This is a genomic window from Streptomyces hokutonensis, from assembly GCF_000376565.1.
Classification (GTDB): domain Bacteria; phylum Actinomycetota; class Actinomycetes; order Streptomycetales; family Streptomycetaceae; genus Streptomyces; species Streptomyces hokutonensis.
Genome location: NZ_BARG01000100.1, coordinates 1 through 54919 on the forward strand (window position 1 = coordinate 1; position 54919 = coordinate 54919).

Genomic DNA, 54919 nt, shown 5'->3' on the forward strand with positions numbered 1-54919 from the left:
CAGGCCCGCGCCGCCCAGGGCCACGGCGACGCGGTGGATCTTCTCGCTGATGATCAGGGCGTACGCGCCGACGAACACGGCGATCGCCGCCCAGCTGTGCCAGTCGTTCACGATCCTCCGCGGGGTTGTGCAAGGGGTTCGGCGGTTGAGCCACTGATGGGCTGCGGGGCGGTGCCCCGGCTGTCCGCACCGTCCGGGCAGGGGTCCTCGCGGGCCGCAATACCGGCGAGGTCGTCGACGTCGAAGGCGCGGGCGATCGGTACGTCCGTGGAGCTGTGGGCGATGATCGAGAAGGCGATGCAGACCGCGATCAGCGTGAACGCCTCCTCGGCCTGCGGGATGCCGGACTGCAGCACCAGCAGGCCGTAGACCACCGACGCGAAGCCCTTCGGGCCGAACCAGGCCGCCACCAGCCTCTCCTTGCAGGAGATACGGGTGCCGACCAGCGAGATCAACAGCGACGCCGGGCGAATGAGAACGATCGCCAGGATCACCGCCGCGTAGCCGCCCAGGGACAGATCACCGAACAACTGCGGGGTCAGCAGCGCACCGAAGACCAGCAGCGCCGCGAACTTGGCGAGTTCCGCCAGTGCTTCGCCGAGCGGCTCGAAGGACGCCTTCGCCTCCGGGGATGTGTGCGCCAGCACTGCGCCCGCGGAGAACGCGGCCAGGTAGGGGTTGGCGTGGGTGAGGTGGCAGGCCGCGTACAGGATGATGCCGGTAGCCAGCGGCAACAAGGGCTGCAGCTTGGGCTCGGCGCCCAGCAGCCTGAAACGGACGAGGCCGTTGACGATCAGCGGCAGGACGATACCGAACGCGAGGCCGAGGAACAGCTCCAGAGCGATGGTGGAGCCGGAGGCTTCCGCGCTCTTCACGGTCGGGCCTACGGCGGCGACCAGGACGAGTACGACCGGCAGGGCGAGCCCGTCGTTGATGCCGCTTTCCACGTTCAGCAACTGCCGCAGCTTGGCGGGGACTTCCCTCCGTCCCACGATCGCCGAGGCGAACACCGGGTCCGTGGGCGCCAGCACCGCGCCCACCAGGAACGACGTCGTCCAGTCCAGGCCCACCAGATAGTGCGTGATCAGTGCCATGAAGACGAACGCGAGCGGCATGCCCAGGCCCAGGGCACGCGCGGGGTTCTTCCAGTGGGCGCGCAGCGTGGGCAGCGAGACGTGCATGCCGTCGGTGAACAGCACCGCGAACAGCGCCAGATCGGCCGTCACGGACACGATCTCGCTGTCCGGCGTGATGTGGATCAGCCCGAGGAACCCGTCGCTGACCAGAGCTCCGCCGACGAGGAAGAGGAAGGAAGTGGAGAGCACCGTCCGCGCCGCCAGGCCCGACAACAGCACCGCCACCAGCAGTGCGGCCCCGAACACCACCACGAGCACCATGGCTTACGCCCCCGATCGGAAGAGAGAGTGATCCCCTACTCGCCGACCAGGCTTCCCGGCACACCGCAGAGAACCTTACAGGTTCTTGACGCTTCTTTAACAGTTTGTTGGTGCGCACCGTCGGGGCGGGAATGCTGCCGGGTTCCGGCAACCGCAGAGCACCGCCTCTTCCCGGCCGGGGAACTCGATCAGCCCAGCCAGGAGCCTCCCGCACGGCGGCCGGGGCAACCTCTGCCTAGGGTGGCGGTCAGGTGCGCCGGGAAGCCTGGTCGGCAAGAGGCCGCCCCCTGCCCTGGAGCCCCGGATGCCAGACTCCTCTCCCGCCCGCGGGCCCCACGAGCACCACCGGCTGCCGGGAATGGTCAGCCGCATACGGCATCCATTCCGCCGCAGCGCCGGCAGTACGTCTCCGGACGCCGACCACGTCGTCGTCCGGCTCTCCGGCGAAATCACCTCCAAGAACGCCCAGGACATCGGCGTGAGCCTGCGGGAGTTCCTCCGGGCGCCGCCCCGTGTCCTGGAGGTCGACTTCGACCGGGTGACCTACCTCAGTGCCGACGGCGGCGGGGCCTTCTTCATGGCGCTCCTCGCGGCACGGCCGCACGGCACCCAGGTGATCGTCACCCACGCCAGTGCCCAGGCACGCACCACCCTCACCCAGCTGGGCCTGCTCCGCGCCCTCGACATCTACGACGGCGACGGTCCGGACCACGCCTGACACCGCCGGTCAGGGCGTGGCGGCCAGCAGCCGTTCCAGCAGATGCGAGGCCGTGATCACACCGAGAAGCCGGCCACCGGCCCCGTCTTTCTCCACGACCGCCACCAGGGGGCTGCGCACCCGTGCCATCTGCGCGGCCACCTCCAGCGCGGTGTCGTCCGGGGCGGCGACCGGCGGCGCGGGCACGGTCTTCGACAGGCAGTCGCGCACCTTGCGGCCCTTCAGCGCCTGGCACAACCGGTCGGCGTGACGTTCGTCGACCACGGCGGCGAGCGTCGGGTCCTCGATCACGTACACCGGCACCAGGATCTTGACCATCTGCGAGGCGGGCAGAATCGCCTTGGGCGCACCCCGCTCGTCCACCACCAGCAGCGCCGGCAGCCGGTGTTCGGCCATCAGCCGCGCGGCGTCCATCGCATCGCTGTCGAGACCGACCGTCTCGTACTCCACCGCCAAGTCACGCGCACGCACGCCCGGCTCCCGTCTCACTCTCGAAGTCCCGGCGGCCACCGTTAAGCGGATGATGCGGATGCGCTGCCGGGACGCTCTCCGCACGATACAGCTGGCCTTCCCAGCGGCCTACGACGCGGTGCGAAGGCCGGTCGGGGTGCGCTGGCCGCGGACCGTGGCACGATGCGAAGGTGACTCGGTCCCGGGCAGAAAACGACTGCCTCGACAGCGGTGACCGGCCCGGATCCCGCAGGGCCTGCTGGTGCCCGGCTGCATACGCTCCTGGGCGGGGTGAGGGGTCGCCGTGAGCGGCACACGAAGTCACGGGCTGGATGAACACCCCACTGTACTGGCCGAGTTGGCCGCCGGGCGCGTCGAGTACCGCTTCGACCGGCGCGGGCCGGACACCGTCGTGGTCTTCTACGGCGGGCACATGCGCGCGGGGCTCTCGCTGGGCGAAGAAGTGTTCGCCGAAGCCGGATGCTCGGTGCTCGTGCCGTCCCGCCCGGGATACGGCCGTACACCGGTCGCGACCGGAGGATCGGCCGGCGCTTTCGCCGACGTCACCGCCTCGCTCTGCGCCCACCTGGGGATCACCGAAGTCGCCGCCGTGGTCGGCGTATCGGGCGGCGGACCCACCGCTGTGGCGATGGCGGCACGCCACCCGGCCCTGGTGTTGAGGCTGATCCTGCAGAGCGCCGTCGGACCGCTGCCCTGGCCCGACCGCCGGACTCGTCTCGGCGCCCGGATCGTTTTCGCACCGCGCACGGAGCGCGTTTCCTGGGCGCTCATTCACTCCCTCGTGCGGTATGCGCCCGGCGCCGGCCTGCGGATGCTGCTGCGTGACCTCACACTCCTGCCCGTACGGGATGTGATGGCGGGTCTTCGGCCGGAGGACCGGGCGAGGCTGATCTCCCTGTTCTCGCGGATGCGGTCAGGGCGGGGGTTCACGCGCGATCTCAAGGAGCTTGCGGCTACCGGAGACTTGGCGGGTCATGCGGGCCGGGTCTCCCAGCCCGCTCTGGTGATCGCCACCCGCCAGGACGCCGCGGTGCGGTTCGCCCACGCCCAGGCACTCGCCAGCGCCCTCTCCGCCGAGCTGCTCGAAAGCCGGGCCGACAGCCACCTCATCTGGTTCGGCCGGGACTGGCCCCTGATCGCCGAACAGATCCACGCTTTCCTCACGGACGGTCCGTCAAGGACCTCGCAGCAGCACTGAGGGCGCCTTTGTGCTGGGCGTCAGGTTCGACTAGCAGGTGACGGGGCCGGTGGCTCGGGTGATCGCCGCTTCGACGGCGCGACGCTGTCGACCAGGAGACCGAGGGCGGCAACGGCGCGGACGGGCGGATGGCCGCGCCCGCTGTCCCGTTGCCGGACACCTGCTGGTGTCCGGCAACGGAACCATCCGTCGTGCTCGCCTTGACCCATCCTGCACGTCAGGTGTGCGCCCGCGCATTGCCGGTTCCCGGCAGTGTTCACTAGGGTCTGGATGCCGGTCGCCGCTAAGGAACCGTCATCGGCGCGTCAGGAAACCGAGGGGTGACGTGAAGGGGTACGAGATACCTGAGCAGTATCTGGACGGCTATGCCCAACTCCTGGCGGACGTCTCCGCCACCGGCCGCCGCCTCACCCGCTTCGAGATCGAGTCCCGACGTGCCCTCGGCGAACAGGCCGCCGACGCCGGATACGGACTGCGCACCCTCGTCAATGCCCATCTGGCCGCCACCCGCGCCGCCTGGCCCGACACCCCCGGCTCCGCCGACAGCGCCCTGGCCGCGATGCAGCAGGTCGTCGACGCCTTCGCCGAAGGCTACGAACGCGCCCAGCGCCTGGCCGTACGACAGGAAGAAGCTGCCCGCCGGGAGTTCATCGACGACCTCCTCTACGGTCGCAGTGACCTGGGCTATCTCGCCCAGCGCGCCGAACGCTTCGGCCTGCGCCTCTCCCACACGCATGCTGTCGCCGTGGCGCAGGGGCCGACGGCGTACGACGAGAGCGCCTCGGTACCACGACAGGTCGAGCGCTCCCTCATCGCCCGCTTCGGCGACCGGAGCGTCCTGCTCACCACCAAGGACGGCCGGATGCTGTGTATCGCACCCGGCGACCAGGACGAAGTCCTCACCCACTTCGCCAAGCAGGCGTATGCCGCCACCGACGGCGGACGCGTCGCAATCGGCCGCGCCCAGCCCGGCACGGGCGGGGTCGTCCAGTCATACGAGGAGGCTCTCAACACCCTCGACCTGGCCGAGCGCCTGGAACTCGACGATCCGGTCCTGCGCGCCGCCGACCTGCTCGTCTACCCCGTCCTCACCCGCGACCGCCAGGCCATGGCCGACCTCGTCCTCGACACCCTCGGCCCCCTCACCAAGGCACGCGGCGGCGTACAGCCCCTCCTGGAGACTCTCACCGCGTACTTCGCGTGCGGCTGCGTCGCCGCCGAAGCCGCACGCCGCCTCTCACTGAGCGTGCGCGCCCTGACGTACCGTCTGGAGCGCATCTACCAGCTCACCGGCGCCAATCCCGGCGACCCGGCCCACCGCTACATGCTCCAGACCGCCGTCATCGGTGCCCGGCTGCTGGACTGGCCCACCAAGGAAGTGTGAGCGGCCCGCTTAGTGGTAGTTGAGGTCAGGGCTCGCTGGTTCAGTGAAGCTGGTCGCAGTCGGCCGTCGTCTGCCCCTCCTCGACCGGCAGGAGCACACTGTCATCCGGTCTCGGCCTTGCAGCAGACCGTGCAGGTGATGCGCCGTGCGCGATCCGGGAGAGTGGCAAGGCCCATGCCGCGGACTCGGTGTATGAGTTCCGGCCGCGTCTGAACATGATCGGTGCACAGGGCCGCTCCGCATCGGCAGCAGAGGGCGACCGCTGGGGTGACCGTGAGGTCTTCGGAGTGGCAGTCGTAGCAATTCATGGCATGGGTCCGTTCTGCTCGGGTGCTGGGACGGAGGTGCGGTCGGAGACGGTGAGGCGGGGTCGGGGCTGGTCTGCGGAGCTGGGGCTGACCGGTGTCGGCCGGTCGGGGCTGAAGTAGCGCTGGGCGACGGCGGTGGGCAGGACGGCGGTGAGGACGACCACGGTGACCAGGACGGAGAACTGGGCCTTGGTGACGATTCCGGCCGTGTAGCCGTAGGTCGCGGAGATGGTGCCGAAGGTCAGCCCGGTGCTCATCAGCAGCGTGGTGAACGCGGCGTGCGGGTGGGCGTGGCGGCGGGCCAGTGGGTGCACGGCCGCCGACTTGAGGACGAGTTTCGCGCCCAGGAGTGCGCCGAGCAGGCCGAGGTTGGCGATGACCAGGGGCAGGGAGACGTTCATCCCGGAGCGCAGGAAGAAGAACGGGGTCAGCAGGGCGAACGCGACGACTCGGAAGCGCTGTTGGGTGGCGCGGTGGCGGGCGAAGGTGCGGGAGAGGGCCAGGCCGAGGAGGAAGGCGGGCAGAACGGCCTGGCTGTTGGCCTTCTGCGCCAGCCACATCAGGACCAGCAGGGCGGCGAACGCGCCTTTGATCTCGGGTTCGATGACGCGGTTGCCGTACTGGGCGAAGAACCAGCGTTCCAGACGCGGCATCACCAGGATCAGCAGGATGGAGGCGGCGGCGAAGGGCAGCAGCCACCCGGTGGGCCGGATGAACAGGACGCTGAGTGCGAGGACGGTGATCAGGTCGGTGACGAAGGTGGCGCTCATGATGAGTTTGCCGAGCGCGGTGGCGTTCAGGCCGCTCTCCACCAGGACCGCGTAGACGACGGCGAGGGAAGTGGTGGACAGGGCGGTGCCGCCGATCTCGGCGGCCTTCCAGGTCCAGTCGAAGCCGTAGCGGCACAGCAGCAGGACGCCGGTGAACGGGGCGACGAAGGAGAAGGTGCCGATCAGCAGGCTCGCCTTCCAGGTGGCCCGGAACTCGTCCGGGTCGACCTCGGCGCCGGCCAGGAAGGTCAGCACGACGCTGCCGAAGGAGGCGAGGAAGACCAGCCACTGGGGTGCGGTCAGGTGGAGGGCGTTGCCGACGGTGACGCCCAGGAAGATCTCGATGACGGCCACCGACAAGCCGAGTCTGACCGAGAGCATGCTCGCGGCGAGGGCGGTGACGGCAAGGACGGCGGCAACGTAGTAGGCGGACTCCACGCGGTACCTCCGCAGGGTGTGAGCAGTTCCTGACGTGTGTGGTCAGGAACCATCAACCCCGGGAGGGTGGTTGGAGCCGCTGCGGCAGCGGCTCGGGCGGGATCCATCGCCTCATTCCGAGTGAACCGCCACCCGGCGTCCGGGTCAAGTGCTCAGCTGGACGGCTGTCTCCGTGGCAGGGCGCGTGGTGACGCGTCTTCCGGCTCGCGTCGGCCGGGAGCAGACTCGGTCGTATGTTCCGCCGGATCGTGGTGGCCTACGACGACTCGCCCGGTGCGCGCCGGGCGCTGGAGCGGGCGGTCGAGCTGGCGCGTCTGTCCGGAGGTGAGCTGATCGCCGTGGCGGTGGAGGCGCACCTGCCGCACTACGGGGCGACCGTCGGGGAGGTCACCGAGGAGCAGGAAGTCGAGGAGCGGGCCTGCCACCGCTGGCTGGCCGCCGCCGAGGCGTACGTCGCCGAACGCGATGTCGCCTTCGAAGGCGAGACCCGGGCCGGGCACCCGGCGCAGGAGCTGGTGCGTGCAGCCGAGCAACACCGGGCGGATCTGATCGTGGTCGGGCACAGCGGGCACTCCTCGGTCTGGGGCCGCTTGCTGGGCTCCACGGCGGAGAAGACCAGTGGGCACGCCCCCTGCTCGGTGCTGATCGTGCGCTGATGGTCCCGGACGTCTGCCCCGTCCGGCACATGGCGGGCGGTGGTGGGCTGGCCTGGAATGGCGGAAGGCGCACACTGGAAGGGCACACCCCTGGTGGGAGTGCCGGTGATGGGGCTCACCGCAACCGCGGAAGCATCCGCTGACGGTCCCTGGTCCAGCCGTGCTGACCAGGAGGAACCATGCCCGCATCGCCGCCCGGCAGTGGCACCGCCTTGCGGCGACGTGCCGTCCGCCTCGTCACACGGCTGCGCCCTCCTCCCGCCCCGCCCCCTCTGCCGCGCCAAGTGCAGGTGCAGGTGCTGCTCGCGGTGTTGGAGGAGGCTGTGACCGCCCAGCAGCGAGCCGACGCGGCGGTGGCCTCCTGCGGAGAACCCGGCCCCGTCGCCGGGCAGGTTGCCCGCGACTGCTGCGACGCGAGCTCGGCCTTCCTCCACCTGCGGGCCCGGCTGCGGAAGCTGCCGCTCACCGACCCCGACCTCGCGCAGGCGCGGGCGTACGCGGGGCGGCTGCTGGACTACGACCAGTGGATGGTCCACCAGTCGGTGAACCTGGCCTTCACCGTGCACCCCGACGCCCGCACCGAGGCGGCCCGGCTGCAGCTGAACGGCCTGGGCCGGCCGGCGGACGATCTGCGGCGGCTGCGCGACACCCTCAAGGCGCAGGAGGACGCGCCATGAGGACAGGCGATCTAGCCCGCCGCCCGTGCCCCGGCCTGGTGGATGTCGACCCGGTCGAGCACCGCCACCGCCTGGGTGTGCTCCAGCACGTCCTGCACGCCGAGCAGGAAGCACCGCAGGCGGTCCTCCTCGTCAACGAGCACGACCGCGCACGGGCCCTTCGCGGCCAGATGGGCAGGGCGTTCACGGCAGATCCGGCGCTGGGCGCCGAAGCCGGTGAAGCCGTGGAAGACGCTCGCCCCGGCCAGGCCCTCGCGATGGGCCCGGTGCACGAGTTCGGCGTAGGCGGGCCGGTGGTGCCACAGCACCGCCCCGTCGAGGTGGATGGTCACACGGACGGCGCCGTCGGTATCAGGCATCGCCCACCTCCTCGTGCGCGCTGTTCCGACCGTACTGCCGCGCAGGCAGGGCGAACAGAGCCCGCACCAGGCCGGGTTGACCAGGCCGGCCCCCGAGTGCAGGACCTCGATCAGGCAAGGAGGCCGTCGTGGAGTTCGACGTGATCGTGGAGATCCCCCAGGGGTCCCGCAACAAATACGAGATGGACCACGAGCTGCACCGCATCCGGCTGGACCGGCTGCTGTTCACCTCGACCAGGTACCCCGCCGACTACGGCTACATCGAGCACACCCTCGGCGGTGACGGGGACCCGCTGGATGCCCTGATCCTGGTAGGGGAACCGACGTTCCCCGGCTGCCTCATCGAATGCCGGGCCGTCGGCATGTTCGTGATGAAGGACGAGCACGGCCCGGACGAGAAGGTGCTGTGCGTGCCCGCCCACGACCCGCGCTGGGCAGGCGTGCAGGACATCGGCGACGTCTCCCACTTCGACCAGTTGGAGTTCACCCACTTCTTCGAGGTCTACAAGGACCTGGAACCCGGCAAGTCCGTCGAGGGCTCCCACTGGGAGGGACGAGAGCAGGCGTACGCGGAGATCGAGGCGTCCCGCAGGCGGGCCGCGGACGCCTCGGCCGGGAAGTCCTCGTGAGCGTGCCGGGCACGCTGGTCCTGCTGCGGCACGGACAGAGCACCGCCAACGCTCAGGGCCGCTTCACCGGCTGGGGCGACGTCCCGCTGACGGCCCACGGGGAGAAGCAGGCCGCCGCCGCGGCGCAGCTTCTGGCCGAGGACGGGCTGGTGCCCGATGTCGTACACACCTCGGTGCTGCGGCGCTCGATCCGCACCGCGGACATCCTGCTGGAGGAGATGGACCGCTCCTGGATCCCGGTCCACCGCACCTGGCGGCTCAACGAGCGCCAGTACGGGGCACTCACCGGCCGCGCCAAACGCGAGGTCCGCCGCGAGGCCGGTGCCGCGCAGTACCAGGCGTGGCGCCGCTCGCTCACCGCCACTCCGGGCCCGCTGGACGGCGACGCACTTGCCTGTCTGCGCGCGGATCCCCGCTACGCCGCCCTGCGCGGCGGCGGGCTGCCGGCCGTGGAGAGCCTGGCCGACATGATCGCCCGGGTCGCCCCCTACTGGGCGGACATCCTCGCCGGACAGCTGCACAGCGGGCGTCGCGTGCTGGTGGTCGCCCACGGCAATGCGCTGCGCGTCCTGATCGCGGTCCTGGACCGGCTCACCGAGCAGGAGGTCGAGGACCTGAACATCCCGACCGGGACACCGCTGCGCTACGACTTCGACTGCGAGCTGCGACCCGTCGTACGCGGAGGGGGCTATCTGGACCCCAAGAGTGCCCGAGTGGCCGCGGCGGCCGTCGCCGCCGAAGGCGAGGCTTGAACCGGCAGACCACGAAAGCGAACCGCCATCCTCTCCGACCGGACGACGAAGGAACCCAGCATGTCCCTGCACATCGCTCACCTGCACGCCGTGGAGATCCTCGACTCCCGCGCCCGCCCCACCCTCGCCGTGACCCTCACCACCGCGGACGGCACCCGCGTGCGCGCCGGGGTCCCCTCCGGCGCGTCCACCGGCACCCGCGAGGCCGTAGAACTCCGAGACGGTGACAAGGACCGCTACAACGGGCAGGGCGTGCTGACGGCCGTCGGCCACGTCAACGGCGAGATCGCCCAAGCCCTCACCGGCCGCACCTTCACGACCGCCGTCGAGATCGACCGCGCGCTGATCGAACTGGACGGTACCGACACCAAGTCCCGGCTCGGCGCCAATGCCATCATCGGGGTCTCCCTCGCCGCCTGCCGCGCCGAGGCCGCGCTCGCCGGACGGGAGTTGTGGCAGCACCTCGCCCAGCTCGCCGGTACCACCCCCCGTCTGCCAGTGCCGCACTTCAACGTGGTCAACGGCGGCGTCCACGCCGCGAACAGCCTGGACTTCCAGGAGTTCATGCTCGCCCCGCTCGGCGCCCCGAGCCTGCCGGAGGCGGTCCGCGCCGGGGCCGAGGTCTACGCGAAGCTCAAGGCCCGTCTCTCCGCCGAAGGGCACGCCACCGGGCTGGGCGACGAGGGCGGCTTCGCCCCCGCCATCGACCGCCCCGAGGACGTTCTGCAGCTCCTCGTCGAGGCCATCACCGACGCCGGATACACCCCCGGCCGCGACGGCATCGCCATCGCCCTGGACCCGGCCGCCAGCGAGTTCCGCAGCGCGGCTGACGGGCTCTACCGGGTCGCGGGCGACGCTCTGAGCAGTGACCAGCTCATCGACCGCTACGAGGCGATCACCGACCGCTTCCCGGTCTGGTCGATCGAGGACGGGCTGGCCGAGGACGACTGGGACGGCTGGGTCCGCCTGACCGAACGCCTCGGCGACCGCGTGCAGTTGATGGGCGACGACATCTTCGTCACCAACCCGGCCATCATCACCGAGGCAATCAGCAAGAAGATCGGCAACTCCGCCCTGATCAAGGTCAACCAGATCGGCACGGTCACCGAGACCCTGGAGGCGATGCGGATCTGCCGCGAGGCCGGCTACACGCAGATGGTCTCCCACCGCTCCGGCGAGACCGAGGACTCCTTCATCGCCGACCTCGTCGTCGGCACCGGCAGCGGCCAGCTCAAGTCCGGCGCACCGGCCCGCGGTGAACGCGTCGCCAAGTACAACCGGCTCATCGAGATCGCCGCGGCCGAGCCCGCCCTGCCGTACGGGCTGAACCGCTGACGGGCCTCTGGGGTAAAACCGTGGCATCGAGCGGTGGTTCAGGAAGCCCGCCATCTTGACCACCGCTCCGCGGAGTTGTTCACTCGCTTGTGGCGATGGATCCCGCCGGGACCGTTCTGGTCCGAACCGCCTGCCCGGGGCTGATGGTTCCTGACCTGGTCAGGAACGCATGCCTTCCCGGAGGTACGCAAGTGGAACCGTCGTACAGGACCTCACGCCCCGTACTCAGCTGTCGACGTGCCCCCGCCCCTCGCGATCTCCCACCGCATGTGTCTCCGACACTCCTTGGACGGGCTGGGCCGCGCCCCATGGCGGGCTCCCGCGGTTCCAGCCTCCAGCCCTTTGACGCGGGTCCCGCCGGGCGATCACCCGCGCGCCCGGTTCCGGCAAAGGGCACGGTTGGGGGCGCGCCGCCCCACGGGTGGCGCGCCCCCCACTCAAAGCGTTCCGGGGATCAGCGCCGGGTAGCCGGCGTGACGGCCAGCAGCACCAGAGCAAGGACCTGGACGGCGACCACGACCGTGATCAGCACGGGGATCGAGTAGCCGTACAGACCGCCCGTCAAGGCCCCACCGGCCAGGCTCGCCGCGCCGACGACGCCGGCGAACAGGCCGTAGGCGGTCGCCCGCCGGACGAAGTCCGCCAGCAGGCTGACCGTGCCGAACCACACCACGAACCTCCAAGGCCCCATCTCGGCCGGCCGTTGACCAGACGCCCTGGTCACGTCCACAGTGCGTCGGCGAACGCAACGCCGACGAACACCGCGCCCAGCCCGGCGACCACGCTCGCGACCACGTTGGCGGCGGCGAAGAACCGCGCCCCGTCCTCGGCCAGCCGCAGCGTCTCGTACGAGAACGTCGAGTACGTCGTCAGCGCCCCGCACAGCCCCGTGCCCAGCAAAAGCTGCAGCTGGGAGGAGGCGGCACCGGCCACCACCGCACCGCTCAGCAGGCCCAGCACGAAGCAGCCCACGACGTTCACCGTGAAGGTGCCCCACGGAAAGACCGTGTCGTGCCGCTTCTGCACGGCCCGGTCCGTCAGATACCGCAGCGGGGCACCTACCGCACCGCCGACGACGACCAGCAGCCAGTTCACCCGTCGCTCCCCCTGCCGACGTACCGAATGACCTCGCATTCGTCGAGAATCACCAGTCCCTCGGCGACGAGTTCGTCCAGCTGCGGCAGAAAAGCGCGCACCAGATCCTCGGTGTCCACGATCACGATCGCCACCGGCAGGTCCTCGCTCAGCGACAGCAGCCGCGAGGTGTGGATCAGCGACGACGCACCGAAGCCCTCGATGCCCCGGAAGACAGAGGCACCCGCCAGCCCGGCCCGGTGCGCGCGGTGCACGATCTCCGAGTACAGCGGCTTGTGATGCCAGGTGTCGTTCTCCCCGATGAACACCGTCAACCGCAGAGCCCTGCCCGTCAGCCTCGTCATCCCTGCCTCCATGCCAGAACACGGCGCGTCGCCGTCACCGCGAGCCAAACGGCGGCGAGCGCCGCCAGCAACGTCACCGCGAGATACGCCAGCCCCGTCCGGGCATGGCCACCGTCCACGAGCTTCTGGATGTCGACGGCGTACGTCGAGAAGGTCGTAAAGCCGCCCAGCACACCGGTGCCGAAGAACGGCCGCACCAGCCGGTGCGCCGCCCACACATCCGTGATCACCACCATGAAGACACCGATCACCGCACAGCCGACGGCGTTGATCCACAGAGTGGTCCACGGGAACGCCCCAACGGAGGCCGGCCACAGGAGCGAGGCCCCGTACCGGGCCGAAGCCCCGATGGATCCGCCGAGCGCCACCACCGCCACAACCGGTCCCTGCGCCCGCCACGACTGCTGCCGCTGCGCGGGCACGCTCAGATCGACATCGGGATCCGTGGGCTCGTCCACCGCCTGGGGCTTCGGGGCTGTCATGAACGTACGTCTCCTACTCGCCGGGGCCCGCGCACACGCGGGCACACACCATCGCAAGTAGGGACTGTTGGCGGCGCCGGTGCCGCGGTTCGGGTACGGCGAGCCCCACCGCCGCGCCGCGATCACAGACCACGGCCGGAAGCCAGACTAACGCGGGTGCCTGCTGCGGCGCGTTGGCGTCCACGTTCCGGACCTGTCGCGGTATCTCGATACGTAGCCAAGACAACCCGCTGAGCAGGGATGACGTCCGCCGCCCTGGTCTCAGCTCCGGTCTCATACGCCCGCGTCCAGCACCGTACGAAACCCCCACCAGCACCCGCTCCACCCCAGGTCAGAACACCCCGTCCCCCACCGACCCCCCGGACGAAGACTTGGAAAGCGTGTTGGGGGCAACCCCTCACGAGTTCGAATCTCGTATTCTCCGCCAGTGCCTCACCGGGCACGATGTCGATGGGCCCCGCTGTTAGGAGTTCCATCTCTGACTGCGCAGGGTGCGGATGTTCGTGCAACGCGTCACCGATGGTGCGAGCGGAACAACGCCGTACGTGTCAACGAACAGCCCCGGCTGTCGAGGCGGGGGATGCCAGCTCCGCCTTTCCGGCGCGCCCGAGGCGGACGGACAGCACGTCGACGGCCCTCAGTGCGGGCCCGGCCAGGGCGAAGCCGAGGCCCATCACCAGGATGCCGACGGCCGCGTCCATCAGGTAGTGGTTGGCCGTGCCCAGCACGATCAGGGTGGTCGCAACCGGGTAGATCACGCCGAGTGTGCGTACTGGCCAGTGCCGCCCGTAGCGGAAGAGCAGGATTCCGCACCACAGCGACCAGCCGACGTGCAGACTGGGCATGGCCGCGTACTGGTTGGTGAGATGGCCCATGCCGCGCGGTGCGCTCGCATCGCTGCCCCACCAGCCGAAGGAGCTGTACAGCGCCATGGTGTCGATGAAGCCGTGACCGCCTGTCAGCAGTCTCGGCGGGGCGGTGGGCAGCACAGTGAAGCCGACCAGGCCGATCAAGGTGGAGATCGTCAGCCAGGTACGGGCCCTGCGGTAGTGCACGGGGTGGCGGCGCCACAGCCAGACCAGGGTGGCGGGAGTGACGACGTAGTGCAGCGAGGCGTACGCGAAGTCGGCGGGCACGCCCAGGAAGGCATGGTTCGCAAAAAGCCTGTTGAACCAGCGTTCGGGGTCCAGGTGTACCAGTTGCTCGTCGTGCAGGATGTCGGCGCCGTGGCTCACGGCGTCGCTCACTGCTCCCCTGACCAGCAGACGCGCCCCGGAATAAAGGGTGTAGACGACGGCTATGAGCGGCAGTTCCGACCACCAGCGAAGGCGCCCGCGGTAAGCCGCGGCACGGAGTGCGGTGGTGTTGATCGTCATGCGGGCGTGTCTCCTGATTCCCCGAAGGCAGCGGGGCGGCGGCCATGGCGTGGGGCGCACCGTCGCCGCTTCACCAGCAGGGACATGGGCACCGAACACGTAGCTGTCAGAACATGTTGATTGCCGAATATATCGGCAACCGAAGAGAACGGGCGCTGGTACACCGCCCGTTCGCCTTCGTTCGCCCTTCGTTTCGCTCTCCGCTCCCCCGTGCACCACCGTCTGCACACGGCAGGCTCACAGATCCGGCGCGGGAGGGTCGTCGCCCTCGGCATGGGCCACGTCCCGCGACTCGGGCCCGGCACACCGACCCTGGCCGAGAGGGTCGAGGATGACGCACCGGACGGAACAGCCGCTCGCACCGTGCTGCGGGAGCGGGAAGCTCATGTCCTGCCCCCGTCGTGTGGGTGCCGTCGCTGCGTCGTAGGGTCCTGCCCCGGCAGAGGACCGAGCTGTTGCGACCACCGGGGGCTGGCAGTGAACAGGGCAGCGACGAGCGGCGTCATCGGGGCCTGCGCGGTCGCGCTGGGCCTGGGAGGGTACAGCGCCTACGACATCGCGCACGGCCAGACCCGGCCATCGGGCGGCAGGCGGAAAACCGTGACTCCCGCGGTGGAGTCGCGCACACCGCCGCCCGCAGTGGAGGCCGGGACGTTCGCGCGTGGCTTCCTGAAGGACTGGGCCACGGGACCATGAAGATCATCACGTCGGCGGCGCTGTTCGACCGGGCGGGCCTGACGCCCGACAGCACGGCCCCCTGCAACACGACACAGGCGGCCTCCGGCGAGGTGTTCCACAACGAGGCGGACGTGCCGGCCAACCCGAATGCCACGCTCCTGCAGGCGTTCACCGAGTCTTGCAACACCGCCTTCATCAAGGAAGGTTTCGACCATCTCGTCCACGGCGGTGACGACGCCGCCGACCTGCACGACGAGGCCCACGACGTGTTCGGGTTCGGCAGCTGGTCGATCGGCCGGGGCGTGCAGACCACCGACCCGTCCGTCCCCGCAGCCCCGTCGGGCAGGGACAAGGCGGCCCAGTTCATCGGCCAGGGCCAGGTCACGGCCAGCCCGCTGGTGATGGCCTCGGTGGCGGCCACGGTCCGCGACGGTGCCTTCCACCAGCCGGTCATCCTGGCCGACCAGCCGCAGACCCCGGCGCCCCAACCGATGTCGCCCACCACCGCCGGCTACCTCCAGCGCATGATGCGCGCGGTGGCCACGAGCGGTACCGCGAGCGCCCGTCTGAGCACCCTTTCCGGGGTGGGCGCGAAGACCGGCACCGCGGAAGAGGGCGACGGCACCAACGGCTGGCTCACCGCCTACAACGGCGACCTCGCCGTCGCCTCTCTCGTGGAGGGCGGCAGTTCGGGCGTCGACTCCGCCGGCTACGTCGTATGGGACCTACTCACCGCAGGGTAGTGATATGCGGCCGAGCCTCTGCCTTCGCCGCCAGCCCGCTGCTCACCCGCCCCTCGGATCACCCACCTCCGCACCGGTTGCATGCTCCCGCCCCTGCCGCGCCCACCGATCAGCGCGATATCGCATAAACCGCCACACGCCCCATCGGTGGGCGTACGCAGCGACTCCGCGTCGCGCCTACGGAAGCGTGCCGTCCCCAAGGGCACCGTCCGCCGTGCTCTCTTCCGGCTCGCCGAGGTTCTCGGCGAGCCGGAAGAGAGCAGGCAGTGCGCCCGAGATCGCCCGGCGCTCGGCGTCGTCGAGGGCGGCGAGCGCGGCGTCCATGCGTCGCTCGTGGGCGGCGGTCCAGGCGGCAAGCTGTTCGCGCCCGGCGTCCGTGAGGGTGACCACGGAAGCGCGGCGGTCGACCTTGTCGACGTCACGCGCGACCAGCCCCGCAGTGATCATCTGTCCGATCAGCCCGCTGACAGTACTGGGGGCCAGGCGCTGACGGGAGGCGAGGTCGCTGACGCGGGCCGGGGAGTGTTCACCGAGCACCTGCAGCAGTTCGACCTGGGCCATGGGGAGGGTCTCCCACGGGTAGTCGGTGCGGATCGAAGCGCGCAGTGCGCGGCGCAGCCGGGTGACGGCCTCGGTGAGCAGGCGTGCGTCCGGAGCCTGTCCGGCGGAACGGGGCGGAGAGACCTCGGAGTCGGGCTGCGCAGACATGCGCCAAGAGTAGTCGGACCGCGCCCGGGTACAGCCCGGCGTCCGCCGCGCGGACGCTCCGCCCGCACCGATTCCGAATACTTCGGTGTCCGATGTAATGTCGTGCGGGTACTCCGGCCGCGGGCCGGGTCCCAGATCACGCGAGAACGGTCGACCTGATGAACGTGGCGTACCTGCCCAGTCCCTCGCAGGGAGTGTGGCACCTCGGGCCACTGCCGATCCGCGCGTACGCGCTGTGCATCCTGGCCGGCATCTTCACCGCCGTCTGGCTCACAGGCCGCCGCTGGGAGGCCCGGGGCGGGCGCCGCGAGGACATCGCGGACATCGCGATCTGGGCGGTACCGTTCGGCATCCTCGGCGGCCGTCTCTACCACGTGATCACCGATCCGGAGCTGTACTTCGCCTCCGGCAAGCAGCCCCTGCACGCCCTGTTCATCTGGGACGGCGGCCTGGGCATCCCCGGCGCGGTGGCGCTCGGCGCGGTCGGCGCATGGCTCGGCTGCCGCCGCCGCGGCGTCACGCTGTCCGACTTCGGCGACGCCGTCGCCCCGGGGCTGGTGCTGGCCCAGGCGATCGGCCGCTGGGGCAACTACTTCAACCAGGAGCTGTACGGCGGCCCCACCCATCTGCCGTGGGCGCTGTACATCGACCCGGCCAACCGCCCCGCCGACTCCCCCACCGTCGCCCTGTACCACCCCACCTTCCTGTACGAGTCGCTGTGGGACCTCGGCGTGATGGCCCTGCTGCTGTGGCTCGACGCCCACCACCACCAGCGGCTGCGGCGCGGACGCCTGTTCGCCTGCTACGTCCTGGCCTACACCACCGGCCGGGCCTGGATCGAGGCGCTGCGCATCGACCACGCCAACCACTTCCTGGGCCTGCGCCTGAACGACTACGTCTCCCTCATCCTGTTCACCGGCGCACTGGCATACCTGATCGCCTCCCGGCGTCCGCGCCCGGACGACGACGCCCCGTACCCGGCCCCGGACGCTGCGGATGCCGAGCCGGTGCCCGCCCAGCCGTCGGCGCGGGAGAAGGCGTGACGGAGGCCACCCAAGCGTCGCCGGCCACCTCCGAGCACCCGCGTCAGCGTCCGGGAGGGCTCATCGGCCCGCTGCTGCCCGCCCGCCTGCGCCCCCTGGACCGGCCCCGGCTATGGATGGAACTGGCCTGCAGCGGGCTCCTCTACTGGGCCTACACCCTCACCCGCAACGCCGTACCCGCCCACCGCACCGCCGCCCTGCACCGCGCACACGCCATCTGGCACGCCGAGCAGGTGCTGCACGTGGACATCGAACTCACCGTCAACCACGCCGCCGACCGGGTCGGCTGGCTGATCGTGGGGATGAACTACTACTACGCCACCCTGCACTTCATCGTCACCATCGGCGTCCTGGTGTGGCTGTATGTCCGCCACCCGGGCCGCTACCGCGCGGTGCGCACCGCCCTCTATACCGCCACCCTGCTGGCACTGGCCGGCTTCACGTTCCTGGCCACGGCCCCGCCCCGGTTCCTGGCCGGACGCGGGTTCGTCGACACGGTGGTCGTCCACCACACCTGGGGATCGTGGGCGTCGGGGGACGTTGCCTCCCTCTCCAACCAGTACGCCGCGATGCCCTCGGTGCACATCATCTGGTCCGCCTGGTCCGGCCTCACCCTGGCCTTCCTCGCCCGCCGCACCTGGGTGCGGGTGCTGGGCCTCTGCTACCCGCTGGCGACCTTCACCGTCATCCTGGCCACCGCCAACCACTTCGTCACCGACGCGGCAGCGGGCGCAGCCACCCTCGCGGTCGGCTTCCTCGTCCAGCGGCTCCTCACCGGCCGCCCGGCCTACCCAGCTCTACGGCGGAACGCCCTCACGGCCAGCAAGCCCTGACGCACCGCCAGTACCGCCCAGACCCCGGCGATGGCGGCCAGCCAGCGCGCCTGCAACACCACCGCGCCCGTCACCGCGAGCGCGGCGACCAGGACGTCCAGACTGGTCACCCAGGCGTCCCACACCCACTCGCCGGTGTTCCGGATCACTCTCGCGATCCCCTCGCGGACCTCGTCACAGCGTCTCCCGTACGCCCTCCGGCTCCCCGCCCGGGCTCAGCCAGGCCGACGCGACCGCGACGGCCGAGGCCGCCACGAGGATCGCGGAGGCCCACCGGGCACCGGCCTGGCCACCGCCACCGCCGGCCAGGTGGAGGGCAAGAGTGACCAGGGCGACGCCCAGTGCGGTGCCCAGACCACGCGTCATGTTGACCAGGCCACCTCCGGTGCCGGAGGCGCGGGCCGGGATCGCCCTCATGATCATGGTGTTGTTGGCCGGGGTGAAGGTGCCCAAACCCAGCCCGGCCAGTGCCAGGACCGGCACCAGCCAGGCGATCGTCAGTGGAACGACCAACACTGCGGCCATGGCGAGGGCGAAGACACCGGCTCCGGCCAGGCAGCGTCTGCGGTCGGCCAGGGAGCGCGGAAGCAGCCGGTCACCTCCGGTCGCGGCCAGCGCGAACCCGGCCGGCAGCGCTGTCAGCACCGTTCCGGCGGTCAGCGCCGAAGTGCCCCGCGCCATGAGAACGACCGGCACCAGCACCAACGGTCCGAACAGCACCAGGTACCCGCTCAGCGCTCCGGTCAGCCCGAACGCCACCGCCCGCCCCCGCAGCAGAGCCAGGTCCAGCAGCGGCGCGGCAGCCCGACGCTGCCTGCGGACGAATCCCCAGCCCGCCACCGCGGCCAATGCGAACAGCACGGCCACACCCCAGCTGGGCACCGGCAGCCCGGAGGCCGCCGACACACCCAGAAGCACGCTGGTGGTCGCCACCGCCAGCAGGGACAACCCCCGCCAGTCGAAGCCCACCACGCGGGTACGGCCCCGGGTACGCGGCACCAGATAGTGCCCGGCCACCAGCGCGACCAGCCCGACCGGCACGTTCACCCCGAACACCCAGCGCCAGCCCAGCGTCGACACCAGCACCCCGCCCACCGTCGGCCCCAGCGCCAGGCCCAGCGCCTGCGCGGCGGCCTGCACCCCCAGCGCCGTGCGCATCCGCTCCGGCGGCGCGCTGGTGGTCACCAGCGCCACGCTGTTGGCCTGCATCAGCGCCGCTCCGGCCGCCTGCACGACCCGGAAGCCCACCAGGACTCCCAGCGACGGCGCCAGCCCGCAGGCGGCGGACGCCAGCGTGAACACCGCGAACCCGTACAGGTACAGCAGCTTGCGGCCGTGCGCGTCGGCCAGCCGCCCGGCCGGAATCAGGAGCGCCACCAGAGTGATCAGATAGGCCAGCGACACCCACTCCACGGCCGCCAGCGAGGTATGGAACTCGGTGCGCAGGCTGCCGTAGGTCAGGGTCACGATGCTCGCGTCCAACTGGCCCATGAACGCCCCGAAGCACACCGTGCCCACCGCCAGCCACCAGGCGTTCGGCCGCGACCGTATCCCTTCCGGACGAGCCCGCTCCACGGTGAGCACGGCGGACCAGCGTCTCCTGGACGGGCGGGGACTCATGCGGGTGGCCATACCCCTCAGGATATATCGGTCACCGAAATGTTTTGCTATCGTTCCATCTCGGGTTCCGCGGCAGCGCCACCCGCACCGCCCAGATGACGGCGCGAGGAATGTCCATGGCGCCGCCGCGGGCCTCCCCACCCAGACGCAACACCCTGACATCAGGGGGAGCCGTGCCGATTGACCTCGACGAGGACGCCGCCATCCTGCGCGTCACCGACCAGCTCAAGACCTCCTACAGCGATCGCCACACACCCGACGAGATCGAGGCCGCGGTCGCCGAAGCCCGCGAATCCCTCAGTGCCCTCCCGATTCGAACCCATATACCCGTCCTCGTGGAACGCAAGGCCCGCCGCACCCTCAGCGAGCCCACCGGCTGAGGAAGAGCCCAGGGGAAGCTCCCGCCGTGACGTGGCCGCGGATCACCGGCTTCCCCGCGCACGCCGGCAGGCATCCCGGGGTCGTCGGCGCGCGACGGACGATGGCCAGGCACCCTCTGAACCGAGCCGTATCAGGTCACTCTCAGCCCCGGAACTGCGATCAGAAGGTCCGCCACGGCCTCCTCGGGCCTGTGCCAGTGGGCGCGGCTACCGTGGACCGCCACATCTGAATCCGGAGGATGAAGTGGTCAGACGCATGGCGGACGAGGCGTTCCGTGACGAGCAGGAGAGCGGCCGGTACGCGCCGCATGTTCGTGCCATCAACGAGATGGTCGATGACCTGCGCGACCAGGACGGCCGCGGCTGGATGCCGTACGTGGCTCCCTGGCACGCGGGCATCGACGCACGCGTGTTGTCGATTCTGCGCGATCCGGGCCCCAAGACCCAGGACGGCAGCGGTTCGGGTTTCCTGTGCATGGAAAACGACGACGCCACGGCCGAACGCCAGTGCACCGGCTTTACCGAAGCGGGCATAGACGCCCGCGTCACCACCCCCTGGAATGCCTACCCCTGGTACATCAACCGCGCCCCCAACGCCGAGGAACGCAGAGCCGGCGTCACTGTTCTGGCCCGCCTCCTCGGTCTGCTTCCCCGCCTTGAAGTAGTCCTTTTGCAAGGAGTCGACGCGCAGGACATCTGGCGACGACTGGAGAAGACCCACCCCCAGCTCGTGCGGGAGGCACAGTACGAGGTCGTCCACACCTATCACCCCGGCCGGCAGGCCCTGTGGTCGCCGGACCCTGCCATCCGAGCAGCCCGGGAACAACAGCGCCACGACTCATACCAGCAGGTGGCGCAAGCGCTCCAGCGGTAGCAGGCACAGCGGCAATCCGACGGCGGCAGCACCGCACCGTCGCCGGCTTCCCGGATGAAGATCACTGCTCACGTCGGCGGGAGGATGGCGTGGAGTACGTGTGCCGCATGCCGACACACGTCACCCGCGTGTGGGTCTTGTCCAGCTCCTGCGGATGAGACGAGCCTGCGAAGCGGCGGCGAAGCGTGCTCCCGGGCCGGACGCCGCTCGACCCGATCGGTAGCGACGACCGCCATCGCAAGCGGACGAACGGGTCGCTCAGCACCCACTGTCTTCCCAGGGCCCTGCGAGAGGCGTCGGCATCCGACGCTGGTCAGAAACGAATCTCGACGGCGCGGCGTTCCGCGTCGAGCTGGGGCACCTCGGGAACCCTGCCCGAGGTCCCCCGTGCGATCCGGTACGCCGACCAGGCCGCGCCGGCAGCGTCGAGAACGTCGTCCGCGGGAACACGATCCGCCTCACCGAGCACGTCCGGGAGTACGATCCCGGCCCGGGCCAACAGGGAGCGGCGCAGGTGCTGCCCGCGCCAGGTCTTCTTCGCGTAAACCGGCGGAACCCCGTCCGCCATGGCGGAGAAGCACACCTCGGGGTGCACCTCGTGGACCCGCTCATCGGCCAGCCAGCATGCCCGCGCCTCAAGCAGCTTCGGGGCCAGCGCCCACGCCTGCTGACTCAACCGGCTACCGGTGAGCTCCTGGCACCGGTCGGCTGCCGCCACGTATTCGCGTTCCTGCCACACCGGCCTCGGCGCGATGAGGAAGACACTGTTGCGCCGCACACCGAGCAGGGCCTTGGCCGCCAGGTCCGCGGCACGCCAGCCCTTCTCGACGAGCCCGAGCGGCATGTCCACCGCGATCACCCGCGCTCCGACGGCACGCTCGATCAGCGTGTCGAGCCGACGATCCACCAGGCTGCCCGCGTACGCACCGTCCGTGAGCCCGATCCCGACCCAGCCCTGCCTACCGCAGGCATCGACTCCCAGGACGTCCATCCCATCCACCCCGTCATGCAAGGAGCGCAACCTACCGCGACGACGCCCGTCCGATAGCCCACCACGGTCAGCTGTCCGCGCGGAGGACTTCACCGAACGCGTCTGCATGGGCCTTCAGCGCCTCGCGGGCGAAAGTGACACCCAGGCCCACGCCCTGCTCGATCGTCAGATCGGGTGCCGGGATGCTGCGGTAGACGAAGTCGGGGGCGAAGCCGTTGAAGGTCAGCGGCTGGTGCGGGGCGACGCCGGGACGTTCGGGGCCGGTGTCGCCGAGCAGGTCCCGCGCCCGGTCGAAGCGGAAGTAGTCGCCGAAGGCACGCGCCTGGCCCTCGCGGACCGCCCGTCGCTCCTCGCCCTTCCCGTGCCCGGGGCCCGCGCCGGTCAGATACACGAGACGGAACTGGCCCTCCTGGATCTGCCAGCCGAAACCGGGCCCCGGGCAGGCGGTGAACATTTCGACGATGCCCTGGCCCCGGCTCATCGCGGTACGTACCACGATCCCCTCCCGCTCGATCTCCCCCGCCAGCTCCGCCCGGATCCGGTTCGTGGCGTGCAGGCAGCGCATCTTCTGCACCGTCGCGTCCAGGCGAGCGGGCCGGAGGATCGCTGCCGCCTCCGCGGGAAGCAGCAACGGCTCCGAATCGGCGGGCGTACCGGCCTCAGCGCTCAGGTCCACGAGGGTGCCGATCAGGCCGAGCCAGCGCTCGAACACGTCGGCGCCGAAGCGGTCCGCCCCGCGCAGCTCCGGAAGGCAGGGACGCAGCGCGGCGGCCAGCTCGTCGTAGCCGCGCCAGTGCCACGCCGTCCCGGCCGGTGTCGTCCACGTCCCTCCCGGCCATCCGGGATCGAGCAGGCTCAGCAGCACCAGGACGGGACGGTCGAGCCCGTGCAGCTTGCCGTCGGCGTAGGAGTCCAACTGGTCGGTGTCCGGGAGCGAGAACACCTTGTTCTCCATCACCAGCGGGCTGCGACCGGGGTATTCCACGACAAGATCGAGGTTCCGCCACTCCCGCCGCACCCGCACCTGACCGGACCCATGACCACTCCCGGGTATCAGCCAGGCATCCAGCAGGGCCTCGCCCAGCACCGGATGGCGCTCCACGTACCAGGCCAGCGTGTCGCTGTGGAACAGCTCCTTGCTGCCCCTCGACATCGCGAAGACCACGTCGCCGGTCAGCGACTCCACCAGGTCGGAAAGTCGCGCGAATGAACCGCCAGGCACCCGTTGCCTCCCGCAAGGTCGCAGCACAAGGGCACAGCCGACCCGCTTGGCCTCGGCGCGAGCACCCGGCAGGCCAGGGTAGCCACCTCCCCTCGTCCGTTCCGTGCCGGGTTCCGCCACCACCCGCCGGCACCTGCATGCCTGGCATCATTCCGCGGCATGGGAAGGGACAACAGCGACGAGGCGTACGTCCTCGATCTGTGCGACGAACTGCTCGGCGAACGCGGCCTGCGCCAGCACCGGTTCGGCTGGCTGCTGGGCGACCCGGGGGCGAACGGACGGCGCACGAGGCTGCCGGTCGACGCGTACTGGCCCGGTCAGCACCTGGTGGTCGAGTACCGGGAGATCCAACACGACCAGCCGGTGCCGCACTTCGACAAGCCGGACCGGCTCACCGTCAGCGGCGTGCACCGTGGGGAGCAGCGCGCGCTCTACGACGCCCGTCGCGACACCCTGATCCCGCAGCACGGGATCCGTCTGGCGGTGATCCGGCCCGCTGACCTCGACGCCGACTCCAGGGGACGCCTTCGCCGAACCAGAGACACGGACCTGCAGGCGGTACAGACGATCCTCGCACCGGTAAGCGACGAGAACCGCGTCACCGATGCCTTTCGCCGTCATCTGATCGCCGACGGATGGACCGTGGTCACCCCTACGGACCGGTGGACCGACGTCGAGGCCGTACGCGGCGAGGAGCGACTGATCGCCGAGGCGAAGGGCCGCACCCAGGAGAAGGGGATCGACGCCGACATCGCCTACGGCCAGTTGCTGCGCCGCATGACGAGCAGCTCCCCGAACATCCGCTACACGCTCGTCGTACCGACATCCTCGCTGTGGCATGCGCAGCGCGTCCCAGCCCACATCCGGCGGCTGCTGCGGATCGACCTGTACGAGGTGACCGACGACGGACGGGTGAACCATCACCCCTCCTGACCAGCCCACGGCCGGAACCCGCCATGAGACCGCCATGCTTGTGGACGAGTGGATGAACCACGGGCGAATTCTCGATCGCCGTCCGGTCAGAACAGGGTCAAGAGGCCCGGTCAGGGCCCTGCGACCTGCCTAGGATCAAGAACACCGCTCCCGTTCGTACGACTCCCTCTGGAGGCCCGGCGTGCCCGACACCAAGCGCGGCGCCGAAGCCGAACCCGGTCCGATATCGCCCCCGGATCCGGCACCGGCATCGTCTGCCCCGGCCGCCCGCCGCCGTACCGTGCTGCTCGCGGCGGGTGCTCTCGTGGCCGTGGGGGCCGCAGTGCTCGCGGCCCGGGGATCCGGTTCGAGCGCGCGGCCAGCCGCCGCCGACGGGCTCCCGCACACCACCGTCGAGGTCGCGACCTCCGGGTGCGGCAGCGGCTGGACGCATCCGCAGGCCGGTCACCAGGTCTTCGAGCTGCACAACACGTCCAGTACAGCTGCCGAGGTGTACCTCACCGACGTGAAGACCGGCGCCGTTTACGGCGAGGTCGAAGGGCTGGCTCCGGGTACCGTCCGGCCGCTCGGAGTCACCCTCGGGAACGGCTCGTACGCCTTCAAGTGTCTGCCCGACGACGCCGATGCCGTGACCGGCCCCACCGTGCAGATCAGCGGCTCGAAGGTGAAGAGCGGGCCCGCGGCCACACCGATCACTCAGCAGGAACTCATCCCGCCAACGCTCGCCTATCAGAAGTGGATACAGGGCCGGACGGTCGAACTCGCCCAGAAGACGGACGTGTTGCGTGCCGCCGTCGACCGGGGCGACCTCGCGGCGGCCCGCAGGGCTTGGCTGCCAGCGCATCTCGTGTACGAGCGGATGGGCGCCGCCTACGGCACGTTCGGCGACTCGGACGGGGCGATCAACGGCACCACGGCCGGGCTCGCGGACGGGGTGCGGGACGCTGGATTCACCGGGTTCCACCGGGTCGAGTACGGGCTGTGGCACGGCGAGTCGGCGAGCGGGCTGCGCGGTCCCGCCGATCAACTCGCCAAGGACGTCCACGCGTTGGAGAGCAGCTGGCCCTCCCAGCGGATGGATCCGGCCGACACCGGTCTGCGTGCGCACGAGATCCTGGAGAACACCGTGCAGTTCGAGCTGACCGGCCGCACCGACTACGGCAGCGGCACCAATCTCGCCACCGCCCGCGCCAACCTCGACGGCACCCGCGTACTGCTCGGGTATCTGCGCCCGCTGCTGAAAACCCGGGACGCGGGGTTCGCCGAACTGGGCGACTGGATGGACCGGGCCCAGCACACCCTGGACGGCCTCGACCACTCCGGCAAGTGGACGCCGTTGCCCCAACTCACCCGTCCGCAAAGGGAGAAGGTCGACGCCGACCTCGGTGGACTGGTCGAGCGGCTGGCCGACGTGGCCGCCCTGACGGACGTACGGAGGACCGCGTGAAGCACGGATACGAGGTGGGCCGCCGGGGCTTTCTGGCGAGTGCGGCGGCAGTGGCCGGTGCCGGTCTGGTGGCGGCCGATCGCGGTGCGGCCGTAGCCGCGGTGGAGACCGCCGCGAGCGTGCCCTTCCACGGCCTCCATCAGGCCGGGATCATCACCCCGGCGCAGCGCGCCACGGCGTTCGTGTCCTTCGACACGACGGCCGCCGACCGGACCGAACTCACCGAGCTGCTGCGGACGTTGACCGACCGGGCCCGCTTCCTCACCACCGGTGGCAGCCCCGAGGACCTCGGCATCACCGCCCCGCCCGCCGACTCGGGCACGCTCGGCCCGGACCTCCCCGCCGACCGGCTGAGCGTCACCGTCGGCGTCGGGGCCTCGCTCTTCGACGACCGCTACGGCCTCGCGAAGCGCACACCCCGCCGGCTGACCGCGATGCCGCCGTTCCCGGACGACGATCTCGATTCCGCCTGGTGTCACGGCGATCTGAGTGTGCAGTTCTGCGCAGACAGCGCGGACACCGTCCTGCACGCGCTGCGCGATGTCACCCGGCACACGCGCGGCGGGCTCCAAGTCCGTTGGCGGACGGACGGGTTCATCAGTCCGCCGCGCCCCTCGGGCACCCCCCGCAACCACCTCGGCTTCAAGGACGGCATCTCCAACCCCGAGGTGACCGACACCCGCGCGATGAACGACCTCGTCTGGGTGGGCCGGGGCAGCGGCGAGCCCGACTGGACGACCGGCGGCAGCTACCAGGTCGTACGGCTGATAAGGATGTTGGTGGAGTTCTGGGACCGGGTCTCCCTCACCGAGCAGGAGCGGATGTTCGGTCGCGCCCGGGACACCGGCGCCCCGCTGGACGGGCACCACGAGAAGGACACACCCAACTTCGCGCAGGACCCGCAGGGCGATGTGATCCCGCTCGACAGCCATATCCGGCTGGCCAACCCGCGCTCCACGCAGAGCGCCGACCAGCGCATCCTGCGCCGGGGCTACAACTACGACCGGGGCATGGACAGCAACGGCAACCTCGACATGGGCCTGCTGTTCTGCTGCTACCAGCAGGACCTGGCCCGGCAGTTCGAGAACGTGCAGAAGCGGCTGGCCGGTGAACCGCTGGTCGACTACATCTCGCCCTACGGCGGCGGCTACTTCTTCGCGCTGCCCGGCGTACGGGACACGTCCGACTGGCTGGGCCGCACCCTGCTGACCTGAGACACCGCCGATCTGAGACACGGGTCAAGAACAGGCCAACAAACCATGAGAATCTCCTGACCCGCCGTTCGCCCTGACGTCATTGCCGCTCCCCCAGGCCGCCGCCACCATTGCGCAGGATCCGGCCGTAGATGGCACAAACATCGAATCTGCGGGCCCGGCCCTGGACTTCGATGCTCCCTCGGAAGGCGAGACAGCATGATCGGCACAGGAAGATCCACAGGTGGGCGACGTCAGGTGACGCGCATTGGCGCCTTGCTCGGCGCTGCCGCACTGGCGACCGCCGGCGGGGCCGTCCCCGCGTCGGCGAACTCCGGCGGTCACCACCCCTCCGGCACCCACACCGCGACACCGATCAAGCACGTGGTCGTGATCTACGACGAGAACATCTCGTTCGACCACTACTTCGCCACCTACCCCAAGGCCGCGAACACCGACGGCACCAAGTTCAAGGCCGCCGCGCACACGCCGAAGGCCGACAACCTGCTCAACGCCGGGCTGCTGAAGAAGAACCCGAACCTCTACACGCCCACGCGGCTGAGCAGTTCACAGGTGATGACCTGCGACCAGAACCACTCCTACGGCCCCGAGCAGTACGCGGCCGACGGCGGCAAGGCGGACAAGTACGTCGAGAACACAGAGGTCAACAAGTGCACCGGCCTGTTCGGTGAACCCGGTCTGGTGATGGACTACTACGACGGCAACACCGTCACGGGCATGTGGAACTACGCCCAGCAGTACGCCCTCAACGACCGCTCGTTCAGCTCGAACTACGGCCCCTCGACGCCCGGCGCCCTGAACCTGATATCGGGTCAGACGCACGGTGTGATCTCCGTCGACCCGGCCTCCGGCACCGAGAACCCGAAGCAGACGACGACCCCGGACTCGTACGCCGTGGTCTCCCCGAACGCCAAGGGTGTCGGCACGGTCATCAACGACCCCGACCCGGCCTTCGACGACTGCTCGGACAAGGACCACACCGCGACCAGCGCGCTCGCGGAGATGCAGGGCAAGAACATCGGCGACCTGCTCAACTCCAAGAACGTGAGCTGGGGTTGGTTCCAGGGCGGCTTCCGGCCCAGCACCGCGTGGGACGGCAAGAGCGGTGACTACGCGCAGTGCGCCGGCACCACCCACACCAACGTGGGCGGCGCGGCGTCGGAGGACTACAGCGCGCACCACGAGCCGTTCGAGTACTACAAGTCGACGTCGAACCCGCACCACTTGGCGCCGAAGTCCGTCGCCGAGATCGGGCACAACGGCCGGGCGAACCACAACTACGACCTGACCGACTTCGACGCCGCGCTGAAGGCCAACAACCTTCCCTCGGTGAGCTTCCTGAAGGCGGCCGAGTACCAGGACGGGCACGCCGGTTACTCCGACCCCACCGACGAGCAGAACTTCCTGATCAAGGAGATCAACGCACTACAGAAGTCGCCCGAGTGGAAGTCGACGGCGGTCGTACTCGCCTACGACGACTCCGACGGCTGGTACGACCACGTCTCCTCGAAGGTCCTCAACGGCTCCAAGGACTCGACCGTCGGCTCCAACAGCAAGGCCACCGACAGCCCGGCCTGCCAGTCCGGGCCGGCCGCCAAGAGCGGCTACGCGGACCGCTGCGGACCGGGCACCCGGCAGCCGCTGCTGGTTATCTCGCCGTACAGCAAGGTCAACAAGATCGACCACACCGCCACCGAGCAGGCATCGATCACGCAGTTCATCGAGGACAACTGGCACACCGGCCGCATCGGTGACGCCTCCTTCGACCAGCGGGCCGGCAGTCTCACCGGCATGTTCGACTTCAAGCACCCCAACAACAAGCAGGTGCTGCTGAACACGAACGGCTCCGTGAAGTCGGTGAAGCGGATTCCGCACTACTCGAAGACGGCCTCGTCGGCGTCCGACCTGGCCGCATACAACCAGGACCTCGCCGCACAGAACGTCTCCTACTCCGGTTCCACCTCCACGAGCCTGCCGATCGCCATCGCGGCCGGCATCCTCACCGCCGGCGCGGCGACCACCGCGTTCGCCCTGCACCGCCGCAAGGCGCGCACCCGGGGCGCGACCACAGCCGTGTGACCCCGCAACACCCCTGCGGACGCCGGGGTCCCTGCTTACGGGCGGGGACCCCGGCGTCCCCGCATACGCTCATCTGGACAAGACCCACAGGCCCGCAACGTGCTGGCTGCCGGGTGGAAGCCTTGGCAGACAGCAGGTGAACCCTGATGCCGTCGAACTCGGGCCGACGGGCAAGCTCTGGACCACCCGGGACACCCGCAACCTCACCGCGATCCTGGAGCGACTCCGCGTCGACCGCCAGCTCGAAGAAGCCCTGATCCACGGACCCGACCCACTCCACCTGTCCCTCGTCTTCGGCATCGACGAGAAGACCGCCATCCGATACGCGGACTCAGCACGGGCGCTCCTGGAACAGTCCGCCGAGACCCGACCCTTGTCTTGACGCGAACCCACGGGTCCATCCTCCAGAACCAAGGCAGTGGACCCTCGGGTTCGCGCTGAAGACCCTTCAGTTTCCATGAACTCGCGGGCCTCACGGCCCAGTTCTCGTATAGCTGACGCCACCAGACAGGTAGCGCTGGGTGGCGCTTGGAGGATGCGGTCGCCGCGAGGGTAAGCGGTGCAGCAGATCGCGGTATCTGCCGTTCGCAGTCACGCGGGGCAGGCCGATGGCGTGCCCCGTGTGGTGAGCGACTTCAGTGCTGGGTCTTCTTGCGGTAAACCCGGATGCTGGCGGGGGCTCCGAGGTAGTTGCAATCTGCCCCGGGGCACCGTTCCCAGTCGCCGTTCTCGACCGCGGCCTCGCGGACGCCGTTGTCGGGCCCAAATCCGTGGTGCGCGATGAGCCGGGCAACGGAGTGGATTCACTGGCAGTCCGGCACCGCCCAGCTCCTGCCCCGTCTCATCGCCCGCCGTACCCGCGGACCGCTGTTCCTCACCGACCGCAAAGCCCCGGCCGGAACACCGACGCTCGACGCTCCACCGGCTCCGCCACAGCGCCCTGCCACACGACGCCGAGGACGGCACCTCCACCCCCATGCCGCTGGCCCACTATCGCCACGCCTCCGTCCGCTCCCTGGAGCGATACGCCCGCCCCGGCGTCGACGCGGTCGCCCGATACGTCGCCCAGCGCGACCCGGCCGCCCGACGGAAGCGCTGACGAACTACAAGATCATTTCGTGGCAGTCTTTACGGACAGATTGCTAGACCCCATGAACCTGCTGCTCGGCCTCCAAAGCTGAAACGATGTCAGCGGCTACCCAGAGGAGAGCACGTGGACGAGTACCAGAGCGAGATCAGCCCCAGCATGATCATCGGCCTGGAAGAGAAGGTCTCGAAAGACAGCTACGGCAAGTACCTGAAGAGGCTCACCTTGCGGAAGGTCCGCAGCTTCACCGACCGCACGGTGACCTTCGATTTCCCCGTCACTGCCCTGGTCGGGCCGAACGGGGGAGGCAAAAGCACAGTCCTCGGTGCCGCCGCCCTGGCGTACAAGAGCGTCCTGCCCAGGCGGTTCTTCGCCAAAGGCGGCAAGCATGACGCAAGCATGCAGAACTGGTCGATCGAGTACGAGGTCATCGACAAAGCACTGAGCGCACGGGGCCCCGTCTCCCGTACCGCACGTTTCAAGACGTACAGGTGGACACGGGACTCCGTACTGGACCGCGAGGTCAAGGTATTCGGGGTCGATCGCACCCTCCCGGCAACCGAGAGGCCCAAGCTCAAGAAGGCCGCTACTGCGGCGTTCACGGCGCTCAAGGAAGTACAGCTGCCTCCAGAAGTAACCGCGCACGTCGCGAGGATCCTCGGCAAGCCGATTGAAGGCTTCCAGCAGCTCTACGTCGACAAAGCCGGCACCATCACGCTGTTCTCTGGCCGCACACACAAGGACGTCGAGTACTCCGAGTTCCATTTCGGAGCAGGTGAGGCCAGTGTTATACGGATCGTGGCCGAGGTCGAGTCCGCCCAGGACGGCTCCATGATCCTTATCGAGGAGATCGAGAACGGCCTCCACCCGGTGGCCACGCGACGCATGGTCGAATACCTCATCGGTGTGGCGAAGCGCAAAGGTTGCCAGGTCGTCTTCACAACCCATTCCAACGATGCGCTTGCACCCCTGCCGTCGAAGGGAATCTGGGCGGCCTACAACGGTGAGGTGCTCCAGGGGAAGCTTGACGTCCGCGCCCTGCGCACGATCACGGGCCAGATTCATGCCAAGCTCGCGATCTTCGTCGAGGACAACTTCGCCGAGACGATGGTCACCACGGCTCTGCGCGTTCACGGCGGAATTGAACTGGACGCCGTGAAAGTGCACGGCATGGGCGGAGCCGACCCTGCGATCAAGGTCAACCACCAGCACAACCTTGACCCGACCAGGCAGTTCACGTCGGTATGCATTCTCGACGGCGATCAATCCGGGCGTGACAGTGCGAGCGAGCTGATCTTCCTTCTCCCTGGAGACAGTTCGCCAGAGGCCCACGTTCTTGGTCGGATACTGGAACGCCTCGACACGGTGGCAGCCAAACTCGCTCTCCGCTTGCAGCTGACCGTACATCAGCAGGAGCGGGTCAAAGAGGTAGTACGGAACCGCGCTTTGACCAATTGGGATCGACACGTCATCTGGGAGCAGATTGGCGCAGATCTCGACTTCCAAACGGGCAGCATCGTGGCAGGCGCATTCCTGGCCACGTGGGCTGAAGAGTTTCCCGAAGAGGTCAACCAACTCGTCGACGCTCTCGGAGACCTCCTGCCGCGACGGCAGTAGCCGCACAAGTGCGGACCACTTGGCCCACCAAGATCATTTCAGTGTGGGTTACTCAGTCACCTTGACTGGACCCCGAGGACCTCGCGTCATCACCGGGGCCGGGGCACGTTCGGTCTGGTGTCCCGGTTCCTCTGGGCGTCCACTCTGCTTGCGGCGAACATCGCGAGCACGGTGACGTGCAGGGCCGCGGTGACAGAAAATGCGTTGACCGCGGCAATCGCCGTGCGCTCGCTCGCACACGGGATCAGTGCCGCAGCGAGACCGGGATACCGGTGGCGCGCTTCGCTCAGCTGGTCCAAGACATCGTCCGGCTCCCCGCCGACCATGACGACGAGGATCTCGTTCGCACCCTCTTCCAGCGCGCGGGCGAATCCGGCGGATAGCTCATCGCTGTACAGGGCCGCCGTTAGGGCTCGGCGCCGCGGCCCGTCTACGTCGGCACGCGAGTCGGTGCCCGACGGCTCTAGTGAGGTGATTCGGTGCTCGACAACGGTGATTCCCTCACCGAGCACCGCGAGCGGGTCCTCACACCGTTGGGTGTGAAGATGCAGGTGCCACCGACCAGGGCTCAGCGGAATCTCCGCGATGTTCAGTGCCTCCACGTCCGGTGCGGTGTCCAGCAGGCCCAGGGCCGCCTCGTCCGCAAGTACGACAGCCTGCAGTTCGCAGCCGACCTGCGTAGGCACGTGGGTGCCCGACACCGGTGCTGGGAGGAAGGGGAAACCGGGCACGAACAGTGTGCCGGACAGCTTCCCCGGCAGGGCCATGGTCCGAGACAGGGTGTGGAACAAGATACGGGCCGCGAAGGCTCCGGAGTCCTCTTCGGGCGGCTCACCCCGCCATGTGGCATGTAGTGGTACAGGGTACTGGGCCAAGGCCACACGCGCTTCCCGCACGATCCGTGCGGTCGTCCCTTCCGTCGTCAACCCCTTGGACAGTGCTGTCTGAGCGGTCCGAGCGGCTGTGTCGAAGACGGTGAGCATAGTGCCGTCGACGGGATCAGCAAGGCGTTGACGCGCTCGTCGAGCGGCTTCCTCTAAGGCAGGAGCTAGGTGGTCTAAGTCTGCGGCGGATACACCCGCGAGTGATTCACCCAGTCCGGTGAGCCACCGATACGTGATGGTGCTGCTGTTGCCCTCGAAGCCGGTGCTCCCGGCGGCGGCGATTGTGAGCGCGTCCCCGACTGTTGTGTCGTCCGGCACCGTCAGCAACGAACAGGCGAACGTCTCCCAGAAACGCAGCATGTTCCTGCCGGTGTCCTGGTCAGGGGACGGGAACACGTTTAACGCGTCGATCAGGGCTCGGTATTCGCGCAGTTCGCCGTGCGCGGTCCAGGCCCAGCTTCGTAACGCTGACAGGTCCAGCTGTCCCCCGGGCACCGTCGGCCTCCCCCCGCTCGATTATCGCGGGGCAGGCTAGCACTGCGGATAGGAGTCTGAGACCCTCCTTCTCTGCGATGGCCGGTGTTACTGAGCTCGCCGGATTGTTGTCGGGCGCTGAGTGAGGGTGAGTCCGGTGCCGGCGAGACAGCCGTCGATGAGGTCGGGTCGGAGTTGGATATGACGCAGGCCCCGGCGCAGGGTGCGTTCGAGATGCTCGTCGTCGGTGAATGCGGTGTTGGCCAGCGGGCCGCGCCGCAACAGCGACCAGATGCCCTCCACCGGATTCAAGTCCGGTGCGTAGGAGGGCAGTTGCACGATGGTGAGCCAGTCGTGTGCGGCCGCGTACTCCCGCATCCCGGCGGCCCGGTGGACGTTGAGGTTGTCCCAGATCAAGACGATGGGGGCGCCGAGCTGGATGTGGGCGCGGACGACCAGGTCGCGGTAGTCACGCCAGGAGAAGCTGTCACGTCCGGTGCCCTTGTGCTTGCGGTGGCGGTGCGGCCGGTAGATCAGCCGGGATGCCTCGCCCGGCCGGTAACAGCACATGGCCGCGATCGACCAGCGGCGCCAGGACCGGCCCCGCACCCGCACCACGGGCGTATACCCACGACGGCCCCAGGTGCGGGCTCGTGGCGGCGTCATCGAGAACCCTGCCTCGTCCTCGAAGACGACAAAGGCCCCGAGCGCCGCCACAGTCATTCCGCCTGCGGCCACACGTCCTTCTTCCACAGTTCGACCGCATGCTCGTCGCGCTCCATGGCCCGGCGCGCGGGAGACTGCCAGGACCAGCCGTGGCGGTGCAGTAGCCGCCATACCGCCGCCATCGAACAGTCGATCCGGAACCTGAAGGCGATCACGGCTCTGATCCGTGCCAGAGTCCACCGCTGGTCCTCCCAGCCGTGCTCGGCGGGTCCGAGGGCCAACTCCTTCTCCAACTCGGCGAACTGGCCGTCGGACAGCCTGGGCAACTTCGGCGGCCCCGCGGTGGCGAGAGCATCCATCCCGCCCTCCCGCCAGGCACGCCGCCAGCGTTCCACCGACCGCTCGCTCACCCGCAGATCCTTCGCGATCACCGCGTTCTTATCGCCGCGTGTGAACCGTTCGCCCGCCTCGTACCGGATCCGCTCACGAAACTGTCGCCGCTCGGCGGTCAATCCGCCGCCCTGCGTGTACCGCATACCACCGGCCTACCGCAGGGATCAGCACCCGACAACAACCCGAAGAGATCAGTAGTCCGTGTTGCGCTCCGAGCGATCCATGGTGGGTAGATGCTGAAGGTAGAACGTTCGCAGTCTGGCACGCATGTGCTGCGCGTACGGTGCCTTGGGGCCGCCCTGAGGGACGATGCCGAGCAGGTCCTTCAGCTGATTCATCGCTCTGAGCGCTGGCCGTGTGGGCCGCTCACCGGTCTGCTTGCGATCGAAGATGGCGTTGCGCTCCTCGTGGGTGGCTGCGGCTAGCAGGTCGCAGATCTCCGCGGTTCTGGGCGACCTTCTGCGGGCGTACTCCACCGCTTCCTCGTGGCGTTTCGGGTTGCGGACGACGGCAACGAAGGTCTCCTGTTCTGGGACTTGGTCGCCGCCGAACAGAAAGTCGGCACCCGCTTCGGCGAACTCCCATGCCACTTCGCGCTCGCTCCGGGCGAAGTAACTCGTCGCGATGATCAGCAGCTCGGGATTGTGCTTGCGCGCGGTGAGCACTACATCGCGGCCGGGGAAGCGGTCGTAATCGCGGTAGGGCACCCCGGCTTCGGTCGCCCGAGCCTCCCGGCGCGCGCTGGACCGGTCGTCGTGGGCGTCCACCACGAGGCAGTCGTAGCCTCGCCACTGCTCTCCCAGGGCCCTGGCGTCCTCGAAGTCGAGGGTCTCGCAGGATTCCACAGCGAGGTCCGCGGGGTTGTCTCTGCTCTCCAAGAGCCACATTCTCCGGGCGCACCGCATCTCCGCCCGGTCGTCGACGATCAGATAGCGCATGCGTCCTCCTTGGGTGGCCCCACGAGGGTTTGGCGGGGTGGGCGGGCATCGGCGCTGTTCAGTACTTCGGTCGCTTGGTGGAGTCCGGCGGCCAGTCTCTTGATCTTCCTGGCGGCGATGCCGTCCAGACTGTTCGCCTGCGCCGCCAGCCGGGCCAGCCGTGCGTCGAGGTAATCGCGCACGAGCCAGAGCTTCTTCTGCTGCTGCTCCCAGCCCTCCCGTACCGCGTCGTGGCAGGCTTCTTGGGTGAGCCGTTTCTGCTCATCGGTGACACGCGCTCCCATGTCCCGCACCGTCTTGCCAAGCCGGATGCTGCCCACCCCCGCCAGGGCTGACCACACCAGTTCGGCCACGAACGCCGGACCGTCGCCTGGCAGGCGCCGGCTAGCGAGCCAACTCGCGCTGATCACGGCCGTCGTGCTGGCGAGTACGCCCGCCTTGCCTGTGCGGCTCATGTCGGGGAACTGCGACCCCCACAGGTACAGGGCGCCGCACAGGACGTGCAGTCCAGGATGCATGGGCGTGCCGCCGGGGTTGTAGGTGGGGCGTCGCATGGTTTTCGCGCCCGCGACGGCCGCGTACAGACAACTGGGCAGGAGCAGCAGCGTGAGGTCCGCGTTGTGCCGGACGGGCCTGCGTCGCCGTACGTATTCCGCGGAGGCCGCGCTCACCAGGTTGAGGGCGACAGCGGGTGCCATGACGCGCAGGGGTACGCGGGCGTGGCCGGGCGAGCACACCGACAGCTGCCAGGCGCTTTCGACCGCAAGGCCGAGCGTGACCAGTTCCAGCTGCCAGGTGGCTCGGGTGAGGGGCAACTGCACGTCGAACACTCGGTCTATACCGCCCCTGGCCGACTTCTCGTGAACGCTGAGCGACAGGTCCCAGCCTCGGGGCCGTTCCTGCTGTTCGCGGACGAAGACACTCAGTCGGCCGGCTGGCCGCTCGCGGTCCAGGGCCGTGACGAGCTGCTCAACCTGGCCTTCGTCGAGCAGGAGTTGGCCCGTCTCGCTGCCGGGGTCATGAGCCGGCGGACCGTCGGAGAGGAAGATGTCACGGGCCAGTTCTGGGTGCTTGCGGGCCTTCTCGTACTGCCGCAGGGCGATCGCCAGTAGCGCGGGGCTGGGATCCTGCGCCGCCGGACCGGTGATGTCGTCGAGTTTCCGGCGTAGCTCGGCGGCTTCGCGTGACAACCCGGCGTCGTCCTCTGCATCGATCTCATCTAGCACGCCGAACATGGGCGACAGCAGGTCGAGTGCGTGACGGCCTCCGGCCGCGCCGTGCTGGTCGCGGCCGAGGAAGGCCGCTCCTTCGACACCGGCCCGCCGGCGCAGGTGCTCTCTGCGTTCCTGGCGGTTGCGTGCCACCTGTTCACGCAGTCGAAGCGCGATGCCGAGGGAGCATGCAGTCAGCGGCCATGTGAACAGGTCGGCGGCTGAGGTGGGCCGACCGGTCGCTTTCCGGACGATGCTGGCTACAACGGTCGGTGCGGAGAGAGCACCGGCGCCCGCTCGCGGCCCCCCGAGGTAGGTGGCCTCCAACGCGGAGCCTACAGAGGGCAGCAGAGCGGCCGCGATCCCGGCGTCACGGCCGCTGTCCGGATAGACGGCGACCGAGGCTGCGGTGGTCAGCACATCCACAGCCGTCCGCACGGCTCGACCCTTCTTGCTGTCGAAGTGCCCCTGCGCCAGTACCCAACAGTAGGCGGCGTCCGAAACAGCGAGCACTGCAGCGAGGCGCCGGCCGCGCGTGCTGCGCAGCGGCCCGTCCTGGTGCCAGGTTGACCAGGCCAGTACCGCTCCCCGGATCAACAGGTTCATCTCGGGCAGCAGGCGGACCACTTCGGGGCTCGGCTGCCACGGACCGAGCAGGTCTCTCATCACCGTCGGAGCGGCGCTCAGCGAATGCCTCACCGCTCCAGTGTGCCCGGCGAAGTGCGTCAATTCAGCTCCGTTTTGACGCACCCTCCGCGACACGCCGAGGCTTCTCGGGGAGTGCGGCGACGGCGACGGCCGCGACCGCGGCGATGACAGTGATGGAACGGGTCGACGGCCACGGAATGCTCAGCACCGCCACGGACAGCGCGAGGACGGCCCCGGTCGCGCAGCGCTGTGTGTATGCGACCAGGTCTCGTTCGGCGCCGCGGGGGCGCAGGGTGACGAGAGCGGCGGCGGTTACCGTCAGTGTCGCCGTCACCGACACCATTCCGCCGGGCGCGATGTGTTGCCTGCCGGGTCCAGCCGGGAACACCAGGTCCGCGCTGAGGAGCGCGGCGAATCCCACGGCGGCGCAGGCGAGCAGCCGACCGTACGGCAGCCGGTTCGCGGTGCGCAGCCGGGATACCAGGCATCCTAGGAGACAGCCCGTCAGGGTGGTCGCGGCCACGAGGAAGCAGGCGTGGTACCAGCCCTCGTAGGTAAACTCGTGCGGACGCTCCATGAACCAGTTCAGTTGGGGCGCATCGTCGAGCAGCCAACCCGTCTGGGTGGCCACGCCGAGCAACAGACCGACAAGGCCGAGGACGGCTGGGAGGCGCGAGGACTCGCGCGGCGCGGGCAGCGACAGGAGCGAGGCGAGGAGGGTACCCGTCAGCGTGGGCACCATCACAAGGTCGCCGACAGTGGCGCCACGGTAGTCGGGCCATCCCGTCAGCTGCGGGGACCATGCGCTGACACGCCACATGACTGCCTGTGCTCCGAAGCCCGCTCCGGCCACGGCTGCGGACAGGGCAATGGCCTGCCATGGCAACCGGCATCCACGCAAAGCCCGTTCGCCTCCTTCGGGCGGTAGTCTCTGCGTCGCTGATTCCTCGTCCCACGTGTCGTCGGTGTGCACCGTCTCAGTGTCGTGGACCCGTCGGCCACGTGTCGTGGCCCATGTTTCGCGGAAGTCCCAGTGGTGCGCAGATCGAGCGCGTTATTCACGCACCCGGTGGTGTTTCAGTACCCGGGTATCCCTCACACCGGGCGGTACTTCACGGCCCGGTGCGGCACCCGTGGACAGGAATGCCCATGCACCGTCACATCACCCTCGTCGAGGCGGCTTCCGGCGTGGCCGAGCCGACATCCGCTCAGCACCCGCAGCCGTGGCTGCTCGTCACTGGGTTGCTGCTCGGGGCCCTCGTGGGAATCGGCGCCGCTCTACTGCACCGCAACGACGGCGCGACGAAGCCGGCGGCCGTACTGCGCGGGGGCGCAGCCTTCGTCGGAGGCGCCTCACTGAGCCTGGTCTCCCTGCTGAACTGGATCCCGCAGGCCACGGTCCCGCTGCTGCTGAGCGCTGCGGTCGTCTCCGTCGTCTCTGGCATCCTGCATCGGATGAACGGCCAGTCAGTCCCGGAGTCGATCTGGCGCGCGGCTATCGCCTTCACCGGAATCGCCGGATTCGGTCAGCTGATCATCGGCCTCTACGCGACCCCCCTCACGGCCTACGCGCTGACGATGTCGCACTTCCTGCCGCTCCCTGCCTAAACCACGCCTCAGGGCCGCCGACTCCTTCACGGTCTCCACCATGCCCGAAGGCGACGCGCTCAAGGACACCATCACCAAGTACGACCTGCCCGGCGAGATCCGCAGCGGCTTCGTCCACCTCCACGTCATCACCGGACACCTCCACGAAGCCCATATCGGCACCCAATTCGCCCGCGCCTACGCCATCCCCGCCACCTGCCCCCGCGGCGGACGGGAGCAGAAGCGTGAGCAGAAGGGCGAGGGGTACGGCCGGGCCCCATGGGCGGGCCCGACACAGGCCCCGGAGGACGGTCACCGTCAGCCCTGCTGCCAGAAGCTGCTGCGGCGCTCGGCCCAGCCCTGGACCTGCTCGCCGTACCCGCCGGCGAGCGCCTTGTCCCGGATCGCCGTCCTCTTCTCGCTCCGCTGGTCCCCGCTGAGCCCGCTCAACTCCTTGATGTCGTCCCTGAGTTCCTCGGGCAGGGCCTGGTAGCGGCGCCGGGCCTCCTCGGCCCGCACGCGTACGGCGGTGCCGTACTCACCGGCCAGCGCGTCCTGCCAGATCTTCGCCGCCGCCTCCTGTCGCTGCCCGGGCTTCATGGCGCGCAGCTTCCGCAGGTCGGCGCGGAGTTCCGGCGGCATCCAGGCGGGGAGAGGACGCTGGTCGGTGGCGGCGAAGCCGACGGCGTCGGCCAGTCCGACCGTCGACGTGCTCACGGCAGCCGAGGTGGTGTCGGCCGGCCCGGCGGACGAGGCGCCTGCCCATACCAGTCCGGCCACAGCAGCGGCGGCGACGGTCAGTGCGGTGGTCCGGGTCCTGCGTGCTGCGGCGGTACCGATGCGGTTCACGATGTCCTCCCTTTGCTTTCGGTCTCGGCCCCAGCCTGGCCGGGGCGTACGAGTGGGAGGTTCGGCGAATGTTCGGGGTGTGTAAGAAGCTGTTGATGCCCCTATGGATGTCAACTTGCCGTTCCGTTGGGCTCTGCAGGGCATGCGGCTGTCCTGATGGGGGCGATAAGTCGGTAGATTTCGCGTGCGACGTATCGCTTCAGGCACCTGATGATCTCTCGGCGGGTTTTGCCCTCCGCGAGGCGTCGCCGCAGGTAGTCCTGGGTCCGGTCGTCCCAGCGCAGGCGGCTGAGGACGATCCGGTAGAGGGCCGCGTTGGCCTGGCGGTCACCGCCACGGTTGAGACGGCGTCGTTGGGTCTTGCCGGAGGATGCCTCGACGGGGCTGGTGCCGCACAAGGCGGCGAAGGACGCCTCGCTGCTGAGGCGATCGGGGTTGTCGCCGGCCGAGATCAGCAGGGCGGCGGCACTGTCCGGGCCGACGCCGTGAGTGTCGGGCAGGCCGGGGAAGTTTGCTTCGACTCCCGCGGCTATCCGCTTGTTCAGGTCGTCGATCTCCCTGGTCAGGTGCTGGATGCGGCCAGCAAGAAGTTTCAGAACGTGCCGGGCGGTGCCCGCCGGACCGCATTCTTGCGAGTCGTCCAGCTCGGCGCACCGCTTGAACAGGTGAGGGTTGCTCAGCCCTGCCAGCGACTCGCGCAAGGCGGTGTCGGCCGAGACCAGGACGCTTTTGAGCTGGTTGATGGCCTGGGTCCGGGACTTGATCGCGGACGCTTTCGCGAGCTTGAGCAGCCGCAGCTCTTCGACCGGGCCGTCGCTCGTCTTCGCGGTCGCGGTCGCGCGACCGGACAGCACGGCGCGGGCCGCGGCTTCCGCGTCGACGGCGTCGGTCTTGCCGCGTCGTCGGCGCGCTGCCTTGTCAGGCTGGTTGACCTCGGTCACCTCGATGCCCTCGGTGCGCAGGTAACGGGCGAGCGCGGCGCCGTAGGAGCCGGTGCACTCCACCCCTGCCCGGTGCAGGGCGCCGAACGAGCGTGCCCAGGAGACAAGTTGGTGATAGCCCTCGGTGGTGGCCGGGAAGCTGCGGCCGTCCAATGCGGCGCCGAGGACGGTGACGATGGCTGCCGCGTGGAAGTCCTTATGGGTGTCGACGCCGAGCAGGACCTCCTCCGCGGCGTCGGCCGGGACGTGACACGGGGCTGTGGGCTGCTTGATGCTGGGCAAGGTCGCCTGTCTCCTGATCGCCTCGGAACCGGTGGCCGTCGTCGGGCAGGGGAGGTCAAGACTGTGACGGTGCCTGTCGCGAAGGCCCCTATCGGGACACGTCCCCTGCCCGGCGGCGGCAGGTACCGCTCCGCGCGGTGGCCGACAGATCAACAGCAGGGCACCAAAGCCAGTCTTTCCGCGGGTCAGGCCATCGCTCGAAGCGGTACCAGATCATCCTCACAGTCTTTCCGGACTTGAGGACTGCGTTTCCGCTGGTCAGGCATAGGGTCGGCGATCCCGTGGGAGTTGTGGCCTGTCGTGCTGTCGCTGCCCGGGAGGTCGTGGATGCCGTCGGTGGTTGGTCTGCTGGAACAGCGTGAGCTGGGTGCTCGTCGTCGTGTTGACGAGCTGCGGGAGGAAGCCGACCGTGTCGAGGCCGAGTTGGCCGTGGCCGAGCGGGAATGGAGGGAGTGTGCCATCGCCTGCTCGCGGGTCGGCGAGGTGCTGGCCCCCGTGGACGAGAGCGGGCAGGACCACGCCCGGGCCGAGGGGACCGCGCCAGCCGGGGAGCAGACCGGAAAGACGCCGCAGGTGCCGGAGGCAGCGAAGACGAAGTCGCAGGTTCCGATGTGGTGTGAGGGGCTGGCCTGGTCGGTGCTGTCGGTGGACTACCAGCGCATCCTCATGACGCTCGCGGACCGGGAACGGCTCCATCAAGGGCCGCTGACCTGCCAGGAGATGGCTGCGGCGTTCGGCATGGACGTGGTGCCGGCACGGGTGGAGGCGTTGCGGTCGAAGGCGAAGCGCCTGGTCGCGCGGGGCTGGCTGGCCGAGGGGCAGCCGGGCCGGTTCACGCTGGCTGGGGGTGTGGCCGGGCGAGGCGGCGGGTCATGAGCAGAGTCATCGACCAGTAGATCATCGCCTCGGCGCTGGTGGTGCGGCGTTCGTAGTCGCGGGCCAGGCGGCGGGTGCGCATCAGGTGGGCGAAGAGGCGCTCGACGATCCACCGCTTGGGCAGGACCACGAAGCCGTGCATGTCGTCGCTGCGTTTGACGATCGCCAGGACCAGCGCGAGCGCGGTGAGGCAGTGCTCGACGAGGGGGCCGGTGTAGCCGCCGTCGGCCCAGACCAGCTCCAACCGGTGGTGTGCGTCGGCAACCTGCCCGAGCAGGACCTGGGCGGCGGCGCGGTCGCCGATGTCCGCGGCGGTGACCATCACCCCCAGCAGCAGACCGAGGGTGTCGACCACGACGTGCCGCTTGCGGCCGTTGACCAGTTTGCCGCCGTCGAAGCCGCGGCTGTCGGAGCCGACGACGGCGTCCGCCTTGACGGACTGAGAGTCGATCACCCCGGCTGTCAGCTCCGTGTCGCGTCCGTTCCTCTCGCGGATCCTCGATCGCAGCCGGTCGTGGAACTCCCTGACCAGAGCGTGGTCGCGCCAGCGGCGGAAGAACGCATAGACCCGGTCCCACGGCGGGAAGTCGCCGGGCATCGCCCGCCACTTGATGCCGTTGTCGACCAGGTAGCGGATCGCATCAAGTATCGCCCGGTGGCAGTACGTCTCCGGCTGTCCGCCCCGGCCGCGCAGCCAGCCCGGCACCGGCAGCAGCGGCCGGGCCACGGCCCACTCCGTGTCCGTCATGTCCGAGGGATACTGCCGAACACGTTCCGGGTGATCGGCCGCGTTTCCGAACCGGTGAGCGACACAATCACACGTCGGTGCAGCCGAGTTGAACTCCACCGGCGTGAGCACGTAGAACTGCGGCAACAGGGTCTCCTGGATCTCGGTTGGCTTCGCAACCCCGAGCTACCGAGAGGCCCTGTCTTCATGCCCGCAGCCGGCGCCAACCACCCGATCGAGACTCCCGTTCGACGCACACCCCTCAAGATCGGAACGACAACAGCTACTGATCTACGGCATTGTCACCGACCTCAGCCGCCACCCCGATGACGAGACCGGCCGGGTAGGCGTCCAGACCCTGATCAACCGCCGTGTCAGAACCGTATGGATGGACCTGCGCGACACCGACTACCACGCGGCGGTCCACTGCCACGACGCCGGAATCCCCGTCCGCGTCCAGGGCGCGCTCACCAGCCCGCCGGGCGGCCACGCCACCATGGAGGTGGACGACTTCGGACCTGACCCCTCGCTGACCGCGGATCAGGTGCAAGGAGCCTGAACACCGCCGCATAGCGGATCTCGGCACCCCGGACCAGGGGCTCAGACCTTCCGCACCTCTTCCACGGCTTCCGAGAGGGCCTGCCGAGTTGGCTGTTGGTGCTGCGCCCAGCGAACCGTTCAAACGGGCGGCGGGCCGCCGTTTGGTCGGCGGCCCGCGTGCCCCTTCCGGGCGGCTCCCCCGCAGCCGCTGGAGCACTCCCTCCAGGCGGCCGGAGGCGTTGACCACTCCGGCCTCGAAGTTGCCCCGAGGGACAGGCCGGGCTGTCGGCGGCTTCCCCGCGGGTGAGGAAGACAAGCCCGGCGCTTGTGGGTTGCGCCGCAGGCTCGCTCTACTGCGGGATGGTCCCTCGCGACACGTCCACAGGACACCGGAGGGCTGCTCTCAACCTAGAACGCGTACACAGAATCAACTCCCGGCATTCCGGAACTGTTACGCAAACCGACCTCGGGCGCGGCTCAGCCCACACGCGGATCCCTACCATCCATGCGACATCAAAGCCATCGGTGCTGAATGTCGAACGACTTCCGACTGCGGCTCCAGGCCACTTCTTGGATCCCAAAGACACGCACCCTGCACCCCGTGGACTCGCCCTGGTGGTGCCTGCCAACATGAGGGAACAAGGTTTTCGGTACTGCTCACCGCGTATTCGCCGAACCAAAGCGGAGAGGCTTGCTGATCGCGATGAATCACCCAGACCGAGGGTGGACGTTCCTGACCAGTCACGCCCGAGTGCTGATGGCCATCGCCCGGGACCCGACCGCTCGGCTGCGAACCCTCGCCGCTACCTGTCAGATCACCGAACGAGCGGTCCAGGCCATCGTTGCCGACCTCGAACGGGCCGGCTATCTGCACCGGCAACGCGCCGGGCGACGTAACCAGTACGCCCTCAGCCTCGACCGGCCGTTCCGGCACCCTGCGGAGGATGGCCTCGTCGTCCGCGACCTCGTTGAACTCGCCCTGGACCGTGCGGCTCAGTCGGCGACGGCCTCTGCGTCGGTGACGGTCTCATAGACCCGCAGGATCTGATCCACCCCTGTCATCTGGAGAATCCGCCGTAACGGGTCGGGCACACACGCCAGTACCAGTACGGCTCCGCTGTCGTCCGCCTGCCGCCAGGCTCCAAGCAGCATGCTCAGCCCGGCTGAGTCACAGAACGAGACACCGGACAGGTCCAGCACGATGAAGCGGTCGCCCCGCGAGAGCAGTTCCTTCAACTGCGGGCGGAACACCACGTCGGTCACGTAATCCATTTCGCCACTGACCCGCGCTACCAGGCAGCGGCCGGATGTGATCGTCTCGACCGAGGGGCCGGCCACAGCACTCTCCCAACCGTCCTGTCAGGACACACCGGCGGAATGCACGAAAGGAGCCTACGGCTTCATGCCCGACCCAGGCGCCCTGCCCAGCATTCCACCCCTGATGGACACGCTCACCGCAACAATCAGCCCGCCGCACACGAAACAGAACGCAGCCCGAACCGGGCTGTTCCATCGCCCCGGCGCCAGCCAGATTCGCCCGAAGGGACGGCTTATCAGAGTCTGCTCGATTTTGCATGTTCCTTGTTTCTAGGGTGGCTGCGCGTTACCCGAGTCCCCGGTGACGGTCCCACGACCCACTTCCGGACTCTGGGGGTCTCACCTGAGGAACAGACATGGGCATCAACGACGGGCACTCTGACTCCGCCCCGCCCCGAGACAACTCACTGGCGGACCACCTCCCGCCCCCCCAGGCCGGCACACGAGAAGTTGCCTCGACCGCGGTGTCACCGCGTTCGAGCTCCGCGCAGTCATCGCCCTGAGCAACATCACTGAGATCCATGCGCATACCGACGCTGTGACCGCCCGGCACGGTGTCCGCGTCATCGTGGATCTGCGACCGGTGGAGATCCTTTACTGCTGCACCCGCGGTCTGCTCTGCCGGACCCGACGCAGGGTCCCGGAACGCGACGGCCACCCCCTACTGGGGCCGGGAAATAGTGCGGAGCCGCGAGATGGCCCGCTGCAGATCGCCGAAGGCGCGTTCTTCCTCTCGCGGGCCGACCCGGGATGCGGTAAGGACACTGTCACGCGCCGCACGGACACGGGTATAGGCGTCGAAGCAGGTGATAACTTCCTGGACCGCAAGCTCCTGCGGGGTGGAAGGCGGCGAAGAGGAGGGACCGTTTGGGGATGACATCGCCAGGCTCTTGTCTCGTTGCAAAGTTACGGGGTGGGCAGAAGTGGTGCGTCCAGGAGGCGCTGTAAGCCCAGCGTGCGAAGAACACGCGGGCTGTGGGGCGGGGCATGGGCGATGGAGGAGCGTGTTCCGGACCGGCGCCCGACGGCTGCGGAAGCCGGCAACACCGCGCACCTCCGGGGCGGGGCAGGTGCCCTTGCCGAGGTCTGCTTCCCACTGGGAACCCGAGGAAGACCCTCAGGAGTTTCCTCCGGACGCGGGGCGCTCTGCTGGAGGTCAGCTCTCCCCGAAGCCGGACGACAGTCCGATCACGATGGCGGAGCGGGAGCGGCACGGCAAGCCTTCCGGGCGCGACAGATACGTCGCCGACCAGACTTCCCGGCACACCACCCACCAATGAACGCGAGATGAGCTGCCACCACAGTACGCGCCGGCACGGTGACCAGCTCAGTGTGATCTGCCGCGTCCATCGTTCAGGCATCATGCCGACGCAACCCGCAGACCAACCGCACGTACAACACGTTCCACACCCGACTACCGCACATCCACGCGGCATCGAATCTCATCGCTGCTGACCTTCAAATGGGTCACCGAATGACTCCCGAGTCAGCGCGAAACGACTCCCAGAGAGAAGCGACTGCTACAGCCACGCGCGGAAGCGGCCTCTCGCTGGGCGTGCACGCGCTGACGTACCGGCTGGAGCGCATCCACCAAATCACCCACGCCAACCCCGCCGACCCGGCCCATCACCGTCAGGGCGTACAGCGCCACGCTCGACACCAGCTCGGCAGCACAACCGACCAGGGTGCCGGGGACTTCACCGGGCACGAAGCCCAACCAGCCTTATCCGCCGACGAGTACGGCGACCGTGGCCGCGAGCAAGGGCCAGGCTCCCCCATTGATCCGCGTCCGGATGCGCCAGGTCCTGCCGGGCCGGGGATCCCAGGGCCACACGGGCTGGCTCCTGTAGGGGAGTTGGTGCCGGAGATATGCCATCCGACCGTCCCCCTCCCACGCCTGGCTCACGCTGTGGAGGAATCCTTCCCCGCGCTCGACGCCGGAACCCACGGACCACCGCCGGGAACTCCGGGCTCCGCTCGGCCGACTACTGCACCGATGGTCCCTGCCTGAACACGCGCACTCACGGGTGCGTATCCCATCAAAAGCCCTCAAGGAACCGGGAGTTCCTCATGACCCAGAAGCAGTACAACGTCACCGGCATGACCTGCGAACACTGCGCGGCGAGTGTCAGAGAAGAGGTGTCCGAGGTGGCGGGCGTGAGCGAGGTCATGGTCGACATCGCCGCGAACTCCGTCACCGTGCACGGCACGGACCTCGACGACGCGCGGCTTCGCGCGGCCATCGTCGAGGCCGGGTACTCCGTCGCCGACTCGGTCGCCGCCTGACCGACCGGCCGAGCCGGCGTCCGGGCAGGACGACACCACCCGTCGTCCTGCCCGTCCCGGCTCACACGCCGGTCTCCAGCGCCTCGGTCAACTCCGCGTCAGGGGGCGCCTGATGGTCAAGGGCGATCACCGGTGAGCGGGCGGTCGATCACAGCCGTCCGCGCGTCGAACGCAACTGCCATCAGGGCATGGGTGAGCACCTCGCACAGCCCTCCGGAGGCGAGCGCGAGCAGCCCGGCCTGGTGGCGGATGTCGAGGTGGTTGGTCGGCTCGTCCAGGACCAGGACGTCCGGGTGCTGCGCGAACGCCCGGGTCAGCAGCACGCTGTTGGCGTTCATCACCGGGCAGGGCCGTGAAGTGGCGTCCTCGACCGCGAAGGCTGGCCCGTGCGGGATGCGCCCCGCCGCGACGGCCTCGCACGGTCAACTCGAAGTCACTCTCCCGCCTTTGCGGCAGAGGTGCCACATGCCGGGCCGACCAGGCCGGTGGTCCCGCCCTCGGCCACCGTCAGGTGCGCACCCGCCACGCCTACGTCCGACAACACAGCGGAGCCGGGACACCGAGCAGCGAGGTCACCACGCCAACGGGCAACTCCCTCGCGTCCATCGCCGTACGGCAGACGATGTCGATCTCCATCAGCACGGCTCCGAGGAGCCCGGAGAGGGGCAGCGGTCGGCGGTAGCAAACCGGATGCCGACGTACCGGCTCGTCGGCGAACCCCCCGCACCCTGCATCACCATCCCACTCCCAACTCGGATGTTTACAGGGTCAATTACTCAGATCGCCGCAACGGCGGGTTCGTCCTCCTCGGCCAGCAGGTCGGTCAAGGTGGCCCGGGCACGTGCCACGCGGGAGCGGACCGTGCCGATCGGGCAGTCGCTCGCCTCGGCCGCCTCCGCGTAGGGCAGGCCCAGCATCTGGGTGAGGATGAAGGCTTCGCGGCGCTCGTCCGGCAGCGAGGCCAGCAGGTCGAGCAGCGCCACGCCGTCGTCGAAGCCGGGCAGGTCGATCGGCTGAGCCAGCTCGATCGCCAGCTGCCAGTCCGGTACGTCGGACAGGCGGGGTCTGGCGGCGGCGTACCGGTAGCTGTCGATGACGGCCCGGCGGGCGATCGACAGCAGCCAGGTGCGCGCCGAGGAGCGGCCCTCGAAGCGATGCAGGCTGCCGAGCGCGCGCAGGAAGGTGTCCTGTGTCAGGTCGTCAGCGGCCTGTGGATCGCCGCAGAGATGGGCCACGTACCGCTGGACGTCGCGTTGCAGGGCCCGGACGAAGTGCTCGACCGCGTCCGCGTCACCGCTCCGTGCGGCCAGCGCCCACGCGGTGATCGCCTCGTCGGGAGATGCCGACTTCGTATCGCCTTTGCCGCGCGCAGCGGGCAGGGCAGGAGTGATCACCTGGAGTCCTTCTCGGTCATCCGTGATCCGGACCGAGGCACGCGGAATCGCGGGCGGTCCGGTGAGTGGGGTGAGACAGCCCTACGGCGCTTGCGCGGACGTACGGCCGTGGGCCGGGGCACGCCTCACGGGCCGCCTCGGGATACCGGCTGTCCTCAGACGACAGCGGTCCGCGGAGGCGGCCCCCGAGAGGTGATCGCGTGGACCAGGAGGAGACGACGCGGCGCCCGGTCCGACGAGAGGCGGCGCGCGCGAAGGCGCGGTCGGTTCGGAGGCACGGGTAGGGCGAGCAGCAGTCGTAGCGGAGACAGCAGCCGACCGGCCATGGCGCGCAGGATGCGGAACGCGGCCTTCTCGCCATGGGCCAGCCAGAGCCCGCACAGCAGCGCGGCGAGCAAGTGAGCGAGGAGCATGCCGGTCGAGGGCGTGTCACCGGCCGACGAGCCCGCCGTGGGCATGGTGTCCATGTGCCCCATGTCCATGGAGCCCGTCCGCATCGAGCCCATGTTCATGTTCGTGGCGGCCGTTGAACCCGACGCCGACTGGGCGAGCGAGAACGCCGAGTGGAGCACCGCCTGGGTGGCGAGCACGACCGTCACGATCAGCGGTAGCCCGCGCTCACGGCCCGTCAGGCACCAGCCCGTGGCACCGGCAGCGACGAGCCCGGCGGCCAGTGCACACGCGGGCACGTCGTTCCCGGACATCATGACGTGACCGAGGGAAGCGAGCACCACGCAGACGGCCGCGAACACCGCAGACCGTAACGCGCGAGAACACCACCCTGGCCTCATGGCGCCTCATCCTGGCACCGGGGCATCGCCTGTCACGTGATGGTGAGCAAACCCATAGCCGACCACACTCAATCCACAGCATGTGACCCAGGCCATAACAACAGGCTGGAACTCAATGGGAATCCCGACCGACTCTTTCCAGAGAGAGGGCCTATGGCGCTGGCCGGGGCAACAGCACCTTCCGTCCGCCTGCTGGTGGACGCCATACTCCAGACACGGGAACTCCTCGCCCGAGCCGTCGAACTGCGCGGGCGGCCTACACCCGCGGAGAGTTCCTTGCCTCCGCCGTACGGAATAGGTCGGAACTCGCGCGGACTGATGGCGCGCTTCACGCGAGGGACGCTTGCCGCCTGGATGAGCTGCTGTTCTGCCGACGGGTCTCCACCGGCAGAGCAACCCGCGTCACTCGGCCCGGGACCCGGCGGAGCGACTGCGCACCACGGCGAACGCTCCCGCCGCCAGCCCCAGCACACCCACGATCAGTCCGGCGATGCCGAGCCCGCGGGCCGTGGAGTCGTTGTCGGACGCGGTTGACTTGGAAGTTGCGGCACTGTTGTCGGAACTCTTGGAGGCCGTCGCCGAGGCAGCAGAGGTACTGCTCCCCTCGGCGTCCGCGCCCTTCGCGGTGAGCTTGAGGACCGGCGCCGGGTTCTCCGGCTCCTCGCCGCCCGTGGACTCCTCGATCCAGCGGACGACGTTGCCGTCGGAGTAGGTCTGCAACGCCTTGAAAGCCAACTGGTCGGTGTCGTCGGGCAGTTGGCCGAAGGCGACGTTGAAGTCCTCGTAGTGACCCGGGTCGACCTTGCCACCCGTCCAGGTGATCTCGGAAACGGCGTCGGTGATGGTGCCGTCGTCGGTCTTGATCGGGGTCTTCAACTTGGTGCTCGTGACCTTCGCGGTCCAGCCGTCCTGCGGGGAGACGAGGACACCGAGGACGGGGTGGTCGGTGGGCAGATAGACCTGGACCTTGGTGGTGCTGGCCTTGTCCTCCTCGTTGGGGACGCGGAAGGTGATGACTCCGTCCGTGGCGCCCTTGGCGTAGCTCTCGGGGTGGACGGTGACGTGCGCGGAGGCGGCCCCGGCGGCGGCCAGGACTCCGGCGGTGGCGAGGGCGGCGACGGTGCCTGCGCGGCGCAGGGTGGTGGTTCGATTCGCGGACATGACTGAGTGGATCTCCGTACTGGTGAAGGGATGTCGGGTTCAGTTCACGTACGACATCCCCGTCGGCGGTCCGCGCCGGTGAACGGCGTACCGCAGCCGCACCTGCCGGGTCACACCGGCGGGCCGTGCCGTCGGGCGCGGCACGTTCGCCCCGCCCCGCGTCCCTCGCGCTGCCTGCCACCAAGCGGCAAGCCCCGGCAGGAACTTGACCGCCCAGCGCAGCAGTGACCACAGCGCGGCCTCACCGCGCCGCAGCCACCAGGTGAGCACGAGGGCCGCTCCGACGTGGGCGGCGGTGGCGTGCGGTGTCATCGCGTGCGCGTGGTTCATGGACATGCCGGGCATGGCCATCGCAGTGCGAGGGCGAGCGGCGTCGAAGGCGAGGTGCAGACCGCCCTGGGCCGCCAGCGTCGCGCCGCCGATGCCGACCAACGAGCGCTCCCGACCGCCCAGCAGACAGCCGATCGCGGAGATCGGCAGGACTGCGGCGACCTGTACCCACACCGGTGGCGCCTCGCCCATGGCCAGCGCGTGTCCCCCGGCGGCCAGCAGCACGCACAGCACGGCGAACACCGCCGCGCGCAAGCTCCGTACCGCTGGGGACGCGCTCACGTTCGCCGGTGCGGCCGTGCGGTTCGAGGATCTCTCCCCTTGCCCGCGCATGCGCATCACCGTCCACGTACTACCTGGTCAGCCCTTCGTCTTCCTTACGAGTCGGATGCGGGTCCCGTTCAGTTCCCGGCTCGGCCGATGAATTCGATGCGGGCGGACGCGCGGGCGGGCGGAGCCCCCGACGGCCCCGCATTCGAGGCGTCAGTCCGCGTTGGCGGTCCTCGCGTTCCAGCGGTGTTCGACGTTGGCCAGGCGCCAGTAGGCGATGGCGCAGGCCCATACGGCGACGAAGAGGCCGACGATGATGTAGCCGACGTTGTCGAGGTCGATGCCGGAGATCCAGTCGGTGATGCCGTCGTGAAGGCCGAGGTTGTCGTGCAGGACGCTGACGAGTTCGATCGTGCCGATGATGAAGGCGACCGCGATGGACAAGCCGGTGATGGTGAGGTTGTAGTAGACCTTGCGGACCGGGTTGGAGAACGCCCAGTGGTAGGCGAAGTTCATGAAGCAGCCGTCGAGGGTGTCGAACAGGCTCATGCCCGCCGCGAACAGCAGGGGCAGGCACAGGATCGCGTACCAGGGCAGTCCGGCCGCTGCGCCGGAGCCGGCCATGACCATCAGGGCGACCTCGGTGGCGGTGTCGAAGCCCAGGCCGAACAGGACGCCGACGGGGTACATCTGACCCGGCCGCGTGATGGACCTCGTCAGCCGGCCCAGGATCCGGTTCATGAAGCCGCGGTTGGCGAGGTGCTTCTCCAGCTCGTGCTCGTCGAACTGGCCTGCGCGCATGGCCTTGAAGACCCGGTAGATCCCGGTGAGGGCGACCAGGTTGAGGGCCGCGATCAGGTAGAGAAAGGTGCCGGAGACGGTGGTGCCGATCAGGCCGAGCGTCACACGGGAGTCGGAGTCCTCGTTGAGCAGCGTGCCGGTCACCTTGGCGCCGGCCGCGATGAGCGAGGCCATCGCGACCACGATCGTCGAGTGGCCCAGCGCGAACCAGAAGCCGACCGACACCGGTCGCTTGCCGTCGGCCATGAGCTTGCGGGTGGTGTTGTCGATGGCCGCGATGTGGTCGGCGTCGAAGGCGTGCCGCATGCCGAGGGTGTAGGCGGTGATGCCGAGTCCCACGCCGAAGACCTGATGGCCGACGGTGTAGTGGTTCGGGGCGACCATCGCGATCAGGATCATGAAGGCCACGACATGCAGGGCCGCGATGACGGCGAGCAGAGCGCCGGTGCGGAGCCAGTCCCGGCGTTCCCAGCGCAGCGGCTGCGCGGCCGGTGTCCCGGTTGCGGTGGTCGGCGGGGACGGGTTTTCGGGCAAGGTCATGTTCGGGGCAGCCTCTCCAGCACCTCGTGGACGGGGTCGTCGTGCGGTGCCGTGGCCGGTCTCCTGGCTGACGGGTCGAACGTCTGCGCCGCCCGGCCTTCCCGGGCGCGACATGCGCCCAGTGGCCGCCCGGTCCCGGGTGGGAGCGGGGATGGTGCGGAGACTTCCCGATCACAGTGGCGAGGGCCGCTCCGGACTCCCGTGCCCGAACCTGATCGGACACAGTGCACCGGTCTTCCCGAACACCACGGCCGGATCAGGCTAGGTGTGACACATGGTCATCCACAAGTCTGCGCAATTGCGCAGGTGTTGCACTTCACACAGGGGCAGGGGCGAGGATGGGGGCATGCATCTGGTTCCGGAGAGTCGCGCGCATCGCCGTGCGATCGATGAGCACACGGTCTGCGAGGCCATCGAGGGCATCGGCGATGCCGCCCGCGTCAACGAGTGGGCCGCCCGTTTCTCCCTGCTGGGCGAGCCGAACAGGCTGTCCGTGCTGCTGGCCGTGCACCGGGCCGGGCCGATCGCCGTATCGGATCTGGCGCTGGCCACGGGAATCAGCGACACGTCCGTCTCCCAGATCCTGCGCCTGCTGCGGGCCTCGGGCACCGTCACCGCTGACAAGGACGGGCGTGTCGTCCGTTACCGGTTGACCGATCCCGGTATGGCGGCGCTGCTGGACTCCTCGCTTCCGCCGGAGCCTGCGGCCTGAGTCGTCTTCAACTGACCCGCGCCGACCACCCGTTCATCGAGCCGCCGTGCAGGTCGTACGGACGGTCGGCCGCGGTCCGCTTCGTGGTGCGCTCGCGACCCGACGCCCAAGTGACCGTACTCACACCGCGCCTTGGGAACTCACTCCTGTGCCGCCCCGACTCCTGTTGCGTCCATCCAGCAGGTCAGCGACCGCGCTCTTGACCTCTCCCCTGCTGATGCGACCCCGTCGTGAATCGGATGACGGATGCCTCACGGCGTCCCGGAGTTGGGGGTTTCGTGATCGCCGCGAGCGGACTGCGCTGGATCCTGAGCCTGATGTTCGCCGTGCCGGTCCTGTACGGGGTGTGGCGGATGGTTCTGCCCGCCACGGGACTGGCCGAGCGGGCGGATCACTTGTGGCACGCGGCGATGGGGGTGCTGATGATCGCCATGGCCTGGCCCTGGGGCATGGACCTGGCGGCGCTTCCGCAGGTGGTGTTGTTCTCGGTGGGCGGGTTGTGGTTCCTGGCGGCGGCCCCCTTCCGGACCGGTGGCCGTACAAGGCGCCGAGCGGTTCTCGCCGCCCTTCCGCACGGATTGATGATGGGCGCCATGGCCTGGATGGTGGCGGCGATGGAGTCCTCAGGCGGTATGTCCGGGCACACGGAGGCGGCCGGTGCGCATGACATGGCGGGAATGGACATGTCGGGCAGTTCCGGTCTGGCCGCCATGAGCCTGACCGGGACAGTGCCACAAGTGACGGCGGCGCTGTTCGCGGTGGTCCTTGGGGGTCTTGGTCTGTCCTGGCTGACCCATGCTCTCGACCGGACCAGGGAAAGAGGCACCGTCTCAGAACGTGAACAGCCGGACGGCGGGGCCGCGTTGGAGGCGGTAAGCCAGGGCGGGGCCCTGTCCCCGGCGTGCCATGCCGCGATGGCGTTGGGGATGGCCGTCATGTTCGCCCTGCTCGTGTGACGTCACACGGCGCCGGCATGTGGAGAGGGAGAGCGGTATGGACCTCTCGTCTCCGTCCCGCGCTTCCGTAGTTTTCGTCGGCTCCGGGCGGGGAGGAGTCGAAGGCGCGCCCACAGCCGTAGGGACGGCGGGCGGAGCACGTGGCGTCCAAGAGGGGTGGGACAATGTCCGAGGTACTCGGGACGTCCAGGACCGTTGCGGACGGGGCTTGGCCCTGGGAGCACCCCGCCACCGAAGCCCGGAGACTACGCACTGCACGTCGGCTTCTGAACGAGGCGTGGTCCTTGTCGGTGCTGACCACGGGGCTGCTCGCCAGTGGGTATGCCTGGCTGGGGTTCTTCGCCGGAGGCACAGCGGGGGCGCTGTTCGGTGGCTTCGTGGGACTTTCGACGAGCGCCTTGCTGCATCTGCTCGTCAGCCGGGCGGTGTCGGGTCCGCGTGGTCGTCGCCCTGCCGGGCCGGCGCTGCTCGGCCGCTCCACGACGGTACGGACGCCTGGAGGCGGCAGCAGCTCCGTCACCTGATCTGCCGCCTCCGGGGAGGTCGACCGGGGCTCGTCCCGGTCGTGCCGGTCAGCTTCCGGAGGTGGTCGCGGTCGTCGGCGAAGTGGGCGTACGGCGGCTCCGGTTGGCGCCGACGGCGAGGTCGACGACCAGGAAGATGGCCAGCGGGATGCCGAAAAGCGGGATCACCCAGCCGACCGCGGCCACCACGACGATGCCGATCGCCACGGTCCGGGAGGGCAGGCCGCGCCAGGCGCCCCGGGCGGGCGGGGTGCCGAGGAGGGCGCGGCGGTCGGCGCGGGTGGGGCGGCGCTGCCACCACATGCGGTAGCCCCAGAGGATGACGGAGATCAGGCCGATGGTCAGGAGGGCCAGTGCGATCTGGTTGGAGATGCCGAACAGGGTGCCCATGTGGGCGTTGATGCCCCAGCGGGTCAGTTTGGACAGCACCGGCCAGTCGGCGAAGTTCACCCGGTCGACGACGGTGTCGGTCGAGGCGTCGACGGCGACGCTGTCCCGGCCGACCGGCCACAGGTTGCGGGTCTGCGTCACGGTCCATGCGGTGGTGCCGTCCGCCGGTACGGCTATCTCCACCGTGCCGCTCAGACCGTCGCCCCGGGCCGCTTTGAGCACACCGTCGATCTCGCTCGGGTCGACGCTCTTCGCGGCGGCGGAACCCTTCGCCTCGGTCAGGGTGGTGGACACCCCGGGCGTGCCGGAGCGCAGCGCGTCCAGGGCCTCGCCGAAGTTCGCGCCGGCGTAGCGGGACCAGGTCAGACCAGTGGCGGAGAGACCCAGCAGACCGATGGCGAGCCACACGCCGGTCACGGCGTGCCAGTTGCGTGTGCGCCGTACGCCCTTCTTCGTGCCCCGTTCCGGCAGGAGCAGACGCCGCGCGCTCCGGTTGCCGCGCTGACGGCGCCACCACAGGATCAGGCCACCGAGGACGAGGACCCACAGCCAGCTCGCGGCGATCTCGGAGTA

The 54919-nt window shown here is 69.3% G+C and carries 60 protein-coding genes, 1 pseudogene and 3 riboswitches (1 of these 64 cut by a window edge); of the genes and pseudogenes, 29 read left to right on the top strand and 32 right to left on the bottom strand.

Annotation, left to right across the window (positions count from 1 at the left end; all coding sequences use genetic code 11):
- Positions 1-107: 107 nt before the first annotated feature.
- Positions 108-1397: a cation:proton antiporter gene (locus SSP08S_RS48750; RefSeq protein WP_019074950.1), complete on the bottom strand. Its 1290-nt coding sequence runs from the start codon at positions 1395-1397 to the stop codon at positions 108-110.
- Positions 1398-1701: 304 nt separating this feature from the next.
- Here SSP08S_RS48750 and SSP08S_RS48755 point away from each other — a divergent pair, with 304 nt between their 5' ends.
- Complete coding sequence (locus tag SSP08S_RS48755; RefSeq protein WP_245608114.1) at positions 1702-2115, top strand: STAS domain-containing protein; 414 nt, start codon at positions 1702-1704, stop codon at positions 2113-2115.
- Positions 2116-2124: 9 nt separating this feature from the next.
- Here the strand turns inward: SSP08S_RS48755 and SSP08S_RS48760 are convergent, their stop codons facing one another.
- Complete coding sequence (locus tag SSP08S_RS48760) at positions 2125-2586, bottom strand: CBS domain-containing protein (RefSeq protein ID WP_019074952.1); 462 nt, start codon at positions 2584-2586, stop codon at positions 2125-2127.
- A gap of 283 nt (positions 2587-2869) precedes the next feature.
- Between SSP08S_RS48760 and SSP08S_RS48765 the strand changes: the two genes are divergently transcribed.
- Positions 2870-3784, top strand: a complete 915-nt coding sequence (locus SSP08S_RS48765) for an alpha/beta fold hydrolase (protein ID WP_026179471.1) — start codon at positions 2870-2872, stop codon at positions 3782-3784.
- Positions 3785-4109: 325 nt separating this feature from the next.
- Entirely contained in the window at positions 4110-5168 is a 1059-nt protein-coding gene (locus SSP08S_RS48770) for a PucR family transcriptional regulator (RefSeq protein ID WP_019074954.1), read from the top strand.
- Between the two features lie 101 nt (positions 5169-5269).
- Here SSP08S_RS48770 and SSP08S_RS60305 read toward each other — a convergent pair whose 3' ends face one another.
- Entirely contained in the window at positions 5270-5476 is a 207-nt protein-coding gene (locus tag SSP08S_RS60305; RefSeq protein ID WP_078532806.1) for a DUF2180 family protein, read from the bottom strand.
- Positions 5473-6684, bottom strand: a complete 1212-nt coding sequence (locus SSP08S_RS48775; RefSeq protein ID WP_019074955.1) for a cation:proton antiporter — start codon at positions 6682-6684, stop codon at positions 5473-5475. The genes SSP08S_RS60305 and SSP08S_RS48775 overlap by 4 nt, the downstream gene beginning before the upstream one ends.
- Positions 6685-6720: 36 nt before the next feature.
- A riboswitch (Fluoride riboswitch) is annotated at positions 6721-6804 on the bottom strand.
- A 113-nt stretch (positions 6805-6917) separates the two neighbouring features.
- Here SSP08S_RS48775 and SSP08S_RS48780 point away from each other — a divergent pair.
- Both SSP08S_RS48780 and SSP08S_RS48785 read left to right on the top strand, forming a co-directional pair.
- Positions 6918-7340 carry a universal stress protein gene (locus SSP08S_RS48780; protein ID WP_019074956.1) on the top strand — a complete coding sequence of 141 codons (423 nt, stop codon included), beginning with the start codon at positions 6918-6920 and terminating at the stop codon, positions 7338-7340.
- A gap of 179 nt (positions 7341-7519) precedes the next feature.
- Positions 7520-8017, top strand: coding sequence for a hypothetical protein (locus SSP08S_RS48785; RefSeq protein ID WP_026179472.1), 498 nt, complete (start codon positions 7520-7522; stop codon positions 8015-8017).
- Positions 8018-8028: 11 nt separating this feature from the next.
- Here SSP08S_RS48785 and SSP08S_RS48790 read toward each other — a convergent pair whose 3' ends face one another.
- Positions 8029-8376: a DUF190 domain-containing protein gene (locus SSP08S_RS48790; RefSeq protein ID WP_019074958.1), complete on the bottom strand. Its 348-nt coding sequence runs from the start codon at positions 8374-8376 to the stop codon at positions 8029-8031.
- A 128-nt stretch (positions 8377-8504) separates the two neighbouring features.
- Between SSP08S_RS48790 and SSP08S_RS48795 the strand changes: the two genes are divergently transcribed.
- Genes SSP08S_RS48795 through eno form a run of 3 tightly spaced genes read left to right on the top strand, consistent with a single transcriptional unit; the run spans position 8505 to position 11092 of the window.
- Positions 8505-9005 (top strand): inorganic diphosphatase, encoded by a 501-nt coding sequence (locus SSP08S_RS48795; protein WP_019074959.1) that lies wholly within the window; start codon positions 8505-8507, stop codon positions 9003-9005.
- The gene (locus SSP08S_RS48800; protein ID WP_019074960.1) at positions 9002-9757 is read left to right on the top strand and encodes a 2,3-bisphosphoglycerate-dependent phosphoglycerate mutase; all 756 of its coding nucleotides are present in this window, start codon (positions 9002-9004) and stop codon (positions 9755-9757) included. The genes SSP08S_RS48795 and SSP08S_RS48800 overlap by 4 nt, the downstream gene beginning before the upstream one ends.
- Positions 9758-9817: 60 nt before the next feature.
- Positions 9818-11092, top strand: a complete 1275-nt coding sequence (eno, locus tag SSP08S_RS48805) for a phosphopyruvate hydratase (RefSeq protein ID WP_019074961.1) — start codon at positions 9818-9820, stop codon at positions 11090-11092.
- Positions 11093-11174: 82 nt separating this feature from the next.
- A riboswitch (Fluoride riboswitch) is annotated at positions 11175-11252 on the top strand.
- A 294-nt stretch (positions 11253-11546) separates the two neighbouring features.
- On the opposite strand, the gene SSP08S_RS48810 is transcribed toward eno, so the two are convergent.
- The 5 genes from SSP08S_RS48810 to SSP08S_RS48830 all read right to left on the bottom strand — a co-directional run bounded on the left by SSP08S_RS48810 (position 11547) and on the right by SSP08S_RS48830 (position 14389).
- Positions 11547-11816, bottom strand: a complete 270-nt coding sequence (locus SSP08S_RS48810; RefSeq protein ID WP_158697326.1) for a hypothetical protein — start codon at positions 11814-11816, stop codon at positions 11547-11549.
- Complete coding sequence (gene crcB, locus SSP08S_RS48815; protein ID WP_019074963.1) at positions 11813-12187, bottom strand: fluoride efflux transporter CrcB; 375 nt, start codon at positions 12185-12187, stop codon at positions 11813-11815. The genes SSP08S_RS48810 and crcB (SSP08S_RS48815) overlap by 4 nt, the downstream gene beginning before the upstream one ends.
- Positions 12184-12531: a DUF190 domain-containing protein gene (locus SSP08S_RS48820; RefSeq protein WP_019074964.1), complete on the bottom strand. Its 348-nt coding sequence runs from the start codon at positions 12529-12531 to the stop codon at positions 12184-12186. The genes crcB (SSP08S_RS48815) and SSP08S_RS48820 overlap by 4 nt, the downstream gene beginning before the upstream one ends.
- Positions 12528-13013, bottom strand: coding sequence for a fluoride efflux transporter CrcB (crcB, locus tag SSP08S_RS48825; protein ID WP_019074965.1), 486 nt, complete (start codon positions 13011-13013; stop codon positions 12528-12530). The genes SSP08S_RS48820 and crcB (SSP08S_RS48825) overlap by 4 nt, the downstream gene beginning before the upstream one ends.
- Positions 13014-13561: 548 nt before the next feature.
- Positions 13562-14389: a phosphatase PAP2 family protein gene (locus SSP08S_RS48830; RefSeq protein WP_019074966.1), complete on the bottom strand. Its 828-nt coding sequence runs from the start codon at positions 14387-14389 to the stop codon at positions 13562-13564.
- A 477-nt stretch (positions 14390-14866) separates the two neighbouring features.
- Here SSP08S_RS48830 and SSP08S_RS62240 point away from each other — a divergent pair, with 477 nt between their 5' ends.
- Positions 14867-15085 (top strand): hypothetical protein, encoded by a 219-nt coding sequence (locus SSP08S_RS62240; RefSeq protein WP_158697327.1) that lies wholly within the window; start codon positions 14867-14869, stop codon positions 15083-15085.
- The gene (locus tag SSP08S_RS57570) at positions 15082-15810 is read left to right on the top strand and encodes a penicillin-binding transpeptidase domain-containing protein (RefSeq protein ID WP_019074967.1); all 729 of its coding nucleotides are present in this window, start codon (positions 15082-15084) and stop codon (positions 15808-15810) included. The genes SSP08S_RS62240 and SSP08S_RS57570 overlap by 4 nt, the downstream gene beginning before the upstream one ends.
- Before the next feature lie 177 nt (positions 15811-15987).
- Here SSP08S_RS57570 and SSP08S_RS48840 read toward each other — a convergent pair whose 3' ends face one another.
- On the bottom strand, positions 15988-16518 hold the full coding sequence (locus SSP08S_RS48840) for a MarR family winged helix-turn-helix transcriptional regulator (protein ID WP_019074968.1): 531 nt from the start codon (positions 16516-16518) through the stop codon (positions 15988-15990).
- 158 nt (positions 16519-16676) lie between these two features.
- Here SSP08S_RS48840 and lgt point away from each other — a divergent pair, with 158 nt between their 5' ends.
- Positions 16677-17561 (top strand): prolipoprotein diacylglyceryl transferase, encoded by an 885-nt coding sequence (lgt, locus tag SSP08S_RS48845; RefSeq protein WP_019074969.1) that lies wholly within the window; start codon positions 16677-16679, stop codon positions 17559-17561.
- The gene (locus tag SSP08S_RS48850; RefSeq protein WP_019074970.1) at positions 17558-18394 is read left to right on the top strand and encodes a phosphatase PAP2 family protein; all 837 of its coding nucleotides are present in this window, start codon (positions 17558-17560) and stop codon (positions 18392-18394) included. The genes lgt and SSP08S_RS48850 overlap by 4 nt, the downstream gene beginning before the upstream one ends.
- Here SSP08S_RS48850 and SSP08S_RS48855 read toward each other — a convergent pair.
- Positions 18349-18543, bottom strand: a complete 195-nt coding sequence (locus SSP08S_RS48855; RefSeq protein ID WP_019074971.1) for a hypothetical protein — start codon at positions 18541-18543, stop codon at positions 18349-18351. The genes SSP08S_RS48850 and SSP08S_RS48855 overlap by 46 nt on opposite strands.
- Positions 18544-18568: 25 nt before the next feature.
- Positions 18569-20026 carry an MFS transporter gene (locus tag SSP08S_RS48860; protein WP_174479462.1) on the bottom strand — a complete coding sequence of 486 codons (1458 nt, stop codon included), beginning with the start codon at positions 20024-20026 and terminating at the stop codon, positions 18569-18571.
- A gap of 161 nt (positions 20027-20187) precedes the next feature.
- Here SSP08S_RS48860 and SSP08S_RS48865 point away from each other — a divergent pair, with 161 nt between their 5' ends.
- On the top strand, positions 20188-20394 hold the full coding sequence (locus tag SSP08S_RS48865) for a three-helix bundle dimerization domain-containing protein (RefSeq protein WP_019074973.1): 207 nt from the start codon (positions 20188-20190) through the stop codon (positions 20392-20394).
- Between the two features lie 256 nt (positions 20395-20650).
- Positions 20651-21268 carry a uracil-DNA glycosylase gene (locus SSP08S_RS48870; protein WP_019074974.1) on the top strand — a complete coding sequence of 206 codons (618 nt, stop codon included), beginning with the start codon at positions 20651-20653 and terminating at the stop codon, positions 21266-21268.
- A gap of 313 nt (positions 21269-21581) precedes the next feature.
- Here SSP08S_RS48870 and SSP08S_RS48875 read toward each other — a convergent pair whose 3' ends face one another.
- Together SSP08S_RS48875 and SSP08S_RS48880 are read right to left on the bottom strand one after the other, a co-directional pair.
- Positions 21582-22259 carry a DUF429 domain-containing protein gene (locus SSP08S_RS48875; RefSeq protein WP_019074975.1) on the bottom strand — a complete coding sequence of 226 codons (678 nt, stop codon included), beginning with the start codon at positions 22257-22259 and terminating at the stop codon, positions 21582-21584.
- Positions 22260-22326: 67 nt separating this feature from the next.
- A complete protein-coding gene (locus SSP08S_RS48880) occupies positions 22327-23481 on the bottom strand; it encodes a PD-(D/E)XK nuclease family protein (RefSeq protein WP_102133574.1) in 1155 nt (384 codons plus the stop codon).
- A gap of 159 nt (positions 23482-23640) precedes the next feature.
- On the opposite strand from SSP08S_RS48880, the gene SSP08S_RS48885 reads away from it, so the two are divergent.
- From SSP08S_RS48885 to SSP08S_RS48915, 7 genes are all read left to right on the top strand, one after another.
- Positions 23641-24414, top strand: coding sequence for a hypothetical protein (locus SSP08S_RS48885; protein ID WP_019074977.1), 774 nt, complete (start codon positions 23641-23643; stop codon positions 24412-24414).
- A gap of 181 nt (positions 24415-24595) precedes the next feature.
- The gene (locus SSP08S_RS48890) at positions 24596-25861 is read left to right on the top strand and encodes an EfeM/EfeO family lipoprotein (RefSeq protein ID WP_019074978.1); all 1266 of its coding nucleotides are present in this window, start codon (positions 24596-24598) and stop codon (positions 25859-25861) included.
- Positions 25858-27075, top strand: coding sequence for an iron uptake transporter deferrochelatase/peroxidase subunit (efeB, locus tag SSP08S_RS48895; RefSeq protein WP_019074979.1), 1218 nt, complete (start codon positions 25858-25860; stop codon positions 27073-27075). Before SSP08S_RS48890 ends, efeB begins: the two co-directional genes overlap by 4 nt.
- A 198-nt stretch (positions 27076-27273) precedes the next feature.
- Positions 27274-29154, top strand: coding sequence for a phospholipase C (locus tag SSP08S_RS48900; protein ID WP_026179474.1), 1881 nt, complete (start codon positions 27274-27276; stop codon positions 29152-29154).
- A gap of 136 nt (positions 29155-29290) precedes the next feature.
- On the top strand, positions 29291-29536 hold the full coding sequence (locus SSP08S_RS48905; RefSeq protein WP_019074981.1) for a hypothetical protein: 246 nt from the start codon (positions 29291-29293) through the stop codon (positions 29534-29536).
- 594 nt (positions 29537-30130) lie between these two features.
- Positions 30131-30253 (top strand): hypothetical protein, encoded by a 123-nt coding sequence (locus tag SSP08S_RS63975; protein ID WP_019074982.1) that lies wholly within the window; start codon positions 30131-30133, stop codon positions 30251-30253.
- A gap of 114 nt (positions 30254-30367) precedes the next feature.
- Positions 30368-31858, top strand: coding sequence for an ATP-dependent nuclease (locus SSP08S_RS48915; protein ID WP_019074983.1), 1491 nt, complete (start codon positions 30368-30370; stop codon positions 31856-31858).
- Positions 31859-31947: 89 nt separating this feature from the next.
- Here the strand turns inward: SSP08S_RS48915 and SSP08S_RS48920 are convergent, their stop codons facing one another.
- The 5 genes from SSP08S_RS48920 to SSP08S_RS48950 all read right to left on the bottom strand — a co-directional run bounded on the left by SSP08S_RS48920 (position 31948) and on the right by SSP08S_RS48950 (position 38045).
- Positions 31948-33237, bottom strand: coding sequence for a DAK2 domain-containing protein (locus SSP08S_RS48920; protein ID WP_019074984.1), 1290 nt, complete (start codon positions 33235-33237; stop codon positions 31948-31950).
- An 87-nt stretch (positions 33238-33324) separates the two neighbouring features.
- A protein-coding gene (locus SSP08S_RS64845; RefSeq protein WP_439654608.1) for an IS630 family transposase occupies positions 33325-34418 on the bottom strand; the annotation gives its coding sequence in 2 pieces (ribosomal slippage) (positions 33325-33969 and positions 33972-34418; 1092 coding nt in all).
- 48 nt (positions 34419-34466) lie between these two features.
- Positions 34467-35213 carry a hypothetical protein gene (locus tag SSP08S_RS48940; protein ID WP_019074987.1) on the bottom strand — a complete coding sequence of 249 codons (747 nt, stop codon included), beginning with the start codon at positions 35211-35213 and terminating at the stop codon, positions 34467-34469.
- Positions 35201-37123 (bottom strand): hypothetical protein, encoded by a 1923-nt coding sequence (locus SSP08S_RS48945; protein ID WP_158697329.1) that lies wholly within the window; start codon positions 37121-37123, stop codon positions 35201-35203. Before SSP08S_RS48945 ends, SSP08S_RS48940 begins: the two co-directional genes overlap by 13 nt.
- 31 nt (positions 37124-37154) lie before the next feature.
- Positions 37155-38045, bottom strand: coding sequence for a hypothetical protein (locus tag SSP08S_RS48950; protein ID WP_158697330.1), 891 nt, complete (start codon positions 38043-38045; stop codon positions 37155-37157).
- A 176-nt stretch (positions 38046-38221) separates the two neighbouring features.
- Between SSP08S_RS48950 and SSP08S_RS57585 the strand changes: the two genes are divergently transcribed.
- Positions 38222-38680 carry a hypothetical protein gene (locus tag SSP08S_RS57585; RefSeq protein WP_019074990.1) on the top strand — a complete coding sequence of 153 codons (459 nt, stop codon included), beginning with the start codon at positions 38222-38224 and terminating at the stop codon, positions 38678-38680.
- A gap of 297 nt (positions 38681-38977) precedes the next feature.
- Here the strand turns inward: SSP08S_RS57585 and SSP08S_RS62250 are convergent, their stop codons facing one another.
- A complete protein-coding gene (locus SSP08S_RS62250) occupies positions 38978-39508 on the bottom strand; it encodes a hypothetical protein (RefSeq protein WP_019074991.1) in 531 nt (176 codons plus the stop codon).
- A 110-nt stretch (positions 39509-39618) separates the two neighbouring features.
- Complete coding sequence (locus tag SSP08S_RS57590) at positions 39619-40731, bottom strand: IS110 family RNA-guided transposase (protein ID WP_019074992.1); 1113 nt, start codon at positions 40729-40731, stop codon at positions 39619-39621.
- A gap of 327 nt (positions 40732-41058) precedes the next feature.
- Between SSP08S_RS57590 and SSP08S_RS48970 the strand changes: the two genes are divergently transcribed.
- Positions 41059-41607 carry a hypothetical protein gene (locus SSP08S_RS48970; RefSeq protein ID WP_026179477.1) on the top strand — a complete coding sequence of 183 codons (549 nt, stop codon included), beginning with the start codon at positions 41059-41061 and terminating at the stop codon, positions 41605-41607.
- Here the strand turns inward: SSP08S_RS48970 and SSP08S_RS48975 are convergent.
- Positions 41564-42355: an IS5 family transposase gene (locus tag SSP08S_RS48975; RefSeq protein WP_078532818.1), complete on the bottom strand. Its 792-nt coding sequence runs from the start codon at positions 42353-42355 to the stop codon at positions 41564-41566. The two genes, SSP08S_RS48970 and SSP08S_RS48975, sit on opposite strands and share 44 nt — an antisense overlap.
- Before the next feature lie 367 nt (positions 42356-42722).
- Here SSP08S_RS48975 and SSP08S_RS63980 point away from each other — a divergent pair, with 367 nt between their 5' ends.
- Together SSP08S_RS63980 and SSP08S_RS48985 are read left to right on the top strand one after the other, a co-directional pair.
- Positions 42723-42893, top strand: a complete 171-nt coding sequence (locus SSP08S_RS63980; RefSeq protein ID WP_019074995.1) for a hypothetical protein — start codon at positions 42723-42725, stop codon at positions 42891-42893.
- 684 nt (positions 42894-43577) lie between these two features.
- Positions 43578-43907, top strand: coding sequence for a MarR family transcriptional regulator (locus SSP08S_RS48985; RefSeq protein WP_078532819.1), 330 nt, complete (start codon positions 43578-43580; stop codon positions 43905-43907).
- Here the strand turns inward: SSP08S_RS48985 and SSP08S_RS48990 are convergent.
- Complete coding sequence (locus tag SSP08S_RS48990; RefSeq protein ID WP_019074996.1) at positions 43868-44212, bottom strand: STAS domain-containing protein; 345 nt, start codon at positions 44210-44212, stop codon at positions 43868-43870. The genes SSP08S_RS48985 and SSP08S_RS48990 overlap by 40 nt on opposite strands.
- Before the next feature lie 2049 nt (positions 44213-46261).
- Between SSP08S_RS48990 and SSP08S_RS49000 the strand changes: the two genes are divergently transcribed.
- Positions 46262-46477 (top strand): heavy-metal-associated domain-containing protein, encoded by a 216-nt coding sequence (locus tag SSP08S_RS49000; protein WP_019074998.1) that lies wholly within the window; start codon positions 46262-46264, stop codon positions 46475-46477.
- Positions 46478-46593: 116 nt separating this feature from the next.
- On the opposite strand, the gene SSP08S_RS64690 is transcribed toward SSP08S_RS49000, so the two are convergent.
- The 7 genes and pseudogenes from SSP08S_RS64690 to nicT form a co-directional block, all read right to left on the bottom strand.
- Positions 46594-46815 carry an ATP-binding cassette domain-containing protein gene (locus SSP08S_RS64690; RefSeq protein WP_019074999.1) on the bottom strand — a complete coding sequence of 74 codons (222 nt, stop codon included), beginning with the start codon at positions 46813-46815 and terminating at the stop codon, positions 46594-46596.
- 190 nt (positions 46816-47005) lie between these two features.
- Positions 47006-47158, bottom strand: a pseudogene (locus tag SSP08S_RS62755) (iron chelate uptake ABC transporter family permease subunit); the annotation flags it as partial.
- Between the two features lie 95 nt (positions 47159-47253).
- On the bottom strand, positions 47254-47871 hold the full coding sequence (locus SSP08S_RS49015; protein ID WP_019075001.1) for a sigma-70 family RNA polymerase sigma factor: 618 nt from the start codon (positions 47869-47871) through the stop codon (positions 47254-47256).
- A 155-nt stretch (positions 47872-48026) separates the two neighbouring features.
- Positions 48027-48662 carry a hypothetical protein gene (locus tag SSP08S_RS49020; RefSeq protein WP_026179481.1) on the bottom strand — a complete coding sequence of 212 codons (636 nt, stop codon included), beginning with the start codon at positions 48660-48662 and terminating at the stop codon, positions 48027-48029.
- A 402-nt stretch (positions 48663-49064) separates the two neighbouring features.
- Positions 49065-49823 (bottom strand): YcnI family protein, encoded by a 759-nt coding sequence (locus SSP08S_RS49025; RefSeq protein ID WP_019075003.1) that lies wholly within the window; start codon positions 49821-49823, stop codon positions 49065-49067.
- A gap of 39 nt (positions 49824-49862) precedes the next feature.
- Positions 49863-50486, bottom strand: coding sequence for a hypothetical protein (locus SSP08S_RS49030; RefSeq protein ID WP_245608115.1), 624 nt, complete (start codon positions 50484-50486; stop codon positions 49863-49865).
- Between the two features lie 150 nt (positions 50487-50636).
- Positions 50637-51764, bottom strand: coding sequence for a Nickel transporter NicT (gene nicT / locus SSP08S_RS49035; protein ID WP_019075005.1), 1128 nt, complete (start codon positions 51762-51764; stop codon positions 50637-50639).
- Between the two features lie 36 nt (positions 51765-51800).
- Positions 51801-52029, bottom strand: a riboswitch (cobalamin riboswitch).
- Positions 52030-52110: 81 nt separating this feature from the next.
- Here nicT and SSP08S_RS49040 point away from each other — a divergent pair.
- From SSP08S_RS49040 to SSP08S_RS62260, 3 genes are all read left to right on the top strand, one after another.
- Positions 52111-52476: an ArsR/SmtB family transcription factor gene (locus SSP08S_RS49040; protein WP_019075006.1), complete on the top strand. Its 366-nt coding sequence runs from the start codon at positions 52111-52113 to the stop codon at positions 52474-52476.
- 239 nt (positions 52477-52715) lie between these two features.
- Entirely contained in the window at positions 52716-53432 is a 717-nt protein-coding gene (locus SSP08S_RS49045; RefSeq protein ID WP_245608116.1) for a DUF5134 domain-containing protein, read from the top strand.
- A gap of 284 nt (positions 53433-53716) precedes the next feature.
- Positions 53717-53956, top strand: coding sequence for a hypothetical protein (locus tag SSP08S_RS62260; RefSeq protein WP_158697331.1), 240 nt, complete (start codon positions 53717-53719; stop codon positions 53954-53956).
- A gap of 48 nt (positions 53957-54004) precedes the next feature.
- Here SSP08S_RS62260 and SSP08S_RS49050 read toward each other — a convergent pair whose 3' ends face one another.
- A protein-coding gene (locus tag SSP08S_RS49050; RefSeq protein WP_019075008.1) for a PepSY-associated TM helix domain-containing protein crosses the window boundary here: on the bottom strand, positions 54005-54919 show its 3' portion. It continues 549 nt past the right edge of the window; only the last 915 of its 1464 coding nucleotides appear in the window; the start codon falls outside the window, past its right edge; the stop codon is at positions 54005-54007.

Bases quoted from the DNA above. Each gene is read 5' to 3' on its own strand.
- SSP08S_RS48750 (WP_019074950.1), bottom strand. From the start codon at position 1,397: ATGGTGCTCGTGGTGGTGTTCGGGGCCGCACTGCTGGTGGCGGTGCTG.
- SSP08S_RS48755 (WP_245608114.1), top strand. From the start codon at position 1,702: ATGCCAGACTCCTCTCCCGCCCGCGGGCCCCACGAGCACCACCGGCTG.
- SSP08S_RS60305 (WP_078532806.1), bottom strand. From the start codon at position 5,476: ATGAATTGCTACGACTGCCACTCCGAAGACCTCACGGTCACCCCAGCG.
- SSP08S_RS48780 (WP_019074956.1), top strand. From the start codon at position 6,918: ATGTTCCGCCGGATCGTGGTGGCCTACGACGACTCGCCCGGTGCGCGC.
- SSP08S_RS48785 (WP_026179472.1), top strand. From the start codon at position 7,520: ATGCCCGCATCGCCGCCCGGCAGTGGCACCGCCTTGCGGCGACGTGCC.
- SSP08S_RS48790 (WP_019074958.1), bottom strand. From the start codon at position 8,376: ATGCCTGATACCGACGGCGCCGTCCGTGTGACCATCCACCTCGACGGG.
- eno (WP_019074961.1), top strand. From the start codon at position 9,818: ATGTCCCTGCACATCGCTCACCTGCACGCCGTGGAGATCCTCGACTCC.
- SSP08S_RS48820 (WP_019074964.1), bottom strand. From the start codon at position 12,531: ATGACGAGGCTGACGGGCAGGGCTCTGCGGTTGACGGTGTTCATCGGG.
- crcB (WP_019074965.1), bottom strand. From the start codon at position 13,013: ATGACAGCCCCGAAGCCCCAGGCGGTGGACGAGCCCACGGATCCCGAT.
- SSP08S_RS48830 (WP_019074966.1), bottom strand. From the start codon at position 14,389: ATGACGATCAACACCACCGCACTCCGTGCCGCGGCTTACCGCGGGCGC.
- SSP08S_RS57570 (WP_019074967.1), top strand. From the start codon at position 15,082: ATGAAGATCATCACGTCGGCGGCGCTGTTCGACCGGGCGGGCCTGACG.
- SSP08S_RS48840 (WP_019074968.1), bottom strand. From the start codon at position 16,518: ATGTCTGCGCAGCCCGACTCCGAGGTCTCTCCGCCCCGTTCCGCCGGA.
- lgt (WP_019074969.1), top strand. From the start codon at position 16,677: ATGAACGTGGCGTACCTGCCCAGTCCCTCGCAGGGAGTGTGGCACCTC.
- SSP08S_RS48860 (WP_174479462.1), bottom strand. From the start codon at position 20,026: ATGGCCACCCGCATGAGTCCCCGCCCGTCCAGGAGACGCTGGTCCGCC.
- SSP08S_RS48870 (WP_019074974.1), top strand. From the start codon at position 20,651: ATGGCGGACGAGGCGTTCCGTGACGAGCAGGAGAGCGGCCGGTACGCG.
- SSP08S_RS48875 (WP_019074975.1), bottom strand. From the start codon at position 22,259: ATGGACGTCCTGGGAGTCGATGCCTGCGGTAGGCAGGGCTGGGTCGGG.
- SSP08S_RS48885 (WP_019074977.1), top strand. From the start codon at position 23,641: ATGGGAAGGGACAACAGCGACGAGGCGTACGTCCTCGATCTGTGCGAC.
- SSP08S_RS48900 (WP_026179474.1), top strand. From the start codon at position 27,274: ATGATCGGCACAGGAAGATCCACAGGTGGGCGACGTCAGGTGACGCGC.
- SSP08S_RS63975 (WP_019074982.1), top strand. From the start codon at position 30,131: ATGCCGCTGGCCCACTATCGCCACGCCTCCGTCCGCTCCCTGGAGCGA.
- SSP08S_RS48940 (WP_019074987.1), bottom strand. From the start codon at position 35,213: ATGCGCTATCTGATCGTCGACGACCGGGCGGAGATGCGGTGCGCCCGG.
- SSP08S_RS57585 (WP_019074990.1), top strand. From the start codon at position 38,222: ATGCACCGTCACATCACCCTCGTCGAGGCGGCTTCCGGCGTGGCCGAG.
- SSP08S_RS48970 (WP_026179477.1), top strand. From the start codon at position 41,059: ATGCCGTCGGTGGTTGGTCTGCTGGAACAGCGTGAGCTGGGTGCTCGT.
- SSP08S_RS48975 (WP_078532818.1), bottom strand. From the start codon at position 42,355: ATGACGGACACGGAGTGGGCCGTGGCCCGGCCGCTGCTGCCGGTGCCG.
- SSP08S_RS63980 (WP_019074995.1), top strand. From the start codon at position 42,723: ATGGACCTGCGCGACACCGACTACCACGCGGCGGTCCACTGCCACGAC.
- SSP08S_RS48985 (WP_078532819.1), top strand. From the start codon at position 43,578: ATGAATCACCCAGACCGAGGGTGGACGTTCCTGACCAGTCACGCCCGA.
- SSP08S_RS49000 (WP_019074998.1), top strand. From the start codon at position 46,262: ATGACCCAGAAGCAGTACAACGTCACCGGCATGACCTGCGAACACTGC.
- SSP08S_RS64690 (WP_019074999.1), bottom strand. From the start codon at position 46,815: ATGAACGCCAACAGCGTGCTGCTGACCCGGGCGTTCGCGCAGCACCCG.
- SSP08S_RS49020 (WP_026179481.1), bottom strand. From the start codon at position 48,662: ATGAGGCCAGGGTGGTGTTCTCGCGCGTTACGGTCTGCGGTGTTCGCG.
- SSP08S_RS49025 (WP_019075003.1), bottom strand. From the start codon at position 49,823: ATGTCCGCGAATCGAACCACCACCCTGCGCCGCGCAGGCACCGTCGCC.
- SSP08S_RS49030 (WP_245608115.1), bottom strand. From the start codon at position 50,486: ATGCGCGGGCAAGGGGAGAGATCCTCGAACCGCACGGCCGCACCGGCG.
- nicT (WP_019075005.1), bottom strand. From the start codon at position 51,764: ATGACCTTGCCCGAAAACCCGTCCCCGCCGACCACCGCAACCGGGACA.
- SSP08S_RS49040 (WP_019075006.1), top strand. From the start codon at position 52,111: ATGCATCTGGTTCCGGAGAGTCGCGCGCATCGCCGTGCGATCGATGAG.
- SSP08S_RS49045 (WP_245608116.1), top strand. From the start codon at position 52,716: ATGACGGATGCCTCACGGCGTCCCGGAGTTGGGGGTTTCGTGATCGCC.